Source organism: Pirellulales bacterium (assembly GCA_019694435.1).
In the GTDB taxonomy this organism is placed as follows: Bacteria; Planctomycetota; Planctomycetia; order Pirellulales; family JAEUIK01; genus JAIBBZ01.
Genome location: JAIBBZ010000029.1, coordinates 1 through 57,671, shown reverse-complemented (window position 1 = coordinate 57,671; position 57,671 = coordinate 1). Strand labels below are relative to the sequence as shown.

44 protein-coding genes (1 of these 44 running past the window's edge) are annotated in these 57,671 nt (G+C 65.0%); 23 read left to right on the top strand and 21 right to left on the bottom strand.

The features are described 5' to 3' along the window. Nucleotides 1–801, bottom strand: the 5' portion of a protein-coding gene (locus K1X74_18230) for a sugar phosphate isomerase/epimerase (protein MBX7168281.1). It extends 33 nt beyond the left edge of the window; 801 of the gene's 834 nt are visible here — the first part of the coding sequence; the start codon lies at nucleotides 799–801; its stop codon lies beyond the left edge, outside the window. A 304-nt stretch (nucleotides 802–1,105) separates the two neighbouring features. On the opposite strand from K1X74_18230, the gene K1X74_18225 reads away from it, so the two are divergent. Continuing rightward, nucleotides 1,106–4,510, top strand: a complete 3,405-nt coding sequence (locus K1X74_18225; GenBank protein MBX7168280.1) for a hypothetical protein — start codon at nucleotides 1,106–1,108, stop codon at nucleotides 4,508–4,510. Here K1X74_18225 and K1X74_18220 read toward each other — a convergent pair. Beyond that, nucleotides 4,507–5,871: a Gfo/Idh/MocA family oxidoreductase gene (locus tag K1X74_18220; GenBank protein ID MBX7168279.1), complete on the bottom strand. Its 1,365-nt coding sequence runs from the start codon at nucleotides 5,869–5,871 to the stop codon at nucleotides 4,507–4,509. The genes K1X74_18225 and K1X74_18220 overlap by 4 nt on opposite strands. A gap of 267 nt (nucleotides 5,872–6,138) precedes the next feature. Between K1X74_18220 and K1X74_18215 the strand changes: the two genes are divergently transcribed. Together K1X74_18215 and K1X74_18210 are read left to right on the top strand one after the other, a co-directional pair. Then, the gene (locus tag K1X74_18215) at nucleotides 6,139–7,269 is read left to right on the top strand and encodes a cysteine hydrolase (protein ID MBX7168278.1); all 1,131 of its coding nucleotides are present in this window, start codon (nucleotides 6,139–6,141) and stop codon (nucleotides 7,267–7,269) included. After that, entirely contained in the window at nucleotides 7,266–8,321 is a 1,056-nt protein-coding gene (locus tag K1X74_18210) for a polysaccharide deacetylase family protein (protein ID MBX7168277.1), read from the top strand. Before K1X74_18215 ends, K1X74_18210 begins: the two co-directional genes overlap by 4 nt. Here the strand turns inward: K1X74_18210 and K1X74_18205 are convergent. The 3 genes from K1X74_18205 to K1X74_18195 are packed head-to-tail and all read right to left on the bottom strand — an operon-like array spanning nucleotide 8,318 to nucleotide 11,915. Then, entirely contained in the window at nucleotides 8,318–9,643 is a 1,326-nt protein-coding gene (locus K1X74_18205) for a hypothetical protein (GenBank protein MBX7168276.1), read from the bottom strand. The two genes, K1X74_18210 and K1X74_18205, sit on opposite strands and share 4 nt — an antisense overlap. Before the next feature lie 17 nt (nucleotides 9,644–9,660). Beyond that, complete coding sequence (locus tag K1X74_18200) at nucleotides 9,661–10,848, bottom strand: ABC transporter permease (GenBank protein ID MBX7168275.1); 1,188 nt, start codon at nucleotides 10,846–10,848, stop codon at nucleotides 9,661–9,663. Then, entirely contained in the window at nucleotides 10,845–11,915 is a 1,071-nt protein-coding gene (locus K1X74_18195; protein ID MBX7168274.1) for an ABC transporter ATP-binding protein, read from the bottom strand. The genes K1X74_18200 and K1X74_18195 overlap by 4 nt, the downstream gene beginning before the upstream one ends. A gap of 77 nt (nucleotides 11,916–11,992) precedes the next feature. Between K1X74_18195 and K1X74_18190 the strand changes: the two genes are divergently transcribed. From K1X74_18190 to K1X74_18180, 3 genes are all read left to right on the top strand, one after another. Continuing rightward, nucleotides 11,993–12,784, top strand: coding sequence for an ABC transporter ATP-binding protein (locus K1X74_18190; GenBank protein ID MBX7168273.1), 792 nt, complete (start codon nucleotides 11,993–11,995; stop codon nucleotides 12,782–12,784). Beyond that, on the top strand, nucleotides 12,784–14,397 hold the full coding sequence (locus K1X74_18185) for a putative ABC exporter domain-containing protein (GenBank protein ID MBX7168272.1): 1,614 nt from the start codon (nucleotides 12,784–12,786) through the stop codon (nucleotides 14,395–14,397). The genes K1X74_18190 and K1X74_18185 overlap by 1 nt, the downstream gene beginning before the upstream one ends. Nucleotides 14,398–14,604: 207 nt before the next feature. Then, the gene (locus K1X74_18180) at nucleotides 14,605–15,795 is read left to right on the top strand and encodes a DUF481 domain-containing protein (GenBank protein MBX7168271.1); all 1,191 of its coding nucleotides are present in this window, start codon (nucleotides 14,605–14,607) and stop codon (nucleotides 15,793–15,795) included. 37 nt (nucleotides 15,796–15,832) lie between these two features. Here the strand turns inward: K1X74_18180 and K1X74_18175 are convergent, their stop codons facing one another. Beyond that, nucleotides 15,833–17,545: a serine/threonine protein kinase gene (locus tag K1X74_18175; GenBank protein MBX7168270.1), complete on the bottom strand. Its 1,713-nt coding sequence runs from the start codon at nucleotides 17,543–17,545 to the stop codon at nucleotides 15,833–15,835. 360 nt (nucleotides 17,546–17,905) lie between these two features. Between K1X74_18175 and K1X74_18170 the strand changes: the two genes are divergently transcribed. Further along, nucleotides 17,906–22,195 (top strand): ThuA domain-containing protein, encoded by a 4,290-nt coding sequence (locus K1X74_18170; protein MBX7168269.1) that lies wholly within the window; start codon nucleotides 17,906–17,908, stop codon nucleotides 22,193–22,195. A gap of 16 nt (nucleotides 22,196–22,211) precedes the next feature. On the opposite strand, the gene K1X74_18165 is transcribed toward K1X74_18170, so the two are convergent. The 6 genes from K1X74_18165 to K1X74_18140 form a co-directional block, all read right to left on the bottom strand. Continuing rightward, nucleotides 22,212–23,180: a hypothetical protein gene (locus K1X74_18165; GenBank protein MBX7168268.1), complete on the bottom strand. Its 969-nt coding sequence runs from the start codon at nucleotides 23,178–23,180 to the stop codon at nucleotides 22,212–22,214. A 191-nt stretch (nucleotides 23,181–23,371) separates the two neighbouring features. Further along, nucleotides 23,372–23,761 carry a hypothetical protein gene (locus K1X74_18160; protein MBX7168267.1) on the bottom strand — a complete coding sequence of 130 codons (390 nt, stop codon included), beginning with the start codon at nucleotides 23,759–23,761 and terminating at the stop codon, nucleotides 23,372–23,374. A gap of 113 nt (nucleotides 23,762–23,874) precedes the next feature. Next, entirely contained in the window at nucleotides 23,875–24,831 is a 957-nt protein-coding gene (locus K1X74_18155; GenBank protein MBX7168266.1) for a flippase-like domain-containing protein, read from the bottom strand. Next, nucleotides 24,828–26,573 (bottom strand): hypothetical protein, encoded by a 1,746-nt coding sequence (locus tag K1X74_18150; GenBank protein MBX7168265.1) that lies wholly within the window; start codon nucleotides 26,571–26,573, stop codon nucleotides 24,828–24,830. The genes K1X74_18155 and K1X74_18150 overlap by 4 nt, the downstream gene beginning before the upstream one ends. A 25-nt stretch (nucleotides 26,574–26,598) precedes the next feature. Continuing rightward, entirely contained in the window at nucleotides 26,599–27,534 is a 936-nt protein-coding gene (locus tag K1X74_18145; GenBank protein ID MBX7168264.1) for a glycosyltransferase family 2 protein, read from the bottom strand. A gap of 218 nt (nucleotides 27,535–27,752) precedes the next feature. Beyond that, entirely contained in the window at nucleotides 27,753–28,652 is a 900-nt protein-coding gene (locus K1X74_18140; protein ID MBX7168263.1) for a ThuA domain-containing protein, read from the bottom strand. A 177-nt stretch (nucleotides 28,653–28,829) separates the two neighbouring features. Between K1X74_18140 and K1X74_18135 the strand changes: the two genes are divergently transcribed. Then, a complete protein-coding gene (locus K1X74_18135) occupies nucleotides 28,830–29,135 on the top strand; it encodes an ASCH domain-containing protein (protein ID MBX7168262.1) in 306 nt (101 codons plus the stop codon). 3 nt (nucleotides 29,136–29,138) lie between these two features. Here the strand turns inward: K1X74_18135 and K1X74_18130 are convergent, their stop codons facing one another. Together K1X74_18130 and K1X74_18125 are read right to left on the bottom strand one after the other, a co-directional pair. Continuing rightward, a complete protein-coding gene (locus tag K1X74_18130) occupies nucleotides 29,139–30,164 on the bottom strand; it encodes a peptidylprolyl isomerase (protein MBX7168261.1) in 1,026 nt (341 codons plus the stop codon). 29 nt (nucleotides 30,165–30,193) lie between these two features. Next, nucleotides 30,194–31,489: a hypothetical protein gene (locus K1X74_18125; protein ID MBX7168260.1), complete on the bottom strand. Its 1,296-nt coding sequence runs from the start codon at nucleotides 31,487–31,489 to the stop codon at nucleotides 30,194–30,196. A gap of 261 nt (nucleotides 31,490–31,750) precedes the next feature. Here K1X74_18125 and K1X74_18120 point away from each other — a divergent pair, with 261 nt between their 5' ends. Next, nucleotides 31,751–32,836 carry a DUF1570 domain-containing protein gene (locus K1X74_18120; GenBank protein MBX7168259.1) on the top strand — a complete coding sequence of 362 codons (1,086 nt, stop codon included), beginning with the start codon at nucleotides 31,751–31,753 and terminating at the stop codon, nucleotides 32,834–32,836. A gap of 399 nt (nucleotides 32,837–33,235) precedes the next feature. Here K1X74_18120 and K1X74_18115 read toward each other — a convergent pair whose 3' ends face one another. Then, nucleotides 33,236–34,354 (bottom strand): aminopeptidase, encoded by a 1,119-nt coding sequence (locus K1X74_18115; protein ID MBX7168258.1) that lies wholly within the window; start codon nucleotides 34,352–34,354, stop codon nucleotides 33,236–33,238. Between the two features lie 157 nt (nucleotides 34,355–34,511). On the opposite strand from K1X74_18115, the gene K1X74_18110 reads away from it, so the two are divergent. The 4 genes from K1X74_18110 (at nucleotide 34,512) to K1X74_18095 (ending at nucleotide 38,817) form a co-directional block, all read left to right on the top strand. Beyond that, a complete protein-coding gene (locus K1X74_18110; GenBank protein MBX7168257.1) occupies nucleotides 34,512–35,474 on the top strand; it encodes a C-terminal binding protein in 963 nt (320 codons plus the stop codon). A gap of 253 nt (nucleotides 35,475–35,727) precedes the next feature. After that, entirely contained in the window at nucleotides 35,728–37,563 is a 1,836-nt protein-coding gene (locus tag K1X74_18105; GenBank protein ID MBX7168256.1) for a hypothetical protein, read from the top strand. Nucleotides 37,564–37,634: 71 nt separating this feature from the next. After that, nucleotides 37,635–38,306 (top strand): serine/threonine protein phosphatase, encoded by a 672-nt coding sequence (locus K1X74_18100; GenBank protein ID MBX7168255.1) that lies wholly within the window; start codon nucleotides 37,635–37,637, stop codon nucleotides 38,304–38,306. 79 nt (nucleotides 38,307–38,385) lie between these two features. Next, a complete protein-coding gene (locus K1X74_18095; protein MBX7168254.1) occupies nucleotides 38,386–38,817 on the top strand; it encodes a DoxX family protein in 432 nt (143 codons plus the stop codon). A gap of 41 nt (nucleotides 38,818–38,858) precedes the next feature. Here K1X74_18095 and K1X74_18090 read toward each other — a convergent pair whose 3' ends face one another. Continuing rightward, nucleotides 38,859–39,071: a DUF1992 domain-containing protein gene (locus K1X74_18090; protein ID MBX7168253.1), complete on the bottom strand. Its 213-nt coding sequence runs from the start codon at nucleotides 39,069–39,071 to the stop codon at nucleotides 38,859–38,861. 112 nt (nucleotides 39,072–39,183) lie between these two features. On the opposite strand from K1X74_18090, the gene K1X74_18085 reads away from it, so the two are divergent. Further along, nucleotides 39,184–40,320 (top strand): glycoside hydrolase, encoded by a 1,137-nt coding sequence (locus tag K1X74_18085; protein ID MBX7168252.1) that lies wholly within the window; start codon nucleotides 39,184–39,186, stop codon nucleotides 40,318–40,320. Nucleotides 40,321–40,350: 30 nt separating this feature from the next. On the opposite strand, the gene K1X74_18080 is transcribed toward K1X74_18085, so the two are convergent. Together K1X74_18080 and K1X74_18075 are read right to left on the bottom strand one after the other, a co-directional pair. Further along, a complete protein-coding gene (locus K1X74_18080; GenBank protein MBX7168251.1) occupies nucleotides 40,351–42,066 on the bottom strand; it encodes a trypsin-like peptidase domain-containing protein in 1,716 nt (571 codons plus the stop codon). Between the two features lie 55 nt (nucleotides 42,067–42,121). Next, complete coding sequence (locus K1X74_18075) at nucleotides 42,122–43,174, bottom strand: transaldolase (protein MBX7168250.1); 1,053 nt, start codon at nucleotides 43,172–43,174, stop codon at nucleotides 42,122–42,124. A 315-nt stretch (nucleotides 43,175–43,489) separates the two neighbouring features. Here K1X74_18075 and K1X74_18070 point away from each other — a divergent pair, with 315 nt between their 5' ends. Beyond that, nucleotides 43,490–45,031, top strand: coding sequence for a BBP7 family outer membrane beta-barrel protein (locus K1X74_18070; GenBank protein MBX7168249.1), 1,542 nt, complete (start codon nucleotides 43,490–43,492; stop codon nucleotides 45,029–45,031). A 30-nt stretch (nucleotides 45,032–45,061) separates the two neighbouring features. Here K1X74_18070 and K1X74_18065 read toward each other — a convergent pair whose 3' ends face one another. Beyond that, nucleotides 45,062–45,298, bottom strand: a complete 237-nt coding sequence (locus tag K1X74_18065; GenBank protein MBX7168248.1) for a SlyX family protein — start codon at nucleotides 45,296–45,298, stop codon at nucleotides 45,062–45,064. A gap of 154 nt (nucleotides 45,299–45,452) precedes the next feature. Here K1X74_18065 and K1X74_18060 point away from each other — a divergent pair, with 154 nt between their 5' ends. Continuing rightward, entirely contained in the window at nucleotides 45,453–45,824 is a 372-nt protein-coding gene (locus K1X74_18060; protein ID MBX7168247.1) for a 4a-hydroxytetrahydrobiopterin dehydratase, read from the top strand. A gap of 33 nt (nucleotides 45,825–45,857) precedes the next feature. Here K1X74_18060 and K1X74_18055 read toward each other — a convergent pair whose 3' ends face one another. Beyond that, nucleotides 45,858–47,201: a hypothetical protein gene (locus K1X74_18055; GenBank protein ID MBX7168246.1), complete on the bottom strand. Its 1,344-nt coding sequence runs from the start codon at nucleotides 47,199–47,201 to the stop codon at nucleotides 45,858–45,860. A gap of 229 nt (nucleotides 47,202–47,430) precedes the next feature. Then, entirely contained in the window at nucleotides 47,431–48,366 is a 936-nt protein-coding gene (locus K1X74_18050) for a hypothetical protein (GenBank protein ID MBX7168245.1), read from the bottom strand. Nucleotides 48,367–48,414: 48 nt separating this feature from the next. On the opposite strand from K1X74_18050, the gene K1X74_18045 reads away from it, so the two are divergent. From K1X74_18045 to K1X74_18015, 7 genes are all read left to right on the top strand, one after another. After that, complete coding sequence (locus tag K1X74_18045; protein ID MBX7168244.1) at nucleotides 48,415–48,867, top strand: hypothetical protein; 453 nt, start codon at nucleotides 48,415–48,417, stop codon at nucleotides 48,865–48,867. 439 nt (nucleotides 48,868–49,306) lie between these two features. Next, complete coding sequence (gene tadA, locus K1X74_18040) at nucleotides 49,307–51,013, top strand: Flp pilus assembly complex ATPase component TadA (protein MBX7168243.1); 1,707 nt, start codon at nucleotides 49,307–49,309, stop codon at nucleotides 51,011–51,013. 515 nt (nucleotides 51,014–51,528) lie between these two features. Further along, entirely contained in the window at nucleotides 51,529–52,674 is a 1,146-nt protein-coding gene (locus K1X74_18035; protein ID MBX7168242.1) for a type IV pilus twitching motility protein PilT, read from the top strand. A gap of 274 nt (nucleotides 52,675–52,948) precedes the next feature. Beyond that, a complete protein-coding gene (gene tadA / locus K1X74_18030) occupies nucleotides 52,949–54,667 on the top strand; it encodes a Flp pilus assembly complex ATPase component TadA (protein ID MBX7168241.1) in 1,719 nt (572 codons plus the stop codon). Between the two features lie 51 nt (nucleotides 54,668–54,718). Continuing rightward, nucleotides 54,719–56,053, top strand: a complete 1,335-nt coding sequence (locus K1X74_18025; GenBank protein MBX7168240.1) for a type II secretion system F family protein — start codon at nucleotides 54,719–54,721, stop codon at nucleotides 56,051–56,053. A 37-nt stretch (nucleotides 56,054–56,090) separates the two neighbouring features. Then, nucleotides 56,091–57,239, top strand: coding sequence for a type II secretion system GspH family protein (locus K1X74_18020; protein ID MBX7168239.1), 1,149 nt, complete (start codon nucleotides 56,091–56,093; stop codon nucleotides 57,237–57,239). Continuing rightward, nucleotides 57,236–57,671 (top strand): type II secretion system GspH family protein (locus K1X74_18015; protein ID MBX7168238.1); only part of this gene is annotated, 436 nt, incomplete at its 3' end. The genes K1X74_18020 and K1X74_18015, both read left to right, overlap by 4 nt.

Here is a 57,671-nt window from a genome sequence, read left to right as displayed (position 1 = left end):
GGCCGATTGTGCGACCAGTTCGGGCGTGGTCAGCCGACGGAAGCTGGTTTCGCCCTTGTACTCGCTGTGTAGCGAGACGATGCCCTGGTAGTTCAGCCGCCGCAGATAGCCGCAGAACTCGGGCAGCGGGGCCTGGCCGTCGGCCAGCGGCACATACTGCCAGCGGTAGCGCATCTGGCCCTGTGCGTCGCGCTGCTGTTCGCTCCAGCGGAAATTCTTGACGCCGACGAGCGCCAGCCAGGGCGCGAGCAAGTCGAGTCCCATTTCCCAGCCGGCCAGTCCTCCTTCGATCGTCATGTGCATCGGGTCGACGTACGCGCCCACGCGGTCGGGCGGAAAGTCGCGCAGCACCAGGTACGACTGCGCCCCGCCTGCGGCGACCAGCCGGCCCGAGTGACAGTGCACGCAGGGCAGCACGTGATAACGGGCCGCGAGCCGGATCACGCGATCGAGCCGCGCGCGGCATTCGTCGATCTGCCGGGCCAGGGTGCCGAACGGCGTGTATTCCCAGTAGCCGAGCTTGACCCGTTCGACGCCGTAATGCGCGGCGGCGGCAAAGATCGCCTCGGCGTGCGGGCTGTCGGCGTCGGTGATCGCGGTCGAGATCATCGGTATCCGCGCACCGCAACGATCGGCCGCCGCGCGGGCAGCGCTCAGGCCCAGTTCTGCATTCTCGGGCAGAACGTGACCGCCGGGACGTAGAGTCAGATCAAGCCCGTCGAAGCCGGCCTGCTGCGCTGAGCGAAAGGCATCGTCGACGCTGAGATCGGCCAGGTTATCGGTAAACAGTACGAAGTGCATGGGCGTAGTCTCGCGCCATCGCTGGGGAGTGAACTGGGACGGTATCCGCCGGCCGTCGCTAGCTGAATGTAATGCTGGCGCGAAGCGAAGCAAAACAATCCGTCCAGGCAAGCTGTTGGTGGATTAGCGGTGATGCGAATGCTAGCGCCGCGAATCTGTCGTGGCCCAGCCGTCAAGCAATAGGCGGAAACGCTCGCGCGGTCCGATCCCTCCTAGTGGCGGCGAGGGCGACGCTAGCCAATGGGTGTTCACGTCGACCGGAGAGACTCGGATTCGAGCTTTGCCTGCAGAAAGGGACAGAACCATGCAATCCGCGACATGGTTGAAGGGCTCGGCAGCGGCGAGCGTCTTGGTGGTCACCGTTTTGGCCGCGCCGGTCTGGGGCGTTGACTGGTTCGACGCGTTCAAGGCCAAGCGACCCGAGATGTTCAAGGACCCGGGCTTCGAGCGCTGGACCAAGGAGGTCGACTGGCTGGAGCGCCAGGTCGAGACGTATGGCTCCGTAGTGCCCAAGCACGTCGACCTGTGGGGCGAAGCCAGGCTGACGGCGCACCGCGTCGATTTTGAAGAGCAGATGTTCAAGGACTTATGTGCGTTCGAAGCGAAGATCAACGGCTCGATTCGGCGAGCTGATACGGCCGCGACGGCGCTGGCGTTTCAATTGGGAGCGGGCCTCGACGGTACCCCGGCTCCCTCGTCCGTCGCGGCGGAAAAACTGATCAAGGACTTTGAGCCGATCCCTCTGCCGCAGCAGAAGGAGCCTTTGCCGACGCCGACGTTGGAGCCGACGACGTTTATCCTCCAAAAGAAGCGTTATCTCGATCTGCTCAACGAGCTGCGGCGGATCAACGAAGGCGACGACGTGACCGACGCCCCGGGCTATGCCCTGTACCTGGCCCGGCTCCCGGTTTCCGTACTGCCCGGCAAGAAGACGGACAAGGGGCATGGCGCGGAGATCACGTTCACGATCAACCCGATCTTGAGCGACGAGCTGTTGCCGACGACGTTCGAGCGGTGGGTGATCAACGACGTCGCGCGGCAACTGGCGTTTCCGCTGGTCAAGCTGCTGGAAGATCCGGCAGCCATGCAGGTCTTCATCGATGTCGCCGACGGGAAAGTTTCGGCGCAGGAAATGCGCAGGGCGCGGCCCGATGCTGACTCGCGAGCGATGGACACCCCGATGGATGCCGCCACGACGGCCGAGGCCATGCTCGACGAACTACGTGGCGTGATTCCGGCCGATCAGATTGGGGCGTTTCAGCAGGGCATTGCTCAGATGAGTTTGGCGGCACAGGCCCTCGAGATCGAGAGGCTTTACAAACAGATCTTTCCCCAGGGGCCATTCAGCCTGGACGATGCGGAGCGTGTGCCTGCGCCAGTTCGCGAACAACCGGCCGATGTATACACAGAAGATCGCAACGCGAGCAATGATCGAGATGGCTACGTGTCTCGCGAATTGCAACAAACCAGCCAGCGGGTCTTTGACGCCGCCGCGCGTGGCGCAGTGGCCCGTTGGCGCGACTCACTAGCTGCGTTTCCCGATACGCAGATCCTCGACATCTACGGCCCCTCGATTATCGGGGTGCTCGCACAATCGCTGCGCGACGTGTTTGCCGAGCGCGCGGGACTCGTCCACGTCGCCGACGTGCAGGGACATTTGCGCCGAGAGCTGACTGCGGCTTACGAGTTTCTGAAGACCCAGCGGACGCTGCCCTTGTGGGCGCATTGTCGCCCAGAATTGGTCGCCGCCGTGCACGAGCGGCGCCGGCCCTTGCGTGCGAACGAGTACGAACCGTGGAAAGCGCAAGGAATATCCGAGTTAGCACGAGGATCGGACACCCCGGCCGGTCCAGAACTCTTGCTGGATCCCAGCACTCAGCTCGGGGCGCCGGCAGAAATCCATCTTTACAAGCTCCGCGGACAGTTCTTCCACGATGTCCGGCTCATTTCGCGACGGGCCAACTACACGGTTACCTCGTCGCTGGCCTGGGCGATCATCGTCGATGCGGCGCTGCTGAACCATCGCCTGCAGGAGGAAATGCAGTCTACGTCCATTGAGAAGAATTGCGGCTGCTTGCCGCCGCTCGTGTGGGGCGATTTCTATCATCCTCATCCGTCGCCCGAGGCGCGGGCCGCGTTCAACGAGTTTGTCCGGTGCCGGTGGCCGATCCAGGTGTTCACCGTCGACCCGGAGAACGACGAACAGAACATCGACGACCGGTTGGCCCGGCGACGTGAGCTGCAATTGGCCGTGTCGCTGGCCGTGGCCAGCGGCGAGATGAACGCCTCGGCCGCCGGCCGGTTCCTGCGGCGGCTCGATACCGAGATCGCGGTGATCCAGTTGAACCGCACGACCGTCGGCTTTTCGCACGGAGCCGACACCTTCGGCTGGCGGTACTATCCCCGCTTCCAGACGCCGCCATCGCCAGGCAACCTCAAGGCGTTCGCAGAAACCCTGTGCGGCGGTCCCACGACCGACCAGGACTTGCGTCAGCGCAAGCTCGAGCCGGGCATTCGCGAATGCGTGGCGATGATCGTCATGCCGTCGTTCGTGCCGTACTGCACGCTCGATTCGCGAAGCAGTTGGTTCAGCCTGACCAACCCGCGCAACAAGGAATTGACCGTCCACGAGGCGGCCGAGCTGAGCCGGACCTACCAGGCGGTCAAGCAGGTGACGCATCAGATGTGCAACCTCGAAGCGTATCGTGGCGTCGACGTCGCGGGCGTCCAGCACGTCATCGACCAATTGGAGCATCGGCTGCCGATCCAGACGCAGACCGCGCATGTGCCGTTCGAGAACACGCTGGGTGGGTTTGCCACGCTCGCCGACGGGGCCACCTCGCTGGGGCCGGAGCTCTACGGCTGGTACGGGGCGCCGGGCGTCGGCTGGCCGTCGGCCGGCACGCCGCCGAACACCCATCTGTTCCTGATCGGCGAGAATTTCAGCGTGTTACAGACCAAGGTCATCGCCGGCGGGCGCACCGTGACGTCCAAGCTCTTGAGCCGCCAGGTGATGAAGGTCGAGATTCCCGCCAACCCGAACGTATGGAGCCTGGGCAATCGCGAGTTTGTCGAGGTCCACGTGGCGACGCCGTACGGCGTGAGCAATCATCTCGAGGTCCCGATCCACCGCGAAGGCGGGAATGCCGCGCCGGCGCCTGAGTTCATCTGGAAACCGGCTCCGGCCGCCGTCGCCACGCTCACCTGGCAGATGACGCCCGGGCAGGCAAACCTGGGTTGCAAAGACCTGGTGTTCCACGACTGCCCGGCGCCGGAGGAAAAGTTCCTGATCAAAGATCTGACCGGATTTGGACGAGGCGGCACCAACGCGGCTCTGCTGATTCACTGGAGCGTGGTCAACAAGGCCGGCCAGACGCGGACGTTGTCGAACCCGCCTGCGCCCCAAGCGCTGACCGGCGGCAGCCTGTCGTATCAGGACTTCGTGATGCTGGCTCAGCGGGATATCCGCGGCAGCGATCTGCGCCAGACCGACGAACCGCAAAAGCTGGTCGGTGAGGCGATCGTCAGGCTCAACGACGGAGCGCTTTGCGTGGTGGGCGGTCCGATCGTGATCGACGTACCGTCGATTTGCACCAGCGGCTGCCCGCCAGTTGCCCCATGCAGTCCGGCGAGCGCCCGGCGCCCGGCGACGGTGCCGTTGCAGGCCAGCCGTACGAACCTGCCGGGACCACACGCGGTACGGCGCTAGACGCCATCGGGCACGGCCCAGTGGTCGGCGCGATATTGCCGGCGCACGAGGGCCGCGGCATCGTCGTCGCCGACGATTTGCTCGGCCGCAGGATCGAAGGTCAGCTGTCGCCCCAAGCGGGCAGCGATGTTACCCAAGTGGCACAGCGCGGCCGAGTAATGGCCGATCTCGATGTCGGCCTCGGGGCGCGCTCCGGACTTGATGCAATCGAGAAAATTCCGGTGGTGCGCGGGGCCCAGCCCGTCGATGCTCATCTGTTCGCGCAGCTCGTTGTTTGGCCCGAGGATCTGCCAGCCCGTGCGCTTGCCGAGGATGAGCATGCCCTTGGTGCCGTAAAAGGCGTTGCCGTTGTCGAACCCTTCCTGTTGATAGGGTGACCAGAGGCGCATTTCGTAGACGAGTTGACGTCGATGGCCGACGGCCCCGTCGCCGGGATAGTCGAAGGCGACGTACTGCGTGTCGGGAAACTGCTGGTCGTCGTCGAAGAACAGCTTGCCGCCGATCGCGGTGATCGTCGTGGGGTGCATCTCGATTCCCAGGCCCCAGCGCGCCAGGTCGAGTTCGTGTACGCCGTCGTTGCCCATGTCGCCCGTGCCGTAGACATACCACCAGTGCCAGTTGTAGTGCAGGCGGTTCGCCTGGTAAGGCAACTCGGGGGCGGGGCCCTGCCACAGGGCGTAGTCGAGCTCGGGCGGCGGCTCCGAGGGCGTCGCATGGCCAATGTCCTTGCGGCGTTGGCTGTTCCAGGCTTTGGCCACGAGCACTTCACCGATGGCCCCTTCGTGCAGCAGCTTCATGGCTCTTTGGATCGCCGGCGCGCTGCGGCTCTGCGTGCCGACCTGAACGACTCGGCCGGCGCGGCGCGAGGCCTCGATCATCAGCCGGCCTTCACGCACGTTGTGCGCGCACGGCTTTTCGACGTACACATGCTTGCCAGCCGCCAGGGCCAGCAGCGTGGCCGGACCGTGCCAATGGTCGGGCGTGGCCACGATCACAGCGTCGACGGCCGGGTCGTCGAGCACGCGCCGCAAGTCGGTGACCTGTTGCGGTGCGCGGCCGGTGATCTTGCCGATTGTGGCTGCCAGCTCTGCGGCACGCTTCGCATCGGGATCGACGACGTAGGCCAACTCGACGTCGGGCTGGCTGGCGAACGAACGCGCCAGGCCGGAGCCCTGTCCACCGCAACCGATCGACGCCAACACGAGACGCTCCGCCGGCGAAGTCGGGGCCGGCGCGGCCGCGGGCTCGGCCGCCTGGGCCGAATCGAGTTGCACGAAATGCTGTTGTGCCAAAGTCAGCGCCGAACCGGCGGCAAGCGCAGCCTGGCCCAGGAATGAGCGGCGATCGGTCGAAGTCGGCATTGCGAGTCTCGCAAAAGCTAGGGCACAAAGCGGCGATCGGTTGAAGTTGGTTATAGTTCGCAACCGGGGCCGCGGCAACGCTTTAGCGAACAGACGCCAGCGTGCCGACGACGCTAGAAACGTCGCCCAAGGACCGCTCCATGCGATGCGCCACCGGCTTTCATCCGGGGTTGGCGTGTCCTACGATCATGGGACGACTCGGACGCTACCGGGCCACGGGCGGGGCGAACTCTTCCACATCGCTGGTCGGGAATACAGGGCGTTTCCATGAGCTCGATACGATTCACTCGCCGTCGATCGGCGGCTGCAGCGCTGGCCTGGGCAGCGTCGCTCGCGGCAATCGCCGGAATTGGCGCCGCCGAGCCCGGGGAACCGCCGGCCACCTTCGCCTACGAGAATCGCCTGGTCCGCGTCGAGAACCCGCGGCCGATCCTGGCCGACTTTCCGGAGTTCTGCGAACCGGTCGTCGAGAGTGCCCGGTTCGAAGCCCCGCCGTTGGTGAACGAGGCCGGCGGCAACCTGGCCGTCCGTGCATGGCGTTTTTCGTACAACGCGCGTGGGATCATCGAGATTCCCAATCGCCTGGACGGACGCGCCACGGCGATCATCGTCGTTCATCCCTGGGGTATCGACGACGGTCAAGGCTGGAACTCGCCCGAGCCGGCCGGCGTGGCCTTCAATTGCACGCCGGAGAAGAATCGGGCCTATCACCTGCACGTGGAAAAAGTGTTGAACCCGCTGTTGGAGCGGCTGCGCGATCGCGTCGCGCTCGTGGCTTATAGTCTGCCCGGCAAAGAAGACCCGATCCGCAAGCAGATTTACCGCTCGATTCGCGGCCGACCGACCGACGCCGAGCGTGCCGCAGGCCTGGGCGAACTCGACGCGAAGCTACGCGGTTTCAAGTACCAGGCCAATCCGTTGGAAGCTCAGTTCCAACTGGCCCGTGAGCGGACCGTGGCCGACTACTTTCGCAAGTTTCCCGGCCTGGATGCGACGGCCAAATTCAACGGCGAAGGTTTTTGGGAGCTGCCGATTCCGGTGGTGAAAGGAATTCGCCAGGATCCCGACGACGTCGTGATTTACGACGGCGACGGGTATCCGCCGCTGCGCGAATTTCTCCGCGCGCAAGGCGTCCGCCACGTGCTGCTGACGGGGTATGCCACGGACATGTGCTATTGCCGCACGACGGCCGGTTACGAAAACCTCGACCCGGATTTCAACGTGTTCCTGGTGGGCGACGCATCGTGCGCCACGTTTCCGGCCAACAACACGCCGCGCTATGCGACCAACGCGGCACTGTCGTTCGCGTCGCTCGAGCACTTGATTACGCAGTGCTCGTGGATCGAGGCCGAAGCCCAAGTGGCCAACCAACGTGACGACCGGGCGGTTCAGCCGTGAACGGCCTCGACGATTTCACGCGTCGACGGTTCTTGCTGCAAAGTGGCGCCGCCGCGGCCAGTCTCGGCGCGCTGGGCGCCGTCCGGGCCCTGGCGGCAGACGCGCCGCCGTTAGCAGCCGAGGACGACTCGACGCGCGGGCGGGCGCTGGTGGCCATCACGCTCGACCTGGAAATGAGCCGCAACTTTCCCCGCTGGGAAGACACGCACTGGGACTACGAAAAGGGCAACCTCGACGAACCGACCAAGGCCTACGCGCTCGCGGCGGCCAAGCGCGTGGCCGAGTTCGGGGGGCGGATTCATTTCTTTGTCGTCGGCCGGGTGCTCGAACAGGAAAACATCGACTGGCTGCTGGAGTTGAAACGCGCAGGGCACCCGCTGGGCAACCATACTTACGATCACGTCAACGTCACGGCCACGACGGCCGACCAGGTGCAGTTTCGCTTTCAGCGCGCCCCTTGGCTGGTCGCGGGACGGCCGCCGCAAGAGATCATCGCCGAGAACGTGCGCCTCTGCGCTGCGGCGATGAAATCGCGACTCGACGTTGTGCCGGCGGGGTTTCGCACGCCGGGCGGCTTTCATGCCGCCCTGACCGAGCAGCCCGCCGTGCAGGCGATGCTGCTCGAGCAGGGTTACCCATGGGTGAGCAGCCAGTACGTGGCGCACGACATGCCGGCCGCGGGCGAGAGACCCGGCGCCGCGGCCTATGCGTCGATCGAGGCGGCGCAGGCCCGGTCTCAGCCGTTTGTCTACGACAGCGGCCTCGTCGAGGTGCCGATGAGCCCGGTGAGCGACGTCACGGCATTCCGCGCGGGGCGCTGGACCCTTGACGAGTTTCTCTTGGGCATCAGCCGCGGGCTGGCGTGGTGCCTGGAGCACGGTGCGGTCTACGACTTTCTCGCGCACCCGTCGTGCCTGTGCGTCGCCGATCCGCAGATGAAGGCGATCGACTTCATCTGCCGCGCGACTCAAGCGGCCGGCGACCGGGCACAATTCGCCGATCTCGAGCTGCTTGCGCGGCGCGGCCTGGCCAACGGTCGGCGGACTGCCTAGTTGCTCGCGACTGCTGGACCGACGTAGATCGGGTTCGACAGGATCCAGATGCGCGGCTCGGCGGCGATCTTGAGCCAGACCTCGACGCGATACACGCCCGGCTCGGTGACTTCGAAGTCGAGTTTCCGGCCGTCCTGTTCGAGGACGACTTCACCGTTGCGCAACAGCTTGATGCGGTCGCCCAGGGGAGCCTCGGCCGCGAGGCGCAGGCCTTCGCCCGCGGCAACCTGGCTGCCCATCAGCCAGTGCTGATCGCCGCGCGTGGCCTGATAGACGAAGCCGGTCGGATCGGCGATCCAGTCGAAGCCCACGTAGCAGCGGCCGCTCTTCAAGGCATCCCAGACGGCCGCCTGCGACAGTTCGGGCATGAGCAAGTGCGTGCTCACGTGATGGTAGCTGCGCTCGTAGGGGTCCAGGTCGACTTCAAAGACTTTTGTCCCCGGCGGCTTGCCTGCGACAAGCCCCTTGACGATGCCGACCTTTTGCGGGTCGATGCGGGCGACCACGGCGCCCAGCGCATCGCTGAGCACGAGCTGGCCATCGTCACCCACCACGCCGCGATAGGCCTGGTTGTGATGCGAATCGTTGCCGGCCACGCCCGTGTGCGGGTACTTCTGGCACCAGCGGTCCCACGCGGCGAGGTAGTCGCTGGGGTAGTCCTGGATTGCGCCGAACACCTCCTGCGGATACTTTTCCAGCGCCGCCACGAGGCTGAACATACCCAGTGGCCCCTTGAGCGCGGCTGTGAACCGCTTCTCCTCCATGAAGTCGGCGTGGGTGTTGTAGATTTCGTTGCCGGTCAGATGGTCGAGTTCCCAATCGAGACGCTCTTCCAGGTGGCAGACGAAAATCAGTCCGTCGTCGCGCCGCACGAGATCGACGAAGTCCTGGCTCGACTCGGCGGGTTCGCGCTGCACGCTGCGCGTCGGATAGGCGAGAAAGCCGCGCGTTTCGGCGCCGGGAACAATCAGCAAGCCATCGTCGAATCCCCGGTGACCGTCGGTGAAATAGTCGTAGTGGTCGGCCGGATGCTCGCTGAACAGGATCACCTGCACGCCCACTTTCTTGGCCGCGGCGCGGATCTCATCGAGCGGGGCGCGGCTGTCGTGCGACAGCAGAGAATGGGAATGCAGGATGGCGCGAAAGTCCTGCAGGCCGCTCGCCAGGCTCACCGGCTCGCGCCGTGACGCGAGCGCTGCGATCGTTTCATGCGTCACGCGCAACTTTTCCAGCGACAGGCGCTGCAAGGCGTCGGCCGTCGCGACCGACGAGCAAACTGCAACGGCTGCCAATGTCAGCACCACACAACAAGCACGGATCATGGAACAACCCAGGATTTCTATTGCCAGCGAAACAGCCGCAAGGCCAGCCAGAAGCAACCGACCATCCAGCCCGCAAGCACCGCCATCTCCGGCACCAGGCCAGCGAGCGAGGTGCCTTCGATCATCACGGCCCGCAGCCCATCGGCCAGGGCCGTCAGCGGCAGCAGGCGAATCGCGGCGTGGGTGGCCTCGGGAAATCGCTCGTAGGAAAAAAACGCCCCGCACAACAGCCACATCGGCATCATGGCTAGATTAAGCAGGCCCGAGGCGGTTTCCAACGTCTTGGCCCGGCTCGCGACCAGCAACCCGAGCCCGGCGAAGGCAAAATCGCCCAACAGCACGAACACGACGACGGCGCCCCAACTGCCGACGTTGCGCACACCGAAGACGAGATAGGCGAACAGCAACAGCAATCCGACCTCGGTCAGATTGAAGAAAAAGCGGCTGAACATCAGCGAGAGCAGGAAGTGCGATTTGCGCATGGGCGTGGTCACAAAGCGCTTGAGCAAGTGCCGCACGCGCATATCGACCACCAGGAACCCGACGCCCCAGAGCCCCCCGCCCATGAGGTTCAAGCCGATCAGTCCGGGAATCAGGTAGTCGATGTACCGGCTGCCCGTCTCGGTGAATTCGCGGTCGGTCGTGGCGATGGCGTCGGCCCGACCGGCGATGCGCTGCAGATGCTCGTCGACTGCGGCCCGGGCCGCGAGGCCCTCGGGGCGCGTGGGATCGTAAACGTACTCCAAGGCATCCGACGCCAGGGGCGCAGCGGACGCCGCGCCGGCCGCGGGCACGATCACCAGCGACGTGCGGCCGCTTCGCAGGCGGCGGCGGGCCTCGTCGGTGCTCGAGATGCGGGCTTTGAACACCGTGTTCGGCGTTACGCCCTCGGGGCTGGGTTGGCCCGTTTCGGCCGCGCCGGTGTCGAGAGCCTCAAGCACGCGGGCCGCGGCGGGCGCCTGTTGAACGTCGACCACGATCGTCTGCTGAGGCCGGTTACGAAAGGCAATGCCCAACGCCATCGCCATCAGCAGCGGGAACCCATAGACCCAGAAGATGGCCTCCGGCTCGCGGTAAAACTCTCGCACCCTCGACAACACCAATTGCCGCAGCGGGTGCGGACCGTCGGCCGTGGGCTCGGGCAGTCGCAGGGGCGGCGTTTCGGCGGCCGCAACATCGTGCCCGAGGCGCTCCAATTGCATCATGCTGCCGCCTCCGCCTCGGACAAATGCCGGCCCGTGAGCTTGACGAACACATCCTCGAGGCTGGCATGGCGCGTGACCAGGCTGCCCAGCGCGAGGCCGCGCGCCGCGAGCCGGCCGACCAATTCGGTCAGCACGATGTGCGGTTCGGCGACGGTGAGGCAGATACGCTCGTCTTCCTCACGCGCCGCACGCAAGCCGGGTAAATCGGCGAGCAGGCCCTGGGACAGGGCTTTGGCCGCCTCTTGGACGAGCGTGAATTCAATCACGTGTTCGCCGCCCAGTTGATCGATCAGGTCGCGCGGGCTGCCGCAGGCGATGATCCTGCCGTGATCGACGATGGCCACGCGGTCGCAAAGTTTCTCGGCCTCGTCCATGTAATGGGTGGTCAGCAGGATGGTGCGGCCGCTGGCCCGGAACTGGCGGATGATGTCCCACAGTTGCCGGCGCGATTGCGGGTCGAGGCCGGTGGTCGGTTCATCAAGGAACAACAGCTCCGGCGCACCGATCAGGGCACAGGCCACGGCCAACCGCTGTTTTTGACCCCCGGACAACTTCTTGACCCAGGCGGCGGATTTTTCTTCGAGCGACACCAGCCGCAACACGGCCTCGGGTGGCAGCCCCCGGCGATAGAAGCTGCGAAACAACAGCAACGTTTCGGCGACGGTGAGTTTTTCGGGCAGCCGGGTTTCTTGCAGCGAAATGCCGATGCGCTCGCGGATCGCGTCGTCGTCGGCGCCCCAGCGACGGCCGAGAATCTCGACCGCGCCGCGCGTCGCGGGCAGCAGGCCTTCGAGAATCTCGATGGTCGTCGTCTTGCCGGCGCCGTTCGGACCGAGCAGGCCGAAACATTCGCCTTCGTCCACGGTCAAATCGATGCCGTTGACGGCGTCGACCGGCGGGCGGCCGGGATACCGCTTGAAGAGCTGCTGGCAGCAAATGGCGTGAGGCACGCGCGACTCGTGGCGATGGCGAATGCTGGCGGGGCCGCGCGCTACCCGGGGCAACTCGACGCGGAACACCTCTTCGTTATACGGACCCGCGCTGGACCGCAGCAAGCTGGTGCGCAACGGCAACTGCGATAAGCTGTTCGTGGTGCCGCGCAGGCGCCGCGCTGGTCGGTCAACCCGCCCGGAGGATGTCGACATTGATCGAGGTCGCTGATTTCTCGAAGGCCTATGCGAACCATCTGGCCGTCGACGGCCTGAGCTTTCGCGTCGAAGCGGGGCAAATCCTGGGGCTTCTGGGGCCCAACGGGGCGGGCAAGACGACGACCTTGCGCGCGATCGCCGGCATCATCCCACCGACGCGCGGGCGGATTGCGGTCGCCGGGCACGATGTGACGCAGGACGCCACCGAGGCCAAACGCCAGTTGGCCTACGTGCCTGACGATCCGGCACTGTTTGACGCTTTGACCGTGTGGGAGCATTTGCGCTTCATCGCCGCGGCATACCGGGTCGACCATTTCGAACCACAGGCCGAAGCGCTGTTGACCCAGTTCGAGTTGCAGGAGAAGCGCGATGTGCTGGCCCAGGAATTGTCGCGCGGCATGCGGCAAAAGGTGGCCATCTGCTGCGCCTATCTGCATCGGCCGCAAGCCTTGTTGCTCGACGAGCCGTTGACGGGCCTCGATCCGCGGGGGATCCGCCGGTTGAAGGAGTCGATCGTACAACTTGCGCGCGACGGCGCGGCCGTGATCATGAGCTCGCACCTGCTGTCGATGGTCGAAGATCTCTGCTCGCACCTGCTGATCCTCCACCGGGGGCACCGGCTGTTCTGCGGAGAGTTGTCCGAGGCGCGGCAAGCGTTTGCCGGCAGCGCGCACGATTCGTCGCTCGAAGAAGTGTTCTTTCGAGCGACCGAAGGCACACCGGAGGCGCCCCCGGCGGGCGCCGTCGCGAGCCCGGCCGTCGATCTGTCGCAGCCCGGGGGCAGCTAATGCCGCGCGCGCTGTGGTTCTTGATGCACCTGCAGGCCAAGGCACTGCTGCGGCGGCTGCTGCGTCGCACGCGCTCGGTGCGCGGACTGGTGTTCTTCGTGCTCGGGGTGTTGGTCCTGGGCTCGCAACTGCTGTTCGGTCTGGGGCTGTATCTGCGGCAAACCCGCCCCCCTGAGGAGTTTCTCGGCTGGGGGCCGGTGGCGTTTTTCTTGCTCACACTTACAGCCTTGCTCGGCAGCGGCGAAGGTTCGCTGGCATTCCGGCCCGCGGAAGTGGACCTGCTGTTTCCGGCGCCCTTCACGCGCCGGCAGTTGCTCATCTATAAGCTGGTGGGGCGGTGGTTCGGGGCATTGTTTTCCGCGTTTTTCTTTTGCATCTGGCTGATGCGCTACCGCCACGATGCCTGGTTCGTGCTGGCCGGCGCATGGCTCGCCATCTATGGCGTGCAGCTGTTACCCGTCGGCCTGACGCTGTGTGCGCAACGCCTGGCAGCGGTGACGACTCTGCGGCGCAACGTGCTGATCGCGGTCCTGGTGTTGGCGGGCACGGCCGCGCTTCTGGCCTGGCGCCAATCGCTCACCGGTGACCCGGCAGACTACTGGCAGCAGCTCCGCGCATCGCTGCCTGCCCGCGTGCTGTTGGCGCCCTTTACGGTGTTTGCACACGTGATCGTGGCGCGCGATTGGGGGGAGTTTTGCGGATGGGCAGCGCTGGGATTGGCCATCGACGGGTTGCTCGTCGCCGGCATCCTCTGGCTCGATGCCAACTATTACGAGGCGGCCATTCATGCGAGCCAGCGAATGCAAAAGCGGATCGAGATGGTCCGCCGCGGCGGCGGGCTGATCGTCCGCGGCGAAAGAGCCGCGGCGCGGCGCCTGCCGATGCTGCCATGGCTGGCCGGGGCGGGGCCTATCGCTTGGCGCCAAGCGACCACGCTGGTGCGGACCAATTGGTGGTTGTTCCTTGTAATCGTGGGCATCGGCGCCGCGCCGGGATTAGTGCCCTTGTTGAGCAAACCGGACCGCTTCTCCAGCGACTTGCTGTTGGGCATCGCGCCGCTGTCGATCGGCTATCTGACGTTGATGCTGATCTGGACGCTGCGGTGTGACTTTCGCAGCGAGATGGCGCGCATGGACTGGCTGAAACTACTGCCGCTGCGCCCCTGGGCGATCGCCGCGGGCGAGTTGCTCGTGCCCTGCGCGCTGACCACGGCCTTGCAAACCTTCGCGTGGGCGGCCGTTTGCATCTACGCCGGCCGGCCGCAATGGATCTTTGCGGTGCCCGTCGTGGCGGCGCCGGTGAACGTGATTCTGTTTGGGCTCGAGAATGCGATGTTCTTATTGTTTCCGCCCCAGACCATGCTGGGCCAGCCGATGGACTTTCAGAATTTCGGCCGCCACCTGGTGCTGGGCGTGACTAAGACGTTTGCCTGGATGATCATCGGCCTGATCGTGGGCGGGCCCGCGGCGGGAGTGATGCTGTTGACCGACTCGCCGGCCGCGGCCGTGTTGGTGGCCAGCGCGCTGGCCGTGACGGTTGCCGTGCCGATGGTCGCCGCAGTCAGTTGGGCCTTCACGCGATTCGATATCACCCGCGATTTGCCGCAGATGTAGGCGGGTTGCACGGGCCGCCGGTCTCTTGGCGAGCAGCTAGCACGCACGTGGTTGCCAGCACGTTCGACGCTGTCGTCAAGCGTTTTCTCGCGAGCGGCCTTGCTCGATCGCTCATCGTTCGGCTACTTTCCCCCTCGCTTTTCTTCCGGCAGCGGCGTTCCCGGGCTGCCGCGCGCGCCTGCGCTGCGATATCGAGTTGAGGTCAGGATGGGCAAGTCCAGCTTGGGGCCGTGGTGCGTCTGGTGGTCGATGGCCTTCGCCGCATGGGGATCCGGCCTGGCCCCCAACAGCACGGCGCTTGGTCAGTATGCTCAGCCGGTGCCCACGCTGTCGGCGCCGCAATCCGCTCCGCGCGCGACCGCGCCGCTGTATCCTGCGCAGCAACCGTTGAATTACGCGCCGGCCTATCCGGCGCAGGCCTACTTGCCTCAGGCGCCACCGGCATATCCTCCCTTGGCCGCGCCCGTGGCAACGGTACCGCTCAATCCGGGCTTTTCGGCGCCTCCGCCAACGTCGCAAACACCGGTGCCCACGCCTCCGCCTGCGGCGCCGCTCTTACCGCCCACGCCGACCAGCATCTCGCTCCCCTCGACCGATGCCCAGCCGGAGTTGTTGGCGCCGGCCGGGACGATACCTCCGAGCGCGCCCGAGGCCGTTGCCGCGCCTCCCGGCGAGTCGGCGCCGACGGCCGACGACGACCAGCCGGCCGCCACGGTGATCGTCGAGCCCATCCCCGAGGCGCCGCCCAAGCTGTGGAGCGGGCGCATCGAGGCCGGCATCAACGGAGCCGACGGGAATACGCAATTGTTCAGCAGCCGATTTGGCACGAAGCTGGCGCGCGAAACGCCGCAGGACAAGTTCAAGTTCGACCTGCTCTACGGTCGCAGTGAGAACTTCGGCAAGCTGACCGAGAACAAGGCGATCCTGGAAGTCAATCAGGACTGGAACATTTCCGATTCACCCTATGCCTGGTTCGTGAACTCGATGACGGAATACGACGAGTTCCGCAACTTCGACGTGCGCCTCACGCTTCATAGCGGCTTGACCTATCACGCCTACAAGGGCGACCAGGGTTTTCTCGACCTTCGGGCCGGTGCCGGTACGGCGCGCGAAATTGGCAGTCCCGACAATGAGTTCGTTCCTGAATCGAAGCTGGGGTTCGACCTGGAATACAAGCTCACGCCGCGACAGAAGATCACCGGCTCGAGCGACGCGTTTGTCGACGTGACCGATATCAGCCACGTCCGCGTCAACAGTCGCGCCGGCTATGCGATCGCGCTCGACACGGCGCGGAATCTGAACCTGGAGTTCGGCCTGCTCGATCGCTACGACAGCACGCCGAACGGCGCGAAGCCCAACGACATCGACTATAACGTCTTGTTGTTCTGGGGCTTCTAGCGCTCCAGGTCGACCATCGCAGCCAGCAGCACGACACCTACACCGAAACGGCGGCCTCGTCGCGCTGGCCAATCTCGGCCCACCACTGCCGGGCCCGTTCCTCGGACCAGCCATCGGCCAGCTCGCAGGCGGCCAGGGCTGCCTTGAGATCCTGTGCCGAGGCGTAGCGCCGCGTGGGGTCCTTGGCCAGGCACCGCAGCACGACCTGTTCGAGATCGGTCGGGATGCCCGGCCGGACCATCGACGGCGGTACGACCGGATCGCGTGCATGCGCAATGATCACGTCGACCGCCTTGGGGCCTTCGAACGGCGGCCGCCCGGTGAGCATGAAATACGCCACCGCGCCTAGGCTGTAGATGTCGGTGCGCGCATCGGGATCCAAGCCGCGGGCCTGCTCGGGGGCCATGTAGAGCGGCGAACCGTTGACCGAACCCTCGGTCGTCAGCTCGAGATCCTCGTGCTGGGTGAGGTCCTTGTCCTTGACGAGACCGAAATCGAGCAGCTTGGCCACGTCGAACACGCCGCCGCGCTGCGCCGCGAACAGGTTCCCCGGCTTGATGTCGCGATGGACCAGCTGCGCCGCGTGCGCCTCGGACAACGCATCGCACGTTTGCCGCAGCAGATGGATGGTCCGCTCGGGCGGGAGCGGTCCGAACCGCCGCACCAGGTCGTGGATGCTCAGGCCGGGCAGGTATTCCATGACGTAGTAGAACGTGCCGTCGTCGGCGCGGCCGTAATCGAAGATCTCGACCGAGTTCCAGTGCGAGAGCTTGGCCGTGGCGCGGACCTCGCGTTCGAACCGGGCCAGGGCCCTTGGGTCGGCGGCACGGCCGGGACGAATGAGCTTGATAGCGCACGGCCGCTTGAGCAATTGATGCTCGGCCAGGTAGACCTCGCCCATCCCGCCGACGCCCAACAGCGCGCGCAACTTGTACTGGCCCAACTGCCGCGCGGCATAGGCCTCGCGGCGCAAGCTGTGGATCGTGTGCGTGCCGTAGATGGCCATCAGCGCGGTGGTCGACAGGTAGATCGCGACCGCCGACAGGCTGAGCGCCGGAATCGTGGCCGCGACCGTCGGATCGCTCCACCGCGCGACCTGCAGGATAGCCAGCGGCAAGAGCGCCATCGGCACCACCACCATCGCGGCGCGCCGCCAGTTGTTCGGAATGAACATGCCGTAGACCATGATCAGGCACAGCCACGGCGTGGCCAACTCTGAGACGGCCGCGATCAGCCCGATGTGATCGTTGACCTGCGCGCACACGCGAATCCGCATCTCGCCCATGACGACGAAGTACAGCGCCGGCAGGCCGAAGATGGCCGTTTCGAACAGCCGCAGCATCCACGGAGCCAGGCATAGTCGGCTCCACAGCAACGCCGCGCAGAGCCCTTCGACGAGCACGAAGGCCACGTGCAGCGCGTTCAAGACCGCCTGGCGATGGCCGTGCACGCTCAGTTGGGTCGTCGCCTGGGCATAAAACACCCAGATCAGAAAGGCGCCCGAGCCGATGAACAGCACCAGCGCCGCGGCCCGCAGCCGGGTTCGCAACAAGGCGACCGTTTCGGCCGACATGCCGGTGCCCGTCGAGTCACCCCAGGGGCAAATGCGTGGGGCCGGCCGTGAACCGGGTGAATCGATTTCGAGAGTTACCTCGTCAGCGGCCAGAATCTGCGGACGCAAACCCGGCGGTCGTCCGGTGTGGGTGCCGGACGAACCGTCGTCGGTCCGTGTGTCGAAAGGCTCCATCATTGGGCCGTACTTTCGCTGGACGACTGCCAGGTGGGAGGCTGCCATACCTGGCGGCCACCGGCGGGAACCAGTCTTTGCGCTCCTTACCGCGTACTTCTACTTCGTTGGCTGGCTTGGATTCTTGGCGTTATACGCCACCATTCGGGACTAGGTTCGCCAAGAATCGGGGCGGCAACCGCCTGGCCAACGCTTCATCAGAGACGCGCCGCGCGATGCAGGTTCGCGGCTGCCAAGGGTTTGGAGCCGACGAGGCTTGGTTTATCATTTGGCATCCGGGGGGCGGGATTTCTGCCGTTCGGTTGGCAACGAGCGCGGTCGCTCGCTGTTTCGGAAAAAATCTCCGAGAAAACGTTGGGCGCCATGAAACGGACCGGCCTGTATTTCCAAGATCGGCTCGGCGCAATCGTGGCGATTGTCGCACTTGCGATTTCCATGGCCCCGGCCCGGGCCGCCGATCCGCCCGCGGCGCATCGAGTGCTGCTCCTGGGCGGCAGTTCCGGCAGCCACCGCCCGGCCGAGATGGTTCGCTTGCTGGCGCCGGCCTTGGTCGGGCGAAACATCGCGGTGACCTACACCGAACAGGTCGACGACTTCAACGCAGAGAACCTCAACCGTTACGACTGCGTGGCAATCTACAAGGACGACGGGCAATTGCCCGAGGCGGCCGAGGCGGCGCTGACTGCGTACGTCGAGGGCGGTCACGGCCTGGTGGCGATTCACTGCGCGTCGCATGCCTTTCGCAACAGCCCGCGCTACGGTGCATTGGTCGGCGGACGCTTCGCGAGTCACGGTCGCGAAACCTTTCGAGCACGGATTCTCGACGCCCAGCATCCAGCGATGCGCGAGGTCCGCAGTTTCGAGACCGACGACGAAACCTACGTTCATAACGAGCTGGTCAACGACCTGCGCGTGCTGATGGGCCGCGAGGATGCAGGGCGCTACGAGCCGTATGCATGGGTACGCGAACAAGGGCGCGGGCGTGTTTACTACACTGCCCTGGGCCACGACGAACAGACCTGGGCGCAGCCGGGGTTTCATGGCCTGATCGAACAAGCCGTCCGCTGGGCGGCCGGCGAACTATCGGACGATGCGCCGGCGAACCCGGTGGTCGACGACCGGCCCGGCCCTCTGGCCCCGGTCGATTCGATGCGGCACATGCACCTGCACGAAGGGTTTCACGTCGAGTTGTTCGCCGCCGAGCCGGAGATCGTCAAGCCGTTGACGACGACCTTCGACGAGCGGGGGCGCTTGTGGGTCGTCGAGAGCGTCGATTATCCGAACGACGTGTTCGAGCCCTACGCGGGCCACGACCGCATCAAGATCTGCGAAGACACCGACGGTGATGGACGGGCCGACCGCTTCACGGTGTTTGCTGACCGGCTCAATATCCCGACCAGCATCCAAGTGGTCCACGGCGGGGCCCTCGTCGCGCTCGCGCCGCACATCGTCTATTTTCAAGATACCGACGGCGACGACGTCGCCGACCGACATACCGAGATCATCACCGGTTTCGGAAAATTCGACACGCACGCCGTTCACAGCAACTTTCAGTGGGGGCCCGACAATTGGATTTGGGCCACGGTCGGCTATAGCGGTGGGCGGATCGGCGACGCGGAGCCGTTCAAGCAGTCGCTCCTGCGGTTTCGGACCGACGGCACGGCGCTGGAGATCCTGACGCCGACGAGCAACAACACCTGGGGATTAGGCTTCGATGCCCGGGGGATTCCCTTCGCCTCGACGGCCAACAACCAACATGCGGTGCACCTGGCGATCCCGAATCGCTATCTCGAACGCGTCCGCGGCCTGAAGGCGATCGGCAGCGCGGGCATCGAGGACCACAAGCAGTTTCATCACATCGGCAGCGACCTGCGGCAGGTCGATTTTCACGGCGGCTACACGGCGGCGGCCGGTTTCACCTGGCTGACGAGCGACAGCGTCCCGGAACATCTCCGCAATCGCGCGGCGCTGGTGTGCGAACCGACCGGGCACCTGGTGCACATCGATTTTGTCGTGCCCCACGGCGCCGGCTTCGTGGCTCGCGACGGGTTCAATCTGCTGGCGAGCGATGATCCGTGGACGGCGCCCATCGAAACGCACCTGGGCCCCGACGGCGCGATCTGGATGGTCGACTGGTACAACTACATCGTGCGCCACAACCCGACGCCGGTGGGTTTCGAAACGGGACCAGGCAACGCGTACATCACGCCCGAGCGCGACAAGGCGCACGGCCGCATCTATCGGCTGGTGCCCGACGGTGCTTCCCCGATCACCACGCCGCGCCTGGCCGAGGCCGACGAAACGGAACTCGTCGCGGCGTTGGCCCACGGCAACTCCTGGGTCCGCCAGCAGGCCCGGCGGTTGCTCGTCGAACGTGGTCGACGCGATGCGGCGGAGAGCGATCGCGTCGGCGAGCAGCTCCTGCGGGTGGCCGCGACCGAGTTGATCCCGGCCGTGCAGGTGATCGAGTCGCTCTGGGCGATCGACGGACTCGACAGATTCGATCTGAGCGCGGCTTATCGGCGTTTGGACCAGGCGAGCCAGCACTCGGTCGCGGCGTTGATCGACCATGACGACGCCGGTGTGCGCCGCGCGGCGGTGAACTGTCTGGGTAGGCGCATCGAAGGCGTGTTCGCCGGTCGCCTGGCCGCGCTGCCCGTGCAGGATGCCGACGCGCAGGTTCGCCTGGCGGCCTTGCTGGCTTTGGCCGATCATCCGCAGCCTGGATCGGGCGCCGCGATCGTCGCCGTGCTGGCCGACGCGAACAGCGCCCAGGACCACTGGTTGGCCTTGGCCGCAACCAGTGCGGCGGCGATGCAGCCGGAAGAATTTCTCATTGCGGCGCTGGCGCGGCAGCTCGAACCGGAGGCCTGCCAGGTCGTGCGCAAAGTCGCCGAGCATGCGGCCCGGCAAACGTTCGACGCGGCCACGGCGCGCCGCATCATCGCGGCGGCGAAGGATGCCCCGGCAGCGGTCGGCGAAGCCGTTTGGTCGGGCCTGGCCGCCGGTTGGCCGGAGTCTGCCGAGCTTTCGCTGTCAGATGAAGAACAGCAGGCGTTGGCCGAGATCTACGCACGGGCCTCGACCGCAGGCCAGTTGGCGCTCTCGGAACTCGCCGGTCCCTGGAAGCTGGGAGATCGTTTCCGGCAGGCCGCCCTGCGGATGCGCGACGTGGGTCTGACGGAACTGGCCGCCGCCGAAACAACGCTCGAGCGCCGCTTGGAACTCGTCGCTCAATTGGGCCGGATGAGTACCGGGGTGGACGACGCCGATCTCGAGGCGCTGGCAGCGCTCTTGGATCGGGTCGGCCCGCAATCGCCGCCCGAGTTGACCAAGGCGGTGTTCGACGCCCTGGCCGACGCGCGACATTCGGGCCTGGGCAAGCTCGTGGCCCAGCGCTGGTCGCATTGGACGCCCGCGGCGCGCGGGGCGGCTGTGAGCCTGCTGCTGCGGCGCTCGGCCTGGACCTCGGCGCTGCTCGATGCAATCGACGAGCGCTCGATCGATCCCGGCGACCTGACGCTCGATCTGGTGCAACAATTGACCAGCCATCCGAATGCCAAGCTGGCCCAGCGCGCCAAGGCTCTGCTGGCCGAACGCGGCGCCAGCGACGCCAACCGCGAGGCCATTCTGCAGGCCTTGTTGCCGTTGGCCGAACGGTCGGGCGACGCCGCGCGCGGCCGCGCGGTGTTCGAGCAGAACTGCGCGAAGTGTCATCGCCTGGGCGCGCTGGGCCAGGCCGTCGGTCCCGATCTGACCGGCATCGCCGTACGGACCAAGGCCGCGATCCTCACCGAAATCCTCGATCCGAATCGGTCGGTCGAGGGCAACTTCCGTCAATACACGGTGACCACGAGCGACGGCCAGGTGTTCTCGGGGTTGCTGCTGAGCGAGACGCGAACGGCGGTCGAGTTGCTCGACAGCCAAGCACAACGGCATGCCATCTTGCGCGAGGACATCGACGAGCTGCTCGGGTCGGCGCGAAGCGTGATGCCCGAGGGATTCGAAAAGCTGCCCCCCGACGATCTGGTTTCACTGTTGGAGTTCCTCGGCCAACGCGGCGAATATGTCCCGCTGTCGCTGGCCAAGGCCGCGACGATCGTGTCGACGCAAGGCATGTTCTACAGCCGCGAGGCCACGGTCGAGCGGCTGGTGTTCGACGCCTGGGGACCGCAAACCTTTGCGGGCGTGCCGTTTCAACTGCTCGATCCGCGCGGCGGCACTGCGCGAAATGCCATCGTGTTGCAAGGCAAGCAGGGACCGGTGAGCGCGACGCTGCCGCGTAGCGCCACGGTCGAATGCGGCTTGCCGGCCAAGGCGGTGCATCTGCTCGGGGGCGTGGCCGGCTGGGCGTGGCCGCTGGGCCAGAAGAGCAGTGTCTCGCTCGTCGTGCGGCTGCAATACGCCGACGGAGAAATTGAAGACCACGCGCTGCGCAACGGCGAGCATATTGCCGACTACATCCGCCACGTCGACGTGCCAGGCTCGCAGTTGGCGTTCTTGTTGCACGAACGGCAACTGCGCTATTTGAGCATCGTCCCACGGCGCACGGCAAAGATCGCTCAAATCGAATTCGTCAAAGGCGACGACGATACGGCTCCGATCGTCATGGCCGTAACCGTGCAGACACCGACCGGGAACTCGCCCGAATAGCCCGCCGGCGCGTGCGCTAGGGCAGCGTGGCGATCCAGCGGACGAAATCGGCATCGATCGGCTGCCAGCGATCCTCGCCGAGCACGCGTTGTAGCGTGGCGGCGCCATGCGGATCGCTGCGGTGATGAGCGCGAAATTCGCGATAGAATTCGCCGAGCAATCCGCGCTGCTGCAAATACAGGCACAAGTAGCGCGCCTGGGCATAGTTGATCGCTTCGAGCCCGCCGCGGAAGTCGTCGGCCTCGAGCAACTCGCCCAGCGAACGCAATTCGCCGGCGGCGATCGCGCGCCGCAGCACCAGCAGACGCCAGTTGACGAGGCCTTCGATCGCCTCGTCGCGAGCGACGATCCGCGACTGCTCGTGCAGTGAAGCCAACCCTTCGTTGAACCATTCCGGCACGCCGGGAAAGTCCCAGGCCAGCAGCGCGTGCGTCAGCTCATGCAGCAGTGTTCCGCCCCCCGTCGAGATGTTCATCACCAGCGTGCGCGACGCCGGGCGGTAGTAACCGAATACCGAGATTCCCTCGTCGCCGAACAGCGCGCGGGCGTAATGTTCGTAGCTGTCCTCGCTGCTGAACAGCAGCATCGTGATCGGCTCCTCAGGCGGCGCGTCGAAGTAAGCATGATGCATCGCCGTGGTCGCCGGCTCGACCGTTTGGGTGTACCACGCTTCGAGCTGCGCCAAGCTCAAGTCTCCGCCCAGCACGTAAGGCGCGCGCACGAACACATGTCCGTCCTCGCCCAATTGCCGCGCCAGGCGCGCACCGGTCTGTGCGCAGGCGCGTGCTAATTGCCGCTGATCGACCGCGAGCGCACCGTCGAGATGCGCGTGCCGCGACGACGCGGCGACTGCGCCAGCGCTCAACACGGTGTTGGTGGTCGGCGCCGCGGCGGCCTGGGAACGCACATAGCGCGAGACCAGCAGCGAACTGCTCACGATTGGCAGCGGTGCCAGGACGAGCAACCAGGTGCGCCAGCGCGACACGACCGACCCCGAGCGAAGAGAAGACGAGGGAAAAGATCCGCGCCAAACGGAAGCGGCGCAACCTCGTCAGTCTACCCGCGGAGTGCCGTGGTCTGCGAGCGGTACCGGGCACGCGAATCGTGGGTGTCTGCTCAACGCAGGTCGGGTCGTACCGGCTGCGTGATCGCGCGGGGCCAATGCTGCCGGTGTGCCTAGCGCCGCATCTGCGGACCGAGGCGCGCCGAGGGCGGCTCGAGCTCGTCGGCCGGCGAAGGGGCCGAGGGCCGGGCATTCGGCATGTTGTCACCTCTGGGCGGGCTACCTTCGTCGAGATCCGGCAGGTTGCGATCTTCGAGATTCACCTCGGCGCCGCCGGCGCCGGGTTTCGATCGCTTGCCCGAGTTGGGCGAGATCATCGGCTCCGGTCCCAAACCAGGATCGCAGAATGCCGAGCCCACGCGGTCGTTGTTGACGCAAGGCTCGCAGCCGCCTGCGTACACGGGCCCGCAGTAGTCGTAGGGGCTAGCACACGTCGTACAACCCGTGGTCGAGACGATCGTCGCCGCCAGGACCAAGACGAGTGCAACAAGCGAACGAGACATGCGGCATTCCTTTGCCCGAGGCCCAAGTCGACCAACCGCCCTGGCCCGCTGGGCAAAGACGGTTTCGTCGGTAGGGAGTTTTCGGCCGCAAAGCTTGACTAACCCGCATCTTTTTACGCGAAATCCGCCTTGCCAGCGGTGCTGGCTTCGTGCTTGCACCTACCCTGATTGTGCGGCTTCGCCAGTCGACGAGCTTGGGCGTCGGTACTGCCTGGTAGGGAGTGTCGACTGCTTGCAGCCGTGTTGTGCACGGGCAAGTAGCGCCCCACGAAAGGAATGCCCGCCGCGCCGGGGACCAGGTAGCGTAGCGCGGTGAGCAGACCAACGACGGTCATGGCGTCGGCCGGCGCGAGATCGGCAAACAGCCAGACCAAGGCCGCGTCGCGCGTGCCCACGCCGCACCAGGTGACTGGCAGCAGGCCGGCGAAAATCGCCAGCGGCACTCGTGCTCCAACCGTGGTCCAGGGCAGCTCGACGCCGGCGGCACGAATGAACAGGCCGATCTGAGCCAAGTGCAAACACCACAGCAGAAAGGTGAAGCCGCCGAGCGTGACAAGCTGTCGCGGAGACAAGGCTGCGCGTGTTCTGGACCACATGGCCAACGATGCCGCGGCGAGCGTAGCCGCGCCTGCAACATAGATCCAAGTGCCCGCGCCACCCCAGAGCAGCGCGGCGATCGCGGCCAGAACGACGACGTCGGCCAGCTTTTCGATCGCCGCAAGCAGGGCGGCCCGGGCTCGACCACCGGCGTCGAGCCCCGGCAACATGGCGGCCTTGGCCAACTCGCCCGCCTTGGACGGCACCGCCAGGTTCAGCGCCGAAGTGGCCAGCGTCTGGCGGATCGACTCGACGAGGGAGATGGAGCCGACCGGACGGCACCAGGCTCGCCAGCGCAGGGCCGAAATCAGGGTCTGCGGTAAGAACAACGCCAGCGCCAAGCCGAGCGGAGCCAGTCGCAGCTTGCCAATCGTACTCGCGACGGCGTGCCAGTCGGCCGCTTCCACGACGACTGTCAGCAGCGCGACGGCGACCAGGAGCTGGACAAGCCGCCGAATAGACCGTCGTTTCACGCGGGAAACTCCCGTACGACGGTCACGACGCGCTCGGCATTCAATCGCTCGACGTAGGACGACAAATCGTGCCAAGGCAGCAGGGCCGCGTCCTGATAGACGCCGGTTGCGGCGACATAGGTCGATTCGTGATCGGTGCCAAAGCTCATCCGCCGCACGCGTGCGCGCGGCGCGTGCAATTGAATCGTATCGATCACCCGGAGCAGACCCCTCCGGAATTCGAAACGCCGCATGAGCTGGATCGGCGCGACTTGCCGGCGGGTGATCAAGCGGCGCTGCAGCAACTTCCGGACAAAAGAGCGGCCAAACCGGCCGACCGTGAGCATGAAGCCGCGTAGCAAGACAAGCTTCCAGGGAGTCATCTGCTCGCTGGGCGCATAGTGCAGCGGCCGGACGATCTCGAACGATCCGTCCGCCGAATGAGCCGCGGCCGTCGCTGCAATGGGATTGGAATCCGACGAATTCCTGTCGTGCAGTTGCGACACCGCGACGCGGCGATCTTCGAGTTCGACGACCAACCCGGTGTCGCTCGCGGCCAGCTTGCCCGCGGCGAAATGTTGAAACACACCGCCGCGAGCCGCAGAGATCACGGTGTGCGCGTCGTGCGTGTGGCGCACGGCGAGGCCCGCTTGGGGAAAGCTCTGCCAGGTCGGCTGGCTCGCTTGCGCCGGCGCACGCGTCGGGCTCCAATCGAGGTGGGCCTCGATCAGATTGGCCAGGCGGTGAATGAACAAGCGGTCGTCGTCGAACCAGGCCTGACGACCTTCGCCGACCGCCTGCAGAAAGCCGTCAGCCAGGTCGGCAGCCGAGGCGTTTTCGGCGGCCAGCAGTTCGCAGCCGTGCGGATAGAAATGATGCGTGCCGCGGCTGCCGTAAGGGCCGGCATAGCTGCCGTCGGGGTGCAGACAGGCCCGCGAGAATTCGACCGCACGGTGCAGGGCCTCGTCGAACCAATCGGCCCCCGTCTCGCGGCGATATTTGGCCAGGCAATCGATCGTCACGCTCTGGTAGCCCGGATCGGCACCGCCATATTCCTCGAACCAACCCTCGGGCGACTGCCAGGCGAGCAGGCACGAGATGCGCCGGTCGGCCGCTTCGCGCCAACGCGAGTCGCCAGTCACCTGGGCGACGCGCAACAGCCCCAGCGCGGCCAACGCGTGATGATTGCTCAATCGGCCCGATTCGTCGTGGCGGACGATCCAGGCGGCGCGGCGCTCGAACCAATCGAGCAGGCTCGCGTCCTGCAGCCCTAAGACTCGATAGGCCTGTACCGTGGCTTGCAGGGAAAAGACCGCCGCACCCAAGGCTCGCTCGAACGGGTAATAGTCGTCGCACGAGCCGTCGGGATGCGAGCTGCGGGCGGCAAAGCGGATCGCGGCGACGGCCCATTCGCGCAATCGCGGTTCACCGAACCAGCGATTGCCGGGCAGGTCCCAACGATAGAGCAGTGCGAGCGTCAGGGCCCCTTCCTGGTACATTTCCGAGGGAAAGTCGCTGGTGCGGTAGTGCCAGTATTGGCGATCGAGGCAGCCGTACGTGGCGCGGTACGGATTGCGATCGATCAATCCGAGCAGATGCGGCACCTGGGTCAGCGCTGCCTGGGCATAGCGAGTTCGTAGCGTCGCATCGCGGGGTAGCAATCGGGTGCGGCGCCCTCGGCGCGGGGCGAAATGCGGTCCGCACAGCCAGGCTTCTTCGTGAGTGATCGGCGGCGAGAACGCTTCGGGAATGCGGCGTAGCATCACGACGTCTCCTGCGCGCGAATGGTCAACCTCGCCGATGGTGCGCGACAATCACCTCGGCCAGCAAACCCAACATGGCGGTGAGGAACCCCGCGGTCAGCACGACCACGTCCGATTCCTGCATCGACCCGGTCGCGTTGAAGCTCCACACGGTCTTCAGCACACCGAGCGCGAGGACGACCGCCGCCAACGGCAAGAACACCTTGAGTGGCCGGAAGTAGAGCACGATCCGCAATACGGTGCCCAGATACTGGAGCGTGTCGCGCACCGGATGAAATTTGCTCCGCCCGATCCGCGGCCGATACTCGACCGGTACGTATTTCACGGCGTAGCCGTTGGTCAGGAAGGCGAGCGTCATCGTGGTGACGCAGCTAAAGCCGTCCGGCACGACCCACAGCCAGGGCAGCATCGTCTCGCGCTTGAACGCCTTCAGTCCGGTGTTCAAATCCGGGATCCGCCGGCCGGTGAGATAGCAGGCGAGTTGGCGGATGAACCACTTGGCCGGCACGCGCAGCCAAGGCAGGGTGCCCTGTTCGCTCGTGCGCGCCCCGTTGACCTGATCGTAGTCGGGAAACCAGGCGAGCAGCTCGGGGATGGCCGCGGCCGGGTAGGTGCCGTCCGCGTCGAGCATCACGATCACTTCGCCGTGTGCCGCGCGGATGCCGGCCTTGCGCGCGGCGCCCGCTCCACGCTGCTCCGCCAGGCGCAGCACGCGCACCGGCAACTGCCAACAGCCATCGGCAAAGCGCTGGGCGCGGGCGGCCGTGTCGTCGGTCGAGGCATCGTCGACGACGAGCACCTCGCATGCGATGTCGTGCGCAAACAGCACGCCGACGACTTCTTCGAGCACACCTTCGATCGCCGCGGCTTCGTTGTGCGCGGGCAGGACGATCGATACGGCATAACGGCGGTCCAGTTCGGCACTCGCCGCGGCGACTAATTGTGTTTGCCAACCGTCCATGGCTGGTGGCTGCCTTGCAGGGATGAATCAAGGCGGCCGACGATTAAGCCCCACCTTGGACCATTCGTGCGGCCGCGTGCATTCCTTCGCTAGCGACCGTTTGTAGCACGCGCGGAGAGGCAGAACCAACCACAGTCGTAGGAATTTTTCGTCCAACGCCGCTAGCAATGCTAGCGGCGTCGCGACGAACGTGCCGAGTCTCAACGTGGATTCGCCGGCTAGCGCGGCTTGGGCATGACCCCGGCGCCCGGCGCGGCCATCGCCATGTTGGGCGTGGGATCGAAGTCGACGTTGCGCAGCGCCCAAGCCAAGCCGCCCAGCAGAATCTGTTGAAACAGCGGATTGTCCCAGACATCTTCGCGATGGCCCATCGACGTGTAGAACACGCGGCCCTCGCCGTGTTTACGGGCCCACGTCGACGGGTAGGGCGGGCGGTTGTATTCGCCGCCTTTCATGCCCTGGGTGTCTTGCACGAGGATCACGTGCAGGTCGTCGGCGTAGTTCTTGAGCGAGTACCACTCGTCCATCAGCATGAAGCTGTCGCCCGCGTCGGCGAGCCCCGGAAAAGTGGCCGAGGCGACGACCTGACGCGATTCTTGCTGCGGTCCGTGGCTGATGAATTCGCCGCCCAACATGTTGATGTAAGGGTCGCGTTCGGTTTGCGCCTCGAAGCGATGCTGATGATGGCCGGGCGAATGGAACGTGTCGGCGCCGCTGTGCGTGGCGCAAAAGCCCTTGCCGGCCTTGACGGCGTCGAGCAGCTTTTGCTTGCCTGCGGCGCTCATGGCGGGCTGCTTGTCGCCTGTTTCGCCGTTGGTCAAATCTTCTGTGGTGTAGAACACGAACGCGCCGTACTGATCGATATCGCCGTCGAACAGGCGGCCGTCCTTGCTGCAAGTCACCTCGAACCCGTGCTTTTCGCCGAGCTCGGTCAGGCGCTTTTCGGCATAGCCCAGTTGATCGCCCTCGCGGCGGATGGCCGAGTGCTCGAAACCAGCGCTGCGGGTAAAGAACAGGACCTTCTTCTTCGGTTGGTCCTGGGCGGCGGTCCACCCCCAGGGAAACGCCGACAACGACAACGCCGCACCGGCGGCCCGGACAAACTCTCTCCGCTGCATGACGAGGATCTCCGCACTAGGGCACGTCGGCCGCTGGCATCGCCGACTCGGATGGTGACGCCGGTCGGAGTGCGACCGGTGCGCGTTAGAATAGTCGCCCGTCATGCGCCGGCCAAGTCGCGGCCGCAGTTTTGCCCAATCCATGGGCCGCCTTCGGCCGCCTGACCACGGGGCCCTATGCTGCTGTTCAAAAAGAAGTTTTTGCCGGCAATTCGGGCCGGGACGAAGACCCAGACCATTCGCGTCTGGAAGCATCGCCGGATGCGCGCCGGGCAACGGAGCTATATCCCGGGGGCCGGGTACATCGACGTGCTGACGGTCGAGCCGATCACAGTCGAAGGGCTGACCGATGCCGATGCGGTGCCCGACGGCTTCGCCACGGCCGCCGATTTGCGTGCCGAACTCAGCGAGCTATACGCCGAGCAACTGCAGGCCGGCCATGCAGTTTACCGGGTGGTCTTTCGCCTCCGCGCAGAGGCTTAGCGGCTATTTCGCCGGGCGCGGCGGGACCACCAGTTGTTGCGTGCCGAAGACGAAGTAGGGCATCGCGCCGGTAAACTGCAGATTCGCCTGCTTGATCTCCTCGGCCAAGACGGAGTTGAGCAATTCGTCGCTGTAGGCGTCGACTAGTTCGTCGCGAACTTCGACCCAGCTCTTTTGGCCCGGCCGGATGTCGGTGCACTTGATCAGGTGCACGCCGACGCCCGTTCGCACCGGCGGGCTCACTTCGTCTTTCTTCAATCGAAAGGCCGCATCGGTGAAGCGGTTTTCCAGGCGACCGCGCCGCGGGATAAAGCCCAGGTCGCCGCCTTTGCGCCGGCTGGGCCCCGCCGAGAAACGTGCGGCCGCGTCTTCAAACGTCAATTTGCCCTCGCCGATCAGCGTGCGCACTTGCTCGGCCTTGGCCAGGGTTTCGTTCAGGGCTCGCACGCGGTCGACGCCTTCGACGCGCCAGATGATGTGGCTCAGGCGCAGCACCGAACCGTCGAAGAGCTGGCGGTGCTCGTTGAAGTATTGTTCGAGCACGGCATCCGTGGCGCGGGCCCGGACTAGCGCCTGAAGGCCGGTGCGATAGACGGTTTCTTCGCGCAGTTGGGCGTCGGTCCGGTTGCTGAGTTTGAGAAAATCTTCGTAAGTCTTGTTTTCACGCTGCAGATTCGTTTGCAGGAGTTGAATCGCATTCTCGACGTCGGCCGCTGTCGGCGTCAGGCCCTCGCGGCGGAGGTACTCCATGATGATGCGCCGTTTGACCAGAGCCTCGAGCGCCTCGGCTTGCAACATCGGCAGCGCGTCGATCGCCGCCTGGCCGCCACGCAGCGTCTGTTGTAACTCGCGTTCGACTTCGTCCTGGTAAATCGATTGATCGCCGAACCGGGCTACCACGACGCGCTCGGAAGCCTCGCCGGCCGGGGCTTGAGCGTCTTGCGCCGCGAGGGCCGCCGGCAGGCAGCCGGCCAAGCACCAGGCGAGCAACAGCCTCGACAGCGGAAGTTCGGCATGCATACGGGTCATGGAGGCGCTTGTTCCCGGTCGGATCGGGCTCAGGGTAGTTCGATATCATGCAGCCGATACGCGGTCGGCAGGCTGCGAATCGCCGTGGCCGAATGGTAAACGAACGTGTGGCGATCGATACCTCCCGGCAAGTCGAACAGGTACGCCACGCCGACCTCGGTTTCGGTGCGGCGTGTCGTCTCGAACGTCGACGGCTCGACGACGGCGCCGTCGGGCGCCAGGAGCACGGCCCGATTGTTGAAGATCCAGCCACGGTGTGATTCGAGCGCCGCAGCCGGATCGTCGAAGCTGATGCGCATCCGCACTTCCCAGGCGTCCTGGTTCTTGCGGACCTGCTCGAGCGTGACCGTGGCCTCGTTGTGACGCTGGCGGACGTCGCGCGCGGTGGCCAGTTGCTCGAAGCGGAAATCGTGCTCGTGGATCGCGAGCAGCGCGAACAGCGTACCCTCGAGCGAATTGATGGCCGCAACATCACGAGACGGGGGCGCCAGATTGAGATCGAATTCGACCGCGTTGGAACCTTCCGGCGTGGCGAATTCAAGCTCGCCCACCGCGTCGGTACCGAGCTTGATGGACGAGCCGTCGCTGCACACTGCGGTGATATTGGCAAGCGGCTGCTTGAGCGCGATCACGTTCAAGCGCGGTTCCCAGGCCACTTCGATGCGCAGGTCGAGCCGGTGGCTGCCCGCTTCGCGAAACTGACGTTCGGCCAGGACCATGATGGGCTCAAACCGGAAGGCCCCCTGATAGTGTGCTACGCCGAGGCGTTGCCGGCTCGTGGGACCTCTTTCGATCAGTGCCAACGCAGGCTCGCCGGCAAACGCGTACAGCGACATCTCCGTGTGATCGAGCAACTGGTCGATCGCTTGCCAAAATGGCACTCCGTCGAGCGCCAGCGTCACCTTCTTGGCCAGGACTTCCTGGCCGAATCGCTCGCGGTAATCGATCAGCGCGTTGCCCGTTTGCGTTTGGATTTGCGCTAGGACCTCGGCCAGGGAGTGAGGCTGGCCGTCGAGCGTGACCGTCGACGCTTGCGTCAATCGCTCCGTCTCCAGTTGCTCGAGACCGCTACGGACACGCGCCAGGCGCTTGCGAGCCTCGGCCGATAGGGTCGCGTCGTCGTCGCCTGGCAAATGCGCCAAGGCGGCGGGGCCCAGCTGCAGCAGTTCGACCTCGGCGGCCTCACGTGCGGCCAGGGTCGGTGCGTCGAGTTGTATGACGAGCCTGGCAATCTGTTCGGCCAGCACCTTGTTCGCCGGCGGTGCGGACGCCGCCTGCCCGCACAACGAAGCGGTGACCAAAAACGCAGTGGTCCATCCGGTCATGGCGCGAAACCTCGGTGCGGAATGAAATTCAGGCGCCGCTCAAAGACGGCTGCCTGCCCGTCATTCTACGGCTCGCGGCGGGCGGTCTCCAGCAAGGCGGTATCCGGCTTGAATCGCGAATTCGTGCGCGGCGCGTTGCCTTTTCGCATCACGACCGTAGCTCGGGAATTTACCGGGCGCGGGCAAGCTAGATTTTCGGTGGCAGACGGCGGTCAGGCTTGGACGAGCCTTCCCCCCTGCTACGCATGGGAGCAACGTGCGATGAGCGGATTTCGCTGGCTGGTCTTGACCTTGATCTGTCTTGTCGCGCAGTCCGCGTCTGCGGCCGATGCACGCTTGCAATACATGATCCAGTTGAGCGTGCGGGGACAGTCGCTCGAAGGGATGCCGTTGCTCTGGTCGAAGAGCGAAGCCGTCATGCTGCTGCGCGACGGGCGTTTGTGCGAGCTCGATCCGCGGGCGGCCACCGATCTGCGCAAAACCAACCCGGAGTTTGTCGGCTATTCGGCCGGCGAGGTGCGCAGCCAACTGGCTGGCGAGCTGGGCAAGTCATTCGAGGTGACAGGCACAGGGCACTACCTGGTCGCCCATCCGCGCGGGCAGCGCGACCTGTGGAGCACACGGTTCGAAGACTTGTATCGCGAGTTCGTCCATTATTTCGGCGTGCGGGGGCTGAAACTGCACGAGCCGCGCTTTCCCCTCGTGGCGATCGTCTGGCCGCGCCACGAAGATTTCCTCCGCTATGCCGCCGCCGATGGTCCAAGGTTGAGCCCGAATGTCCTGGGCTACTACTCGCCGAAGACCAATCGCATCACGCTGTACGACGTGACCAGCGGCAAGGGCGGCGCGCAGGATTGGGCGACCAACGCCGACACGATCATCCACGAGGCTTCGCACCAGACTGCCTTCAACACCGGGGTGCACAGCCGGTTCGGAGTCACGCCGCGCTGGCTCGCCGAAGGCCTGGGCACCTTGTTCGAGGCCCGGGGTGTCTGGAATTCGCGGCACTACAAGGCCGTGCAGGACCGGATCAACCAGCAGCGGCTGGCCGATTTTCGCGAGGGGCTGGCGACCCGTCCCCCGGGCCTGCTCGTCGAACTGCTCAGCCGTGACGATTTGTTCGAGTCGCAGCCGCAACGGGCGTATGCCGAGTCCTGGGCATTGACGTTCTTCCTGGTCGAGCAATTACCGCGATCGTATACGGCCTATCTGCAGCGGACGGCGGCCCGGGAACCGTTTGCCAACTATCCCGATACGGATCGCCTGGCCGATTTTCAGGCCGAATTCGGCGACAATCTTCGGCTGCTCGAAGCGCGCTTCTTGCGGTTTATGGAAGACGTGCGCTAAACGCCGGATTTAATTCCCAGCACGTGGGTGTTTTTGGGGTGCCGGTGCCTCGGCGCGGGCGCAGCCGGGTTGCTAGCAGTGCCTTGCCAGCGATAGAATACCGGTGGTGGGGGGAATTGTCGGCATGGATGCACCTTCGGTGCCGCCTCGTATTTCGGCCAGGCCTTCGTGATGCCGGCCAGAGGTGATCCATGACCTACCTCGAATTGGCCATCGGCACGATCCTGCTGGTGATCGTGGCCATCTTGTTTGCGGTTCGCCCGCGTGGCGATGCGCAGCCACCTCGCCTGAGTTGAACTCCTCGTTGGAGTTGAACGCGGCGCATGCAGTTCGCCGCGCGGCCAGCGCGGTCCCACCGTCGACTCGCAGGCCGGGTCGAATTCCAGCCGGATGCTGAGCTCAGAGCCCGACATTGAGCCCGGCCAGGTCGGTAGGGACGAAGCGCCCGTCTTTGCGCAGTAATTCGCCGTCGAAGTAGATTTCGCCGCCGCCGTATTCGGGCGTCTGGATCAGCACGAGGTCCCAATGCACGCGGCTGCGATTGCCATTGTCGCATTCTTCGTAGGCATTGCCCGGCGTCAGGTGCATCGAGCCACCGATCTTTTCGTCGAACAACGTATCGAGCATTGGCCGGCGTACGCGGTTGTTGCAGCCCAGGGACCATTCGCCGATGTACCGCGCCCCTTCGTCGGCGTCGAGAATCTGGTTGAGCTGGGTCGTGGCCGACCCGGCCGCAGCGCGGACGATCTTGCCCCGCTCGAATTCGAACTCGATGCCATCGAAAATCGTGCCTTGGTAGCGCGAGGGCGCGTTATAGCGGATCCGGCCGTTGACGCTGTCGCGCACCGGGGCCGTAAACACCTCGCCGTCGGGAATATTGCGCTGTCCGAAGCAGGGCCGGACGTCGATGCCGGCAATCGAAAACTCCAGCTCGGTGCCGGGCCCCGTGATGCGCACCTGCCGCGCGGCGAGCATCCGTTGGACCAGCGGCTCCTGGTCGCGGGCCATTTGCGCGTAATCGGCCGTGCAGACGTCGAAGAAAAAGTTCGTAAAGGCATCGGTGCTCATGTCGGCCGCCTGGGCGAACGAATCGGTCGGCCAACGCAGCACCACCCAATTCGTCTTCGGCACCCGCACCTCGCTGTGCACCGGCTGCCACCAGTGTTTTTGGTACAGGTCCATCTGGCTCAGCGGCACGTCGGCAAACTGGCTGCTGTTCGACGAGCCGCGGATACCGATGTAGGCAGTCATCCGCTCCATCCGAGCCCGTTCGATTTCGCCGGCCAACTGCAGGCTCTCGGCGGTTCCGGACCGGTACATGGCTCGCAGCACGGCCGTGTTCTTCAGCGATACCAAGGGCAAGGCCCCGCGCGCGGCGGCCAGCTCGACCAGGCTGCAGACGATCGACGGTTCCGGCAGGTCGAACGCCTCGATCAACACGCGCTGGCCGGACTGCAACTGGCAACTGTGATCGATCAAGATTTCCGCGAGCCGCGCGATGCGGGGATCGTTCGCCATCGGAGTCTACCTCGGGAATGCTGCACGAATCTCACGCGACGCAGCGCCGCTATCGCGGCGCCGCCACGGGTGGCATGATAGGGCGCGCTCGCTGCCGCGGCCAGCGGTGATGGCCGGGAGGCAACGAGTCGCTCCACCTCGCAAAGGAAAAGTTCGCTTGGCACGCTACCGGGTGCTTCTGACCGACTATGCCTGGCCCGATCTGGAGATCGAACGAGCGGCCCTGGCAGCGATCGATGCCGAACTCATCGTGGCGCCCCAGCGCTCGGTCGATGCGATCCGCGCCTTGGCCCCACAGGCCGACGCGATCATGACGACCTGGATGCGCGTGCCGGCCGAGGTGATTGACGCGGCCGTCCATTGCCGCATCGTCGCGCGGCTGGGCATTGGACTGGACAATATCGACGTCGCCGCCGCGACCCGGCGGGGCATCCCGGTGACCAACGTGCCCGATTACTGCGCGATCGAGGTCGCCGAACATACCCTGGCCTTGTTGCTGGCGCTGGCCCGGCGCGTGGCGTTTTACCACCGCGAAACCAAGTCGGGTCGCTACGACCTGCAAGCCGGATTTCCGCTACGGCGCATCGCGGGACAAACCTTGGGCATCGTCGGCCTGGGCACGATTGGCCAGGCAGTCGTGCCGCGCGCCGCGGCCTTGGGATTGCGGATCGTCGGCACGAGCCGCACGCGACGCGAAGTGCCCGGCGTCGCCTGGTTGCCGCTCGACGAGTTGCTCCAGGCGAGCGATTTCGTGTCGCTGCACCTGCCCCTGACGCCGGCCAGCCGGCAACTCATCGATGCCGCCGCGCTCGCAAAGCTAAAGCCCGAGGCCTGCCTGTTGAATACCGCGCGCGGTGGGCTGGTCGATCATGCGGCACTGGCTGCCGCCCTGGCCGCGGGCCAAATTGCCGGCGCGGCGCTCGATGTGCAAGACCCCGAGCCGCCCGAATTGAGTCAGCCGCCGTGGAACGACCCGCGCGTGATCGTCACGCCGCACGCGGCGTTCGCCTCGACCGAAGCGATCGCCGATTTGCGTCGCCGCGCGACGGCGGCCGTCGTGGCGTGCCTCGCCGGAGGCCGGCCGGAGCACGTGGTCAACCGCCGCGAATTGGGCTGGTAGAGAGCCGGGTCGCTGGGCGGCGCCGAGGGCACGCGCGGCGTGTGCGTGTGCGGTTTTTCCTGTCTTTGCGGACGCCGGCCGTCTGACCGGTATATCCGCAACAGTCGTTTGACCCTGCCCTTTTGCTGACCTATGAGAACGTAGCGGTTGTTCAACACGGCGGCGCTGCGCCCACGTCCCGGCGGCGGGCGAAAGCGATCGTGTTGCTTCGACTTGCGCGCCTGCGCTGCCCTACGCCCGCTCGATCGTCACCATGGATGAGCCGCACACGTCCTCTGAATCCCCCGCCGCTTGGGATGACTTGTTCAACCAGGCCCTGGCGGAACAGCGCGCGCGGACCGCTTCTTTCTTGCAAAGCCAACAAGAGCGAATGGCGCGCTTCGAAGGCGAGCTGTCGCAACGCTTTGATGCCTTGCTCGACGAATTGCAGCGCGAGCAGGCGCAGATTGCCGCCACGCGGGCCGAACACGACAGCCAGGCCGAGGCCCTGCGCGAACAAGCCGAACGTCTCGCCGCGCGCGAGGCCGAGCTGTCACTCGAGCGGAGCGCCCTGACCGAGGTCCGCGATGCGTTGACCGTCGAGCAGCAGGGCTTGCAGCAACGCCTCGTCGAGCGTGCCGAACAACTCGAAGAATTCAGCGCGCAGCTCGACCAGCGCGTCCAAGCGCTCGACGAACGCGAAGCACGGTTGGCCGATGCCCAGAACGAGCTCAAATCGCAACGGGCCGAACTTGCCGCTGCGCAACAGGAATACGAGCTCGCGCAGGCCGAGTTGGCGCGCCAACGCAAACGATTGGCCGAGCGACAAGCCGAACTCGACGAGCGCCAGGAGCGGCTCGACGAACTCGACGGCGAAACCCGCGAGCAGCGGCGGCGAATTGCCCGCGAGCTGCGCGAACAAAAGTCACGGCAGCTCGAAGAGATCGACCGGCAGCGCGAGCAGTTGGAAGAGCTGGCCAAGTCCGCCCAGGGCGAGCTGCTGACGCGACTCTCCGAGGCGCAACAAGAGCAGCAGGCCTTGCGCGATCAGGCGTCGCGCGAGCACGAGGCGCTGGAACAGACCATCACGGCCCTCGAGGAATTGCGGCTGCGCGACGCGGCCCTCGAGGCCGAGCTGTCCGCGGCTCTGCAGACCGTCACGGAGTTCGAACAACATACGCTCGCCGCGGCGGCCGATGCCGGCGACGAAGACGCATCCGAAGCGTGGCGCAGCGAACTCAGCTCGCTGCGCGGCAAGAATCTCGAGCTCGAACAAGAGCTGCAAAGGCTGCGCCAGGCCATGCCGCAGCAACAAGACGAGCTCGACGCGGAACGGCAACGCACCGCGCAACTGCAGGGCGAGCTCCACGAACTCGCCACGCTCGTCCAGGGTTTGCGCGACGAACTGACCGCCACTCAGGCCACGGCCCGGGAAGCCGAGGCACAGCCGCCCGCCGACCACGAGGCCTTGCGCGAGATGCGGCGGCGCTACGAGCTGGCCATGGAGGATATTCACGATCTGCGCGCCGAGCGCGACGAGCTGCAGCAGCAGCTACGCAGCCGGGGTTCGTCGAGCCCGGCCCAGCGCGCGGCCGACGACACCGGCGGGGCCATGGATTGGGAGTCGCAAAAGCGCAGGCTCCTGGCGGCGCTCGAATCGGACTTCGACGAGGGCGACCAGGACGACGTACAAGAGCGGCTGAAGATCGAGGCGGCCATCCGGCAGACCGACCAGGTCGTCAACGAAAAAGATCGGCTGATTCAACAACTACAGCAGCAACTGAAGCAGATCGCCGCACAGCCGAAGGTCGATCCGGCCATGACCGCGGCCATCGACGCCGACGACGCCGTGCGGCAGGAACGCCAGCGACTGCTGCAATTGCAGCAGTCGTGGGAAGAGAAGCTGCGCCAGGCCGAAATCGATCTCTCGATGGAACGGGCCAAGATCGCGCGCCAGCGAGCCGAACTCGAGGAAAAAATGCGCGAGTTGGAGCTGTCGCTGCCACGCAACAACCCGGCCGGCCCCGACGCCGGGAACGTCAGTGGCAAAACGCCGCAGCGCGGGCGGTGGTTGACTCGCTTGGGTTTGCGCGACGAGCACGGCTCGTAGACGGCCGCACCTCTCGATATGCGGCGACGCCGTCGCAAGTGAGGGTGCTCGGCCTGTTATGCTGAGCCGCCATGGACAAGCAGGCGCACCGCGGACGGTTGATTGCAGTCGGCGACATTCACGGCTGCGCCGACGAACTAGCCGAATTGCTCGCGCGCGTAGCGCTGACCCCGCGCGACACCGTGGTGACGCTCGGCGACTACGTGGATCGCGGGCCCGACAGCCGGGGAGTGATCGAGCAGCTCATCCAGCTCGGCGAGCGGTGCCGGCTGGTGCCGCTGCTGGGCAACCACGACGAGGCCCTGATCGTGGCCGTCGACGGGCTGCTGCCTGTCGACGATTGGGAGGCGATCGGTGGCCGCGCGACGCTCGATTCCTACGGCGGCAAGGTGGCAGATATTCCGGCCGCCGCGATCGAGTTCCTGCGCAATTGCCGCGCCTGGTACGAGACGGCCGAACATTTCTTCGTGCACGGCAACTACGTGGCAGAGCTGCCGCTCGACCAGCAGCCGCCCGACGTCTTGCGCTGGACGTCGCTGCGCGACTATCGACCAACGCGGCATTGCTCGGGAAAACGCGCCGTCGTTGGCCACACCCCGCAGATGGCTGGGCGGCCCCTGGACCTGGGCCATTTGATCGACATCGACACGGGCTGCTGCTACGGCGGGTGGCTGACGGCGTTCGAGGTGCACAGCGGCGAAATCTGGCAGGTCGCTAGTCGCCAGCCCAACCGTACGAAGTAGTGGCGAGAGCCGCACGGAACCAAAGTTTGCCACCGGTGAGGTATGATGCTGGGAGCGAAATCGAGACGAGGAAATCACCATGCCTGATGGACTTCGAGGCCCCCTGTCGCTGGCGGGCCGCGCGCTGTTGGCGATGATCTTTTTGCTCAGCGCCGTCGGGAACAAGATCCCGCACTTCGCAGCCGTCGCAGAGACCATGGCGAAGGAGGGAGTGCCCATTCCGCGCGTGCTGCTCGCCGGGGCGATCGTGTTCTTGCTGGCCGGGGGCTCGTCGCTGGTCGCCGGCTACCGGGCGCGTGCCGGTGCCGCTCTGCTGCTGGTGTTCCTGGTCCTGGCCACCTATTGGTTCCACGACTTCTGGACCATGGAGGGCGAAGCTCGCCAGGCGCAGACGATTCAGTTCATGAAAAACCTGGCGTTGATGGGAGCGATGGTGTTCGTCATCGCCAATGGGCCGGGGGCCTGGAGCATGGACGGCAACGTGCTGCACGAAGAGCGGATTGCCACGTAGCGGCGCGACTGCCGTGCACGGATCAGCGGCGCGTGCGCGCGTCAGCGAACGCTCTCGGACGGCAGCTTGAGTACCTCTTGCTGCAGTTTGCGGCGGATCCACCACAGGGGATCGTACGGCTCGTCGAAAATCGGGTGTGGCTGACCGAGGCCGGGCAGATTGTCGAATGCGCCATCGGCGATGGCCGCACGGATCTTGTCTTCGGCGACCAACCGGATCGCGCGCTCCGAGATCAAGGTGCTCTTGGTGTCCATCGGCGACGCGGTCTCGTGAGGCGAAACAGCCCGTGAGGGGCCAATGCATTATATTCGTGCCCGGCGGAAGCCGGGCAAGGCACCTTCGTGGCAGCGGGGAGTGGGAGCCATCATGCGAGCGATCGGGTTGCTGTTCTGGGCTTGTAACGTTGCGATCGTCATGCACGCGGCGGCCGCGGAGATCGAGCATGTCGACGTCTATCGCGTGCCTGGACGCTTCGGCGGTTGGCCGGCCAATCACGGACTTTGGGCCTGGGGCGACGAGATCCTCGTCGGCTTCAGCGCCGGGTACGCCAAGGACAACGGTGAGGGCTATCACGCAATCGACCACGATCGACCCGAGGAACATCTGCTCGCACGCAGCCTCGACGGCGGCGCGACGTGGACCATCGAGAATCCCGCGGCGCAGGGCGACCTGGTGCCGACGGGTAGCTCGCTGCATGGCATCGCCCCGCCCGACGTTCCGCAGCCCGAATTGCGCGATTGCCCCGGCGGCATCGACTTCGCACATCCAGACTTTGCACTCACGCTGCGCATGACCGACGTCCACGTAGGGCCCTCGCGGTTTCACTATTCGTATGATCGTGGGCACAACTGGGAAGGTCCCTTTCGTTTTCCGCAGCTCGACACACCGGGCATCGCCGCGCGGACCGACTATATCGTCGAGAGCGCCTCGACGTGCACGGCCTGGCTCACGGCCGGGCGCACCAATCGGCGCGAAGGGCGGCCTGTCTGCGTGCGCACCACCGACGGCGGCAAGACATGGCAACTCCGCGGCTGGATCGGCCCCGAGCCCCAGGGCTTTGCCATCATGCCCTCGACAGCCAGGCTCGCGCCGGCTCATTACGTGACGACACTGCGCGTGCATGACGGGCCGGTTCGCTGGATCGATGCGTGGGAGTCAGTCGACGACGGCGTCACCTGGCAATACCTCAGCCGGCCGGTCGCCGACACCGGCACCGGCAATCCGCCCAGCTTGATTCGCCTGCGCGATGGGCGACTGTGCCTGACCTACGGCCGGCGCGCCAAGCCGTTTGGCATGCGCGTCGTCCTGAGCAGCGACGGCGGGCACACCTGGAGCCCCGAAATCACGTTGCGCGACGACGGCGGCGGAACCGACCTGGGATATCCTCGTAGCGTGCAGCGCCCCGACGGTAAGGTCGTCGTGGTGTATTACTATCACACCGCGCCGCAGGGCCAGCGCTTCATCGGCGCGACAATCTTCGATCCCGATCGGCTGACGCCGTGAGCCGCCGCTAGACGGTCTGCGGCGCGAGCTTCAGAACTGCCCATCGATCAGAATGTCGCTTGCCACGACGGGCGAGGCTTGCGGGCTCAGCGGATTCTCGCCGTGGTGCACGTTGGCGCCGTAAGTCATACCGACGATCAGCAGCTTTTTGCCGGGCTCGAATTTCACCTCCGGGTCTTCCAGCGGCACGAATACCGTGGTCGCGGTTTCGCCCAGCGCGACGAGCAGGCCATTGCGACCTTGTTGGCCGGCAAAGAATTGCTGCACGGTGCCCAGCAGCAGCACGCCGCGTAATGGCAGCCGGAGCTGCTCTTGGGCCCAGCCATTCACGCGGCTGACTTCGGCTGCGCCCGGCCATTTGATCGCGCCGAGCGATTGGACGGTCTCTTCCGCCTTGGCCTGCGCCGCGGCATCGATCGTCACGTCGAACCCGCGCGGGGCCTGATCGTGGCGGCGATCGATGGCCGCCTTGCGCCGGCAGAGAAACAGTTGCAGGGCCAACTCGTGGAGCGACTGGGCCGTTTCGGCGCCGGCCGGCAGCCAGTTCTGAGCGGCCAGTTTGTCCTGCAGTTCTGCAATCCGCTCGGCACTCACCATGAATTTCGGGCCAAGCATTTGCGCCAGGGTGGGTGGCGGCCGGCGGTGGCTCTTCAGCGGTTCAGGCGCCGCGAACAGATGTCCGCGCAGCTCGCGGAGGTGCGCGACACCGACGGCGTAGGCGAGGTTGGTGCTGCCTTCGTGCCAGGTGTTCACACCGATCACGCTGCCGGTCTCGTCGATCAGCGGGCCGCCGCTGTTGCCGGGCGAGATTTGCGCGGTATGCGCGATCCAGACGTTTTCGGCCCGATTGATCTGCCGGCCGTTCAGAAACGCCTGGCTGTCTTCGGGCAACTGCGCCGTGGTGGCGATCCGGCTGACGATGCCGTCGGTGACCACAAACTCGTTGTCTTGTGGATGGCCCAAGGCATAGACCTTGCCTGCTTTGCGCGGCTCAGCCGCAGCGAGTTCGAGCGCCTTCATGTTCGGCGGCGTGCCGTTGAGCTGTAGGAGCACCAGATCGCTTTCCGGCGCCAGCGCCAGGTAGCCCTCGATGCCGTAGCGCGTGCCGTCGTTAAACAACACGCGCGCTTCGACGGCGTCTTCCACGACGTGGTAGTTCGTGGCGACGATGCCCGAGGGATCGATCACGAAGCCCGAGCCGAGGCTGACGCGATTGTTCCATTCGTCGGCCGTTTCGATCTTCACCACGCCGTATTCTGCGTACTCGACGATGTCCGACGTCGAGCTGCCGGCCAGGGGCTTGGGGACGTCGCGCTTGGCAGGGGGTGGCGGCGCGAAGCCGTCGGTACGCAGCTTGCCCCCGGGACGATGCTGCTGCCGGGCTTCGAGTTCGGCGTTGCGCGCACGTTGCATGACGCCAATGTAGAGCGTCGCCCCCAAGGCCGAGACGAGCGCCACACCTCCCAGGACAAACCAGGCCCACAGCGGCATCTCGAACCGCGCTTTGCGCTGCGGGCGCGCGGCCGGCGCGGGCGACTCCGGCGTCGACTCGGGCGAGCCGCTGGTTGCCAAGGCCGGAGCGGACGGTTTTGCCAAGGGGCGCGGCGCCGTTGGGCCAGGCTTCTTCATCGCCTGCGGCACCTGAAAGATGGCGCCGCACTTGGGACACTTGCCGCGTTTGCCGGCCAGCTCGTCCTTGACCGCAAACGCGTACTGGCAACCTTGACACTTGACGGCAATCGCCATCACTACCACCTTCGGTCCCGCGCTGAGCACGTCTCGTGAGCGAGGCGGTCGTCGATCAGGCCACGAACGCCGCACGCTTCTCGGCGATCAGCGCCAGCAGTTCCTTCTGCGGGTCGGCGAACTTCTTCAATCCCTCGGCCATCAACGTCCGCTCCAAGGCGTCGATATCGACCAGTCGTTCGATCTCGGCCAAGACGTCGGCCGGCGGCAGTTGATCGACTTGCCGCGTGGCCGTACGGCCGCTCGCCTCGTAGGCCGCATTGGTCTGCGGCGGGTTGGTCTCGATGTCGCTGCCGGCAAAAGCCTCGAGGTATTTCCAGGGCGCGTCCTGCGGCTTCTTGGTGCCCGTGCTGGCAAACACCATCTCCTGCTGCAGGGCCAGGGGCTTGTCGGCCCAGAAGCGGCGGTTTTCGTTCCAGATGTGCTTTGCGTTGACGATCCCCACCTGCCCCTGCGCGGCCGGCGAAAGTTGCGGCACGGCCTTCTCGGTGTAGACGTCCAAACGCGAGACGAAGATGCTGTACACGCTCTTGCAACGCTCGGGATGTGTGGCTCTCTGGAAACCGCGCCACACGGCATCGCGCGCAGCGACGTATTGGCGCGGGCTGAAGATCAAGGTCACGTTGAGCGGAACGCCCGCTGCGGCCAGTTCCTCGAGTGCGTCGAGTCCTGCCGGTGTGGCGGGCACTTTGATCATCCGGTTTGGGCGCCCGGCCGACCAATACTTGCCCAGCTCGATGTACCGGGCGACCCGCGCGGTGTGCGGCGGGCCCAATTGCAGATCTTCCAGCAGCGGGTCGACCTCGAAGCTCACGTATCCGTCGTTGCCGGCAGTGCGCTCGAACACCGGCAGGAATACGGTTTGGGCCGCTGTCACGAGTTGATCGGTCAGGGCCCAGGCGATCTGGCCGTCGTCGTGGCCGGCCTGAACCAGGGTCTCGAGTTGGGCGTCGAACCGGCCGGTCTTGATCAGGTCGGCGACGATAATCGGGTTCGACGTCGCCCCGGTGGCCCCCAGGGCGCGCTCGCGCGCGACGAGCTCCGGGTCGATCGAGTCGAGCCAGAGCTTCGTTCCACAGGCGATCAACGATTCCAACGACGAAGGCATGGCTGCGCGGCTCCAAGAGGGGGCGTCGACCAACGCGCGCCACGATAGCACAACACTCAACTGCCAGCCAACTTCCGCTGGCAGCGGGCACTTGCAGCCCTACCGCACCGTACGGTTGTGGGCCTGGGAGGTCTTGGTGGTTCTGGTTGTGGACGTCGGGTTTGTCGGTCAGGTGGAGACTGTCAATTCTTGAAGCCTTGCTGTTTATTCCTGTTGTAGGGTCCCGGGACTGCCGATTTGTGATGGGGAATTTGTTCCCATGCGCTCGCGGTCAAGCTATCGACCGCGCTGCATGTCCTCGTGGGAGGCAAGACGGTGAAGACGCGGAAACAAGTCGGCATCGGTGTGACGACCCTGCTCGTTCTGCTGGGGTGCGCCACTGCCGCGCTGGCACAACGACCGCTGTTCGGCGGCGGCCGGCCCATGCGGCCAATGCCCCCCCGTGGCCGAGTGATGCAGGCCCGTTGGCAGGAACCGCCGGGATTGGTTCCCGAGACGGACGGTCTGCCCGAGCTTGCGCCGCCGGGGCCGGAAGGCGACTACGGCTACCAGGGCGAGGAAATGCTGCCTCCGCCCTCGGCTGAACCGACCCCGGCCGAAGGCGAGGGCGACGAGACGGTCTACGAGGGCGAATACCCAGAGGGCGCCGCCGAGCCCAGCCTGTTCGACTATGTCCCCTACGATGCCCCTCCGGATCGTTGGGCGGTCGGTCCCGATTGCCCCGGGCTGTTTCGCTTCCACTGCGATGCAGTCTGGTTCGTGACCACGCAGGTCCAGTTGCTACAACGGGCCCACTCCGAGCAACAAGCGGGCATCACCGCGGGCACGCTCAATTCCACGCTGGGCGTGATCACCGCGACGACGCCGTTCACCATCGTGAACCAGCCGCTGTTCGACACCGAGGCCGCCAACTACGAAATGGTGGCCGGCCCGCGGATCACCGTCGGTCGGTTTCTCGGTTACGACGACCACCAGCGCGTGCACAGCCTTGAAGGACAATACTGGGGTACCCAGGAATGGAACGCCGAGGCGCGGTTCGACGGGCAGCAGATCGAGTATTTCGGGCCCGACTCGAACGGCGACAACCTGCTCGACATTGTCACGTCGGGGAATCTGTTGAGCCATTTCCCGCTCGACATCGGCGGCTTCAATCTCGCCGATACGCACAGCTTTTCGTACCAGTCGCGGGTGAACAGCGCCCAGTTGGATTACCGCGTGCGCTGGACCGGCGAAAAGGACCAGTTGGTCGCCAAGCACGACGGGCGTTGGGTCCGCGAACATAACGTCGGTTGGGTCCACTCGGTACACGGCGGCTTGCGGTACATCAACGTCAACGAAGACTTCGTGTTTTCCAGCCGGGGCCAAGCGTCGATTCGCAACAGCGCTAATGCTGCCCCGGGAGTCGTCGTGCCGTACAGTGGCGATTGGTTCAGCACCACCGAGTGCAACCTGTTTGGCTTGCAAGGAGGTGCCGACCTAACGCGGCAATGGGACAAATGGAGTCTCGGCGTGCGGGGCCTCTTCGGCCTGGGCACCACCTTCAACGAGTTGAACGGACGGATCTCGGTGAACGATCCGATCTTCCCGCTTACGGTTCCTGCCGATCAGCGGAGCTTCTCGAACTCGTGGCATTTCGACGAACAGAATTTTGCCGTGTTCGGCGAGACCGGCTTCGAGGCGGTCTATCGGCTCACCCGGCATATCAACGTGCGCGGCTCGTGGGACTTCTATTGGATTCAGGGCGTGGCCCTGGCCTCGGAACAATACGGCAACCATCAGAAGACGGGCCCGACAGCCATCAACGTCGGCGGGATCTCGTACAACGGTCCGTCGTTCGGTATCGACATGGTCTGGTAGACCAGACCTGGTCGACCGCAAGCCCCTCGCTCAATAGTGGGGAGGGCGCTCGTCTTCCAGGCTGGGCGGTTCGTAAAGCGCATCGCCCAGGTTCGCCAGGCTCTGAGTTTGTTGGGCCAACTGTCGGCGCAAATGCTCGAGCTGCTGTTGCTGGCCTCGGACCACGCCGTCGAGGTCGGCCAGCGTCTGCTGCAGGTGCATGAACAACAGTTCCAACTCGGTGACCCGAGCCGAAACGTCCCGCGGGGAAGATTCAGGTGCATCCATAAGGGCACGATAGGCCCAGCCACCGTGCCCGACAAGCAGTCGCCGCGCCGGCCACCCCGATTCGCACACGGTCAATTGCATTGACGCCGCGTGGCAAAGGCCGATAATCGCGCGCTAGCGGGCAAGGCGCCGCGGTTTCTTCGGGGAATCTGCCATGGTGTCGCAATCGGTCGACGAGTTGGCCGCCAAACATTGCGTGCCCTGCGAAGGCGGCGTCCGCCCTTACGCAACGGGGGAAGCGGCCGACCAGCTGCAAACGCTCGCCGGGTGGCGACTGACGCACGAGGGCAAGCGGATCCGCAAAGACTGGGTAATGAAGAATTTCGTCGCCGCGATGGAGTTCTTTCAGCACGTGGCGGGCCTGGCCGAGTCCGAGCAGCACCATCCCGACGTGCATTTGGAAGGCTATCGCCACGCCTGGATCGAAATCTGGACCCACGCGATCGGCGGCCTGTCGGAAAACGACTTCATCCTCGCGGCCAAGATCGACCAGGTGCCGGTGCAGGTCAAGAACTCCACTGGGTGATCGTCGCCTGCGGTCACCCGTCGAAGTGGCCCGTTATTTCGGCACCACGTTCCAGTCGAGCCCTTCGGTCATCGCCGTGACTTCGCTGCCGCTGGCGGCAGGCTTGACGAAGATCGTCAACTCAGCAGGACCCTTCTTGCGCCGAAGAATGCAAGAGGCCTGCGCGATCAGATCGCTGCCGTCGGTTTCCCAGCCCTGCTGCTTGAGGCTTTGCTGGATCTCCCGGGCCAGGGCCTGATGCTTGGTTGCACTCTTGAACTTGATCTGCTCGACGAGTTTCTTGTACTCGAAGTCGGTGGCGCTGGCGGGCCACTTCAATTCGGCCACCTTCGGCGCGTCGCCGGCGGCGACAGGCCGGGGCGGTGGTTCGTCGGATGGTTCGTCGTCCCGGGGCGCCGGCGCCCGCTTGGCGATCTTCTTGGCCGACTTGGCCAAAGGCGCCGCGAACCGGAGGTCGACCTCCCAGGTTTCGCCGAAGAACTCGTCTTCGCCGTCGGTGGTGAGTTGCCCCTGAATCGATTGCTCGCCCAGTTCGAACTCGCCCGTGCGCATGCGTCCCAGCGCCGAAAAGCCCTGCTTTTTCATCGCGGTATGCACGACCTGGCAGCCAAAGACCCCGCCGTCGTCGTTGAGCGAGATGATCAAGGCACTGCCGAAGCGGCCGAACGCTGCATTGATATGCGCCTGTTTGTCCTGGCTGTGATCGCGTTCGGTGAAGATCAGCTCGAAGGCCGGCTTGTCGTTGAACGGCTCGATCGATCGCGCGGAGACGAAGGCCAGCTTGCTCGGTTGGCGGTTGCCCAGGAATTTGCCCGCGACCATCGGTTTGACCGGCCCGGTCGCAGCCGGCTTGGTTGACGCCGCGGCGAGTCCGAGCACCACGTCGAACCGCGCGTCGCAACTGCGCTGAAACTTCTCGTCGGGGTCGTCCGGTGGCTTCAGTTGGACCGAGCCGCGCACGCGGTCGCCATCGTGTTCCAGCTGGCCTTCGAGTCCCTGGCTCGTAAAGAACGACGAATTGTCGGCCCAGCTCGAAATGCTTTCGATTTGGCCCTCGGCGTTGTATCTCAACTTGACGTGCGGCTGCGTCAGCGAAAGCGAGTCGTCGCTACCGTCGTTTTCGCCCAGACAGCGTTTGATCTCGTCGACCGGAATCCGGCGATCGCTCAGCACGACCGTGATCGACGTCACGTCATCTTGTTTGACTTCATAGGCCAGGGCCTGGGTCAGCTTGTATTGGCGATTGCCGACCGACAGCTTGCCTTCGGCCGGCGCAGGCTCGGCCGCCGGCGCAACGGCCACGGTGAGCTCCAGCGACAAGCAGGCGACGATCAACGACAGGTGCGAGATCCGAGCAATGAGTATGGGCTGCGGCATATATGGCTGTCCTCCTGTTCCGAGAAAGGCCGTGCGGCGCTCGCCTTCTTGTACTGAGATCGCGCCAGCATTGCCAGCGAATCTGCCGCCGGCGGCCCGCCCGCAGCGCCAACTGACATTCGGTCCGCGCGCGGCGATTCGTATAATCCCGCCCCGCGCCGAGGTGACTGCCTCGGGCGATGTCCCTTGAGCTCTCGCGGAGATGAAGGCCATGCGCACGTATTCCGGACTACGTTGGGCGCCTTTCGTGGTGGCGCTGTTGATCGTTGGCGCCAGGGCGCCAGCCTTGCTCGCCGGTGAGCCTGCCTGCCCGCCGGAAGCCACGGCGGGGGGGTGCGCCGATGGATGCCGAGCGGCGGCGAGCGAAACCGTACCGCTGGCGATCCCGCTGCCGGCCGTGTTGATCGAACGGATTTGCGGCGAAGCCTGCGCGGCGGCGGGGGACGATTGCCCCGAGGCATGTGCCGACCCGCTCGCGCCGCTGGCCGCGCAACAGGCCGAAGAAATCCTCGAGCTGATGCAAGTCACCGGGCCCAGCGTCCTCGAAGGCAGCGTGTTCGTCGCGGATTCGCCGTGCGACGAATCGACGTGCCCCGAACAGCCGGCCGCGGAGATCAGCAATGAGCATGTCGCCCAGTTCCTGACCGAGCTGTGTCGCCAGGGGCTGGCCGCGCAGGTGCAGGCAAGCGATCAGGGCGAGTTGGAGATCGAACTGGTTAACTGCGAAGACGAGGAGTGCGACGAGGAGCAGGAAGCAGAGGCCGAATGCTGCGAGCGCGAATCGAAGTGCCCGAAGTGCGACCACCACGAATGCGAACATTGCCGGAAGGCCAAGCACGGCAAAGGCCATCATCCCAAGCACGGCAAGCAGGCCCACAAGTGCAAAGGCGATGGCGACGAGCGGTGTGCCCGTTGCCGCCGGCATGATGACGATGACGAGGATGACGACGACGATTCGGATCATGCCGCGCACCACGGGCATGCTCATTGCCGGCATGGTCATCATCACGCCGGGCAGGGTCATCACCATGCACGCGCCGAACACGATCCCGGCGACGAACACGGTCCCGGCGCTTGCCCGTTCTGTCACGTGCACCCGCAAGCGGCGCAGTGCCCCTGGATGCGCCATCACGGCCCGATGTTTCATCCGCACGGCCCGCCGCACGGGCACGGTCCTCACTCTGGTCACCATCCTGGGCTGGGTGGGTTCCCGATGATGCCGCCGGCCATGTTTGGCGAGGTGGCTCCGGGCGAAACCTTTGAGTTCGAGCTGCCTGCTGAGGGGTTCCTTGGTCCCGGCATGGGCCAGGCGGCGGGTCCCTGGTTCGAAGCTTCGCTGCCTATGAGCTTGCCGACGGACCTGTTGACCCATCTGCGGATGGCGGCGAGCAAGCTCGACGATGCGGCGGACCTGCTGGAATCGATCAACGAATTCGAATCGGCCGACCGCTTGCGGACCGAGGCCGACCGGCTGCGCGGGCGGGCGCGTGAGCAGTTGCACGAGCCGGCGGACGGCGAAAAGCATGCCGAGAGCGAATTGGAGCTGATCCCGCCGGTCGCCGAGCCTTTCGAGGGACCGGTGGAAGAACCGGAGACCGAGGGGACCGCACAACGGCTGAGCGACCAGATCCGCCAGGCGTTCCAGGGTCCGCGGCAACGCGACTAGGTCGGGCTGCCCTCCAACCCTGCTCAGAATATCGCAATGCGGCCGCCGGAGAGCTTGTCTCTCCGGCGGCTTTTTTTGTCGACGGTTGGGTCTCTGACGGCTGTGCGGCGCCTGAGATCACAAAGTTTGACGTTTCCGCGGGCGGTCGTTAGTGTGGACGGAATCTCGGGTTATCGCTTGGGGCAGGACCGGAACACTCCCCGAGACGCTTCTCCCGGCGCTAATCTCGTCCTTGCCGGTAGACCTCCGGGGGGGGCCGTCCTCAGCGGCGGCCGCCAGTGCCCGGGGCATCCCGGTTGGGCCGTTGCGCGGTGAGAAGAGGCTGGCATCTCGGCACTTCCGCGGATATCAAGGCTTCGCGCCTCGGTGCGACGCCCCGTTCGGCTTGCGTCGGTCGAACCACAATCGCATTTCCCTTTCGCTGCGAGAATTTTGGAGCATGGCGACCAGCATGCGCTCGTTTACGGACATCTTGATTCGCCAGGGCGTGATCAGCCGGGATCAGCTCACCGAGGCCGAGCAATTGGCCAAGGCCTCGAACATGAACGTAGGCGACGCGCTGGTACGCCTGGGATATGCCACGGGCGAAGAGGTCATGCGGGCCGTGGCCCAAGCGCACAATCTCGACTTTGTCAATCTGGCCGAGGTGGTCATTCCGCCCTTGGTCATTGAGATGGTTCCTGAGAGTTTTGCCCGGGAAAACATGGTGCTGCCGATGGCGCTCGAGGACGGAACGCTGAAGGTCATCGTCAGCGATCCCGACGACTTGGACGCGCTGGACAAGCTGCGATTCATCATCAATCGGAAGGTCGAAATCGCCGTTTCTCCGCGGGAAAGCATCAGCGAAGCGATCAATCGCTTTTACGGGCAGACCGAAGGCGAAAGCGCCGACTCGATGCTCCAGGAGTTCACCGACACGGCGATCGACTTTACGGAGACCGAAGAAGACAAGGGCGACGAAGACGTCGTCGACGAATCGGCAGCCCCGATCGTCCGGCTCGTACAACTGATCATCACCGAGGCGGTTCAGCTCCGGGCCTCGGACATCCATATCGAACCATTCGAAGACCGCATCCGAGTGCGGTACCGGATCGACGGTGTGCTCATCGAGCGCGACAGCCCTCCCAGGCGTCTGTTGGGGGCGATTCTTTCGCGCATAAAAATCATGGGCAAAATGGATATTGCTGAGCGGCGCCGACCCCAGGACGGCCGCATCAAGGTGACGGTCGGGAGCAAGGAGCTCGATCTGCGCGTGAGCGTGTTACCGACCAATCACGGGCAGTCGGTCGTCATGCGCATCCTGGACAAAGACAGCATCAAGGTCGGCGTGCGTCAGTTGGGGATGTCCGACGAGGACTTCCGCAACTTCAAGAACCTGATCCGACGCCCGAACGGGATCATCCTGGTGACCGGGCCGACCGGGTCGGGTAAGACGACCACGCTCTATGCCGCGCTGAACGAGCTGAACCGGCCGGACCGGAAGATCATTACCGCCGAGGACCCGGTCGAGTACTACCTGCCGGGGATCAACCAGGTGGAGATCAAGCACAGCATCGGGCTCGATTTTTCGCGCGTCATCCGCGCCATGCTCCGCCAGGCCCCGAACGTGATCCTGGTGGGTGAGATGCGTGACTCGGAAACAGCCCAAATGGGAATTCAGGCCTCTCTGACTGGACACTTGGTATTTAGTACATTACATACGAACGATGCGCCCGGTGCCATTACACGTTTGATCGACATGGGCGTACCCTCCTATTTGGTGGTAAGCAGCGTGATCGCCATCCTGGCCCAACGATTGGTACGCGTCGTTTGCACCAAGTGCAAGCAGCCGTACATGCCGTCGGATGCCCAGTTGGACGCCGCTGGGATCCCGCCGGAGATGGCAGCGAAGGCCCAGTTCATGCGTGGCAAAGGGTGCGGAAACTGCCAGCGGACGGGCTTCCGCGGACGCCTAGGGATCTTTGAATTGTTGCTGATGCAGGCGAAGGTCCGCGAGTTGGCATTCCAGGGGGCGTCGGCGCAGGAAATTCGCAAAGTGGCTACGGCAGGCGGGATGCGCACGCTGTACCAGGACGGCATCCTCAAGGCCATGAAGGGGATCACCACGCTGGAGGAGATTCTCCGGGTGGCCAAGAAGACGGAGTAGCCTCGGGGTTCAGTCGGGTGCCCCGCGCTGGTCCACACGGGGCCGCAGGCGACGGTCAGGGACTCGCAAAATTGGTTGCGATTGGTTTGCTCGGATTTGGGAGAGTCGCTCGCGGTTCGGCGTGCCTCGCCGGGGGGGCGGTGCCGGAGGACCGTGGGCGTTTGGAAACACAAACTGCAAATTCGGAACGACAGATTTGGCGTACGGTGCGCGACGGCCGAATAATCTCTCGCCTACGACCCCTATGCCGTGCACAGGCGGAACGGCGGTGGGCCGGGCTCGACGAGATTCTTCGGCCAGCGCGACGACGCTCGGAACACGTCTCGCGAACGTCTCGACGGGTCAACCGGTCGCCGCGCGAGTTGGGGAACTCGCCGTCGGGTACGGTCGCGTCGCAGGCGCTTGCGCCCTGGATGGGAGAGGTGCGCGGCTGGCCCCCCGAACGGGCGCTGTCGGCGCCCTTCCGCCACCGCAGTTTCCTCGCCGGCAGCAGGGCTAAGGGCTAAGAGAATCGCATGGCCACGATCCTGATCGACAAGCTGTTGCAGACCATCGTCAATACGGGCGCTAGCGATCTGCACATTGCCGTCGGCCAACCCCCGGTCATCCGTCTCGACGGCCACTTGCGCCGGCTCGACACCAAGGTGCTCGAATCGGAAGACACCGTCGGCCTGATGAAGAGCATCACGCCCGACCGCTGCCAGCAAGAGCTGCAGCAAGTCGGTGGTTGCGACTTCGGGTTCGCGTTTGGCGAACAGGCCCGGTTCCGCGTCGCGGTGTTCAAGCAGCGCGGCAACATCGGCATGGTGTTGCGGCAGATTCCGAACAAGTTCCTGACGATGGAGCAGTTGGGGCTGCCGACCGTCTGCAAGGAATTGATCATGCGGCCCCGCGGGCTGTTTCTGGTGACTGGGCCGACCGGCTCGGGCAAGAGCACCAGTCTGGCGAGCATGATCAACCACCTGAACGAGGCGGTCGACCACCACATCATCACGATCGAAGACCCGATCGAGTTTTATCACAAGCACAAGAAATCGACGGTCAACCAGCGGGAAATCGGCGTCGACGTGCCGAGCTTTCCCGAGGCGATCCGCCGGGCCCTGCGGATGGACCCCGACGTGATCCTGGTCGGCGAAATGCGCGATCTGGAAACGATCGAGGCCGCGATCACGGCGGCCGAAACGGGGCACATCGTCTTCGGCACGCTGCACACGACCGGCGCCGAAGGCACGGTGAACCGCATTATCGACGTGTTCCCGTCGAACCAGCAGGAACAGATTCGCGTGCAGTTGTCGACGTCGATCATTGGCGTGCTGTCGCAGGCCTTGCTGCCGAAAAACGGCGGCGGGCGCGTCGCCGCGCACGAGATGCTCGTGGTCACGCCGGCCATTGCCAACCTGATCCGCGAAAACAAGACCTTTCGCATCACGTCATCGATCCAGACCGGGGCCAAATACGGGATGCAGTTGCTCGATGATGCCTTGTTCCGCCTCTGGAAAAGCGGAACCTGCTCGAAGGAAGACTGCATGTTCCGGTGCAATCGACCGGACGATTTGGCGGCCAGAATCGCGCGGGCCGAACGGGGGCTGTTTGACGAGGAGAACGGTGCGGGCGAGGGCGAGCAGGACGAATCGCGTGGCAAGCCGGTGAAGCAACGCTGAGCGACTCTCCGCGGACGTCCGTCGCGCACACACGCGCGGCGGCACGGCGTGGGGGCTAGCGGGCACGGCAGCGCCGTGGGGATGGGCCGTGGGGATGGGCCGCTTTCGGCAGGATCGCCGAAAGGCCAGGAAGGCGCCAGCCGGCGTAGGGAATCGCTGCGTATCCCTTCGTGCGCACGCGCGGCGGCGCGCGGTTCGCGCCAACAACGACGGTTCCGTCTGACTCGTAACACCTCGCACTTTCAGCATCACGCACCCCAGGCACAGTCAACCCATGGCCATGCGGCGGCTCGGACAGATTCTGGTCGATCTCGGTTTCATCACCGACGAACAGCTCGAGATGCTGCTCGAAGAGCAGCAGAACCGGCCCGGCGAGCTGCTGGGTAAGGTTGCCGAGAGCATGAGCCTGATCACCGACGATCAGTTGGCCCAGGCCTTGGCCGAGCAGATGGGCCTGCGGACGATTGCCCTGGGCGACACCGTGGTCCCGCCCGAGGTGCTGCAATATGTGACCGAGCCGATGGCGCTGCTCTACCGGATCGTGCCGGTCAGCTTCCGCGACAACACGCTGGTCATCGCCACCTGCGACCCGCAAAAGCTCTCGATGCTCGACGAGCTGCGCAACTTCCTGGGCTACGACATCCGCGCGGTGGTGGCCACGGAGCGCGACGTGCTGGCCGCGCTCGACCGCTACTATTCGGCGGCCGGCGAGAGCGTGGAAAAGCTCGTCGGCGAGATGGAGGACGACACCGACCTGCAAAAGGCGATCGCGTCGCTCAGCGGCGGCGGCCCGATCGAGCTGGCCGACGTCGAGGCCATGGCCGACAGCGCTCCGGTCCGCAAGCTGTTGAACATGGTGCTGCTGCTGGCCATCAAAGACCACGCCAGCGACTTGCACTTCGAGCCGTTCGAAGACGAGTTCAAGATCCGCATCAAGGCCGACGGCGTGCTCTACGAAATGGTCCCGCCGCCGCGGCACCTGGCCTTCGCCATCACGACCCGCATCAAGGTCATGGCCAATCTCGACATCGCCGAGCGGCGGCTGCCGCAAGACGGGCGCATCGAGCTGACCGTCGGCGGCCACCCGGTCGATTTGCGCGTCAGCGTGTTGCCGACCATGTTCGGCGAGAGTGTAGTCATGCGGGTGCTCGACCGCTCGGTCGTGTCGCTCGACTTGAACAACGTCGGGATGAACCCGCCGACGCTCAAATCTTTCCGCGAAGTGATCGGCAAGCCCAACGGCATCGTGCTGGTCACCGGGCCGACCGGTTCGGGCAAGACGACCACGCTCTACAGCGCGCTCAACGAGCTCAATTCGCCCCACGACAAGATCATCACCACCGAGGACCCGATCGAATACGACATCGACGGGATCGTGCAAGTGCCGATCGACCACGGCATCGGCAACACGTTTGCCGCGTGCCTCAGGGCCATCTTGCGACAAGATCCCGACAAGATCCTGGTGGGTGAGATCCGCGACCTGGAGACGGCGGAAATCGCGGTGCAGGCCTCGCTCACGGGGCACATGGTGTTCAGCACGCTGCACACGAACGATGCCCCCAGCACGATCACGCGGATGCGCGACATGGGTATTCAGCCGTTTTTGATCACTGCCACGGTCGAGGCGATCTTGGCCCAGCGGTTGGTCCGGCGAATCTGTGCCCAGTGCCGCGAGGAAACCAGCGTCACGACCGACATGCTGGCCGACCTGCAGCTCACGCCCGAGGACGTCAAGGGCAAGAAGTTCTACCGCGGTCGCGGCTGCGATGCCTGCAACAACACCGGCTACAAGGGGCGCGTCGGGTTGTTCGAGCTGATGATCATGAACGACAACCTTCGCGACATGATCATCCGCAACGTGACGACCGACGAGCTGCGCGAAGCGGCCCGGCGCTTCGGCATGGTCACCTTGCGCGACGCGGGTCTCGACGCGGCCTATGGCGGCATGACCACGATGGACGAAGTCATCCGCGAAACGATTTTGGAAGCCTAAGCCACTCCCCACACTGACGCGATTTATTCGCCCGACGAAGAGTAGCGAGCCATGCCCAGTTTTCAGTTCGAAGCGATGGATGCGGCGGGCAACGAGATCAAGGACGTGATCGATGCCCAGAGCGAAGAAGAAGCGCAAGCGACAATTCGTCAGCGCGGCTACTTCGTCACCAAGCTGACCGTCAAGAAAAGCCGCAAAGACGCGGCCGCCAAGAAGAAGACCGGCGGCAAGAAGAAGTCGTTTGCCATCGGCGGCGTCGGCGGCAAGCAATTGACGACGTTCACGCGGCAGTTGTCGATTCTGCAGGACGCCGGCTTGCCGATTCTGCGCAGTTTGCGGATTCTCGAGCAGCAGGCGAAGCCCGGCCGGCTGAAAAACTCGCTGATTGACGTCTGCGACGACATCGAAGGCGGCTCGACGCTGTCCGAGGCGATGGCCAAGTCGCCCAAGGCGTTCGACCGGCTGTACGTCAACATGATCAAGGCCGGCGAGGCGGGCGGTGCGCTCGAAGTCATTCTCCGCCGCCTGGCCGAGTTCAAGGAACGCAGCGAATCGCTCAAGCGCAAGGTCAAAGGCGCGCTGATCTACCCGATCGTCGTCGTCGGGGTCGCCATCCTGATCCTGGTGTTCATCATGATCAAGATCGTGCCGGCCTTTAAGAAGATCTTCGAGGAGTTCGATCTGACGCTGCCCAAACTGACGCAGGTCCTGATCGACGTCTCGAACTGGACCGTCAACTACTTCTACCTGATCCCGGCCATCCCGATCGGCATCTGGCTGTTCGTCAAGCTGGTGCGCAAGTTCAAGGCCGGCGCCTATGGCTGGGACTTGTTCACCATCCAGATGCCGGTTTTCGGCCAGTTGCTCGAAAAGAACACCATGGCCCGGACCAGCCGGACCCTCGGCACGCTGGTGGCCTCGGGCGTGCCGATTCTCGAGGCGTTGAACATCACCCGCGAGACGGCCGGCAACACGGTGTTCGAGTATCTCTACGGCAAGATTTACGAATCGATCCGCGAAGGTGAATCGATCGCGCAGCCGATGAAGGAGTTCTCGAAGCCGGGCTTCCATCCCGTGGCGCTGTTCTTCTGGGCCCTGTTCGTCACGCCGGTGGCGGGCCCTTTGATGTACCTGCTCAAGTTGAACAACCGGATCGTCGACGACCTGGTCGTGAACATGGTCGACGTCGGCGAAGAGACGGGCGAGCTCGACACGATGCTCTACAAGGTGGCCGACACCTATGACGAAGAAGTGACGGTGCTCACCGAAAGCCTCGTCAGTCTGCTCGAGCCGTTGATGATCGTCGTGCTCGGCGGCATGGTCGGGTTCATCGTCATCGCGTTGTTCTTGCCGTTGATCGACTTGATCCAGAACCTGAGCAAATAGCCCCCCCATGATCCACGGACACAAGGAGAGCACCCAGATGAGCGCGGAGGCAACCTGCAAGAGCGTCCTGGCCCGGCGGCGGCGTGGGTTCACGCTGGTCGAGCTGCTGATGGTAATCATCGTGGTCGGCATTCTGGCCGGCCTGATCCTGGCGGCGGTTGGTCCCGCGCGTACCGCGGCCCGCAACGCGAAGGTCTCGGCGACGATGAGCCAGTTGACGATCGCGCTGGAGAACTTCAAGCAGAAGAACTCGACGTATCCGGTGACGTGTGGGGACACGCGAACGGTCAATGAGACTTTTGCCGGTACGGGGGTCACGGTCGACGCGCGCCAAGCAGTCTTTCGTCGCGTGTTGCGCGCGATGTTTCCCCGATTCACGCAGCCCAGCACCTGGAACGACGGCACTAATCCGACCTGGGACGACCCGTCGACCTATGCCGACCTGCACGATTACTTCGCTGCGGCGACCCGGAGTGATCCATCCTTCCCCGATGGACTCAGTCTGGAAACGCTCGATGCGGCCGAATCGCTCGTGTTCTGGCTGGGCGGAATTCCGCACATCACCAGCACGAGTCCATACACGGTCGAGTTGACCCGATTCGCGGCCGATCCCCGGAACCCGATTCAACGCGAAATTCGCGACGATCCCACTCCACAAACGACGCTGTATACCTCCCGCCGCACCGATCGGCTGTTTGAATTCGGCGGCTTGAAGCTGGTCGACTCCGACGGCGACGGCTGGCCCGAGGCGGTGCCCGACGTCGGCGATGTCGAGAGCACCCCGCCGCTGGTTTATTTCGATGCGGGCTCGTATGACTCCCATCCGTTCTACCCGCCCGCGACCGCGGAGGGCATGAACCTCATCAAGAAGCAGTGGGGTGTCGCCCAGCCGTATGCGCAGACTCTCAATGCCGCGACCAGGGTGCCGCGATACGCGGGCGAGGGAAAATACCAGATCGTCTTCGCCGGGCAGGATATGAAGTTCGACGACACGACGGAGCAAAGCTTCAACAACGATATTACCAAGCTGGACGACTATGTGCTCGACCGGATCAAGCTGCTCTCCGGGGGGGGTGGATATTACCACCAAGGGTCGGGAGAGAGTGAGGCGGCCCCCGGTTCGGAGGCCGACAACGTGACGAGCTTTACCGAGAAGCAACTGGGCGACGCGGTGACGAAGCCATGAGCGATGGCGGCCGGACAATACGTTCGCGGCACGCGTTTACGCTGGTCGAGATGCTGGTCGTGATCACGATCATCGGCATCCTGGCCTCGCTCACGCTGGGCGCGCTGTACGTCTCCGGCGAATCGGCCAAGCGGCAACGCACGATCTCGGTCGTCAATAAATTGCACGCGCTGCTGATGCAGCGCTACGGATCGTATCTGAGCCGCCGCGTGCCGATCGACCCGCTCATCGACGACAACGCCGACGGCATTCCCGATATTCCCCGGTACGACAGCGACGGCGACAGGATGCCGGATTCCGACGTCGATGCGTTGTTTGGCGCCACCAATGGTCAGGTGACAATCTTCACGAACGCCGTCGATCACTACACGGCCTTCGGGGCTGTTCCCTACCGGGTGGTCAACGCTGGCGACGCACAAATCGTGAAGGACG

Excerpts from the sequence above, each read along its gene's own strand:
- K1X74_18085 (MBX7168252.1), top strand. The coding sequence starts at position 39,184 with ATGCGAGCGATCGGGTTGCTGTTCTGGGCTTGTAACGTTGCGATCGTC.
- K1X74_18100 (MBX7168255.1), top strand. The coding sequence starts at position 37,635 with ATGGACAAGCAGGCGCACCGCGGACGGTTGATTGCAGTCGGCGACATT.
- K1X74_18105 (MBX7168256.1), top strand. The coding sequence starts at position 35,728 with ATGGATGAGCCGCACACGTCCTCTGAATCCCCCGCCGCTTGGGATGAC.
- K1X74_18200 (MBX7168275.1), bottom strand. The coding sequence starts at position 10,848 with ATGATGCAATTGGAGCGCCTCGGGCACGATGTTGCGGCCGCCGAAACG.
- K1X74_18090 (MBX7168253.1), bottom strand. The coding sequence starts at position 39,071 with ATGGACACCAAGAGCACCTTGATCTCGGAGCGCGCGATCCGGTTGGTC.
- K1X74_18140 (MBX7168263.1), bottom strand. The coding sequence starts at position 28,652 with ATGCAGCGGAGAGAGTTTGTCCGGGCCGCCGGTGCGGCGTTGTCGTTG.
- K1X74_18075 (MBX7168250.1), bottom strand. The coding sequence starts at position 43,174 with ATGCCTTCGTCGTTGGAATCGTTGATCGCCTGTGGAACGAAGCTCTGG.
- K1X74_18115 (MBX7168258.1), bottom strand. The coding sequence starts at position 34,354 with ATGGCGAACGATCCCCGCATCGCGCGGCTCGCGGAAATCTTGATCGAT.
- K1X74_18080 (MBX7168251.1), bottom strand. The coding sequence starts at position 42,066 with ATGGCGATTGCCGTCAAGTGTCAAGGTTGCCAGTACGCGTTTGCGGTC.
- K1X74_18160 (MBX7168267.1), bottom strand. The coding sequence starts at position 23,761 with ATGTCTCGTTCGCTTGTTGCACTCGTCTTGGTCCTGGCGGCGACGATC.
- K1X74_18180 (MBX7168271.1), top strand. The coding sequence starts at position 14,605 with ATGGGCAAGTCCAGCTTGGGGCCGTGGTGCGTCTGGTGGTCGATGGCC.
- K1X74_18150 (MBX7168265.1), bottom strand. The coding sequence starts at position 26,573 with ATGCTACGCCGCATTCCCGAAGCGTTCTCGCCGCCGATCACTCACGAA.
- K1X74_18225 (MBX7168280.1), top strand. The coding sequence starts at position 1,106 with ATGCAATCCGCGACATGGTTGAAGGGCTCGGCAGCGGCGAGCGTCTTG.
- K1X74_18045 (MBX7168244.1), top strand. The coding sequence starts at position 48,415 with ATGATGCCGCCGGCCATGTTTGGCGAGGTGGCTCCGGGCGAAACCTTT.
- K1X74_18145 (MBX7168264.1), bottom strand. The coding sequence starts at position 27,534 with ATGGACGGTTGGCAAACACAATTAGTCGCCGCGGCGAGTGCCGAACTG.
- K1X74_18025 (MBX7168240.1), top strand. The coding sequence starts at position 54,719 with ATGCCCAGTTTTCAGTTCGAAGCGATGGATGCGGCGGGCAACGAGATC.
- K1X74_18120 (MBX7168259.1), top strand. The coding sequence starts at position 31,751 with ATGAGCGGATTTCGCTGGCTGGTCTTGACCTTGATCTGTCTTGTCGCG.
- K1X74_18020 (MBX7168239.1), top strand. The coding sequence starts at position 56,091 with ATGAGCGCGGAGGCAACCTGCAAGAGCGTCCTGGCCCGGCGGCGGCGT.
- tadA (MBX7168241.1), top strand. The coding sequence starts at position 52,949 with ATGGCCATGCGGCGGCTCGGACAGATTCTGGTCGATCTCGGTTTCATC.
- K1X74_18220 (MBX7168279.1), bottom strand. The coding sequence starts at position 5,871 with ATGCCGACTTCGACCGATCGCCGCTCATTCCTGGGCCAGGCTGCGCTT.
- K1X74_18215 (MBX7168278.1), top strand. The coding sequence starts at position 6,139 with ATGAGCTCGATACGATTCACTCGCCGTCGATCGGCGGCTGCAGCGCTG.
- K1X74_18135 (MBX7168262.1), top strand. The coding sequence starts at position 28,830 with ATGCTGCTGTTCAAAAAGAAGTTTTTGCCGGCAATTCGGGCCGGGACG.
- K1X74_18125 (MBX7168260.1), bottom strand. The coding sequence starts at position 31,489 with ATGACCGGATGGACCACTGCGTTTTTGGTCACCGCTTCGTTGTGCGGG.
- K1X74_18065 (MBX7168248.1), bottom strand. The coding sequence starts at position 45,298 with ATGGATGCACCTGAATCTTCCCCGCGGGACGTTTCGGCTCGGGTCACC.
- K1X74_18060 (MBX7168247.1), top strand. The coding sequence starts at position 45,453 with ATGGTGTCGCAATCGGTCGACGAGTTGGCCGCCAAACATTGCGTGCCC.
- K1X74_18175 (MBX7168270.1), bottom strand. The coding sequence starts at position 17,545 with ATGATGGAGCCTTTCGACACACGGACCGACGACGGTTCGTCCGGCACC.
- K1X74_18035 (MBX7168242.1), top strand. The coding sequence starts at position 51,529 with ATGGCCACGATCCTGATCGACAAGCTGTTGCAGACCATCGTCAATACG.
- K1X74_18055 (MBX7168246.1), bottom strand. The coding sequence starts at position 47,201 with ATGCCGCAGCCCATACTCATTGCTCGGATCTCGCACCTGTCGTTGATC.
- K1X74_18130 (MBX7168261.1), bottom strand. The coding sequence starts at position 30,164 with ATGACCCGTATGCATGCCGAACTTCCGCTGTCGAGGCTGTTGCTCGCC.
- K1X74_18185 (MBX7168272.1), top strand. The coding sequence starts at position 12,784 with ATGCCGCGCGCGCTGTGGTTCTTGATGCACCTGCAGGCCAAGGCACTG.
- K1X74_18170 (MBX7168269.1), top strand. The coding sequence starts at position 17,906 with ATGAAACGGACCGGCCTGTATTTCCAAGATCGGCTCGGCGCAATCGTG.
- K1X74_18205 (MBX7168276.1), bottom strand. The coding sequence starts at position 9,643 with ATGATCCGTGCTTGTTGTGTGGTGCTGACATTGGCAGCCGTTGCAGTT.
- tadA (MBX7168243.1), top strand. The coding sequence starts at position 49,307 with ATGGCGACCAGCATGCGCTCGTTTACGGACATCTTGATTCGCCAGGGC.
- K1X74_18095 (MBX7168254.1), top strand. The coding sequence starts at position 38,386 with ATGCCTGATGGACTTCGAGGCCCCCTGTCGCTGGCGGGCCGCGCGCTG.